The organism is Streptomyces sp. NPDC042371, from assembly GCF_056437465.1.
In genome coordinates this window covers 1-55,898 of the sequence record NZ_JBWKAP010000011.1, presented here as the reverse complement: position 1 = coordinate 55,898, position 55,898 = coordinate 1, and the positions used below count along the sequence as shown (strand labels likewise).

Here is a 55,898-nt window from a genome sequence, read left to right as displayed (position 1 = left end):
CGATCATTCCGTTGACGTACGGACCGAAGACCGGCTGGGTGGCCCGGCTGCGCTGCATGTTCTTCCAGTAAGTCGCCGGGTCCTCGGGCCAGCCACCCGCGGGCCAGCCACCGTCGCCGCACATGAAGATCGCGCCGCCGGTCATACTGTCCGCCAGCTCGGGCGAGGAGAGGAACTGCAGGAATCCGTCGAGCGCGGGGCCCGGCTCGATCTCCTCCCCTGCGGCGGCCCTCTTCAGGTCGGAGACGACGCTGACCAGCTGGGGATCGTTCTCCTCGTGCTGCACGAGCTGCTTGAAGATCAGGCGCAGCAGCGGGGCGTTGAGGCGCTGCCCCTTGACCGGGATGGGGTGCCGCTCGGCCCGCGCCAGCACCTTGCGGATGTCGGACCGCACCTTCCCGTCGAGCTCGTCGAGCGCCGCCTCCGCGGGCGCCCCCGACCGCTGGAACAGCTCGTACTGCGTGGCCGCCGGGTCGGTCGAGGAGTCCAGGACGACCCGGTCGGCGTGGCGCGGGAACAGCTGGGTGTAGACGGCGCCCAGGTCGGCGCCGTACGAGGTGCCGTAGTACGAGAGCTTGCGCTCGCCGAGCGCCGCCCGGATGGCGTCCATGTCACGGGCGACGTTCCTGGTCGAGGCGTGCGGGAGCAACGCGGCGTTGTCGCCGTGCTCCTGGCACCGGCGCGCGGTGTCGCGCGCGGACCGCACCGAGTCCTCGAAGTCCCGGCGCGGGGTGGTGGTCTCGGCGGGCGGCGTGGGCCGCGGGGCCTTGCCGCAGGTGATGGGGGTGCTCTCGCCGAGGAAGCGGGGGTCGAAGCCGATCAGGTCGTAGCGGTCGGCGACGTCCTTCAACGCGGGCCGCAGGGCGAGGGTGTTGGCGAGCCCGGTGCCGCCAGGTCCGCCCGGGTTGGAGAGCAGGATGCCGCGCCGCTCGCCCGGCGACTTCGCCTTGATGCGGGAGACCGCGATCTTGATCGTGCGGCCGTCGGGGTGTGAGTGGTCGAGGGGCACGGTCACCTCTGCGCACTGCGCGCCCGCCTCGTTCAGCTCCTTCTGGTCCGGGGAGCAGCGGCCCCAACTGAGCTGATTACGGGGCTCTTTCGGCGATTCGGGGCGGTCCGCGGCGGACACGCCGCCCGCGAGTATCCCGACGAGACCCAGACCCGCGGTGACTGCTGACGCGACGCGCATCGTGCTCCTTGGTTCGGTGGGAAGGCTGTGAGAAGGCGGCGGGAAGCCGCTGAGAAGTCGGTGGAAAGCCGTTGGGAAGACGATCACCACGCTAGAAACGTGCGCGCCGCCGGACCATCGGGCTACCGGCCCAACTCGCCCTGGGGAAAACCCCCGTACCACCCTCAGGCCCCCCGGCCGCCGTCGCCTTGACCTGGAGTCCGCTCCAGCTCCTAGGGTCGGGACCGATCACCGGGCACACCCCAGGAGGTACCACCATGACCAGCCTTCCCACGCGCCGCCTCGGCGCGCTGACCGTCTCCGCGCAGGGCCTCGGGTGCATGGGGATGAGCCACGGCTACGGCGCGTCGGACGACGCGCAGTCGATCGCGACGATCCACCGCGCCCTCGACCTCGGCGTCACCCTGCTCGACACCTCCGACTTCTACGGCAGCGGCCACAACGAGCAGCTCATCGGCCGCGCGCTGGCGGGCCCGCGCCGCGAACAGGCCGTCGTTGCAACGAAGTTCGGCTTCGCCAACCGGCTCGGCGAGCCCACGCACATCCGCGGCGACGCGGCGTACGTACGACAGGCCTGCGACGCCTCGCTGCGCCGCCTCGGCGTCGACCACATCGACCTCTACTACCAGCACCGGGTGGACACGACCGTGCCGATCGAGGAGACCGTCGGCGCGATGGCCGACCTCGTCGCGGCGGGCAAGGTGCGTCACCTCGGGCTCTCCGAGGCCGGTGCGGGGACCCTGCGGCGGGCGCACGCCGTGCATCCCATCGCGGCGCTGCAGAGCGAGTGGTCGCTGTGGACCAGGGACCTGGAGGCGGAGATCGCGCCGGTCTGCCGTGAGCTCGGCATCGGTCTGGTGCCGTTCTCGCCGCTCGGGCGCGGCTTCCTCACCGGCCGCTACACCTCGGTCGACGACCTCCCGCGGGACGACGTGCGCCGCACCCAGCCCCGCTTCGCCGCCGGGAACCTGGAGCAGAACCTGTCCATCGTGGACACCCTGGACGCGCTGGCCGCCGAAAAGGGCGTCACCGCGGGGCAGCTCGCGCTCGCCTGGGTGCAGCACCGCGGCGACGACGTCGTGCCCATCCCGGGCACCCGCCGCGAGAAGTACCTGGCGGAGAACCTGGGGGCCGTCGCGATCCGGCTGTCCGCCGACGAGCTCACCGCGATCGACGCGGCGGCGCCCGCGGGCCAGGTCGCAGGCACGCGGTACGACGAGCGCAGCCTCACGACCGTGAACAAGTAGCTCTGCCGACCGGCTCCGAACAAGTAGACATGAAGACAAGTAGCCTGCACGCATGACCGTGCCGCTGCCCTCGGACCTCGCGTTCCGCCCCGTCCCCGACGTGCTCGCCCACCTCGCGGGCGAGTGGCACGTCGAGCGCACCGTCCGCGATCTCGCGGACGGCTCCGAGGGCCGCTTCACCGGTACGACGCTCTTCTCGCCGCTGCCCGCCCCGGACAACGGCGGCCTCCTGCACCACGAGTCCGGCACGTTCACCTGGCACGGCACGGCGCGTCCCGCCGAGCGCACGCTCCGCTTTCTGCCCGGCGAGGAGGCGGGCACCGCCCGGGTGGAGTTCGGCGACGGCCGCTTCTTCCACGACCTGGACCTGCGCACGGGCCGCTGGACGACGGACCACCCCTGTGTGGACGACCTCTACCGCGGCGAGTTCGAGGTGGTCGGGGCGGACCACTGGCGGTCCCGCTGGCGGGTCGGCGGCCCCGCCAAGGACCTGCTGCTCGTCACGGAGTACCGCCGCGCGCCTCAAGCCGCAGGTTCCAGCGGGCGCCCCGCCCGGTGAGGGTGACGGTCGACAGCGGGCGTACGTCGATGTTCCAGTACGTCGACGGGGGCGCCTTCAGGCCGTAGGTGAGCGCGGCGCGCACCACCGCGGGCTCGGCGACGGCTATGACGCGGGTGCCGTCGCCGACCGGCCGGGTGTCGAGCCAGCCGCCGACGCGCGAGATGAACGCGAGCAGCGACTCGCCGCCGTGCGGCGCCGAGTGCGGGTCGCTCAGCCAGGCGTCCACCGCGGCCGGTTCGCGGGCCGTGACCTCGGCGAGCGTGAGACCGCGCCAGCGGCCCATGTCGCAGTCCCGCAGGGCCGGTTGGGCGAGCGGCGCGAAGCCCAGGGCGTCGCCGGTGGCGCGACTGCGCGGGGTGGGCGAGCAGTAGCGCAGTTCGGCCGCGGCGAGGGGCAGGAGCGCCGGCGCGGCGCGCTGCACGTCGTCCCAGCCCGCCCGGTCCAGCGGCCGGTCGTCGTCGAAGCGCTCCGTGAGCAGGGAGGCGCTCCGGGCGGCGGCGATGAGTGTGACGTGAGCGTGCATGCGGTGATCTTGGGGCGCACGGGGGTGGGGGTCAAGGTTTCTCCGCGCTTCCCGGCGGTCCCCCGCACGGCCGGTCACTGATTGCCGCGTGCCATCCAGTTCTCGGGGGCCGCCAGGGCCGTGAAGCCGAGCTTCTCGTAGACCCCGTGGGCGTCGCCCGTGGCGAGCAGTGTCCGGCGCACGCCGAACGGCTCCAGGTGTGCGCAGACCGCGCCGACGAGCGCGACGCCGATGCCCTTGCCGCGCACGTCCGGGGAGACGTACACATCGCAGAGCCAGGCGAAGGTGGCCCGGTCGGTCACCACGCGTGCGTACGCGACCTGCTCGCCCGAAGCCTCGTCGTACACCCCGAAGTTGAGCGATCCGGCCATCGCCGCGTCGTGCTTCTCGCGGGTGCGTCCGAGCGCCCAGTACGCGTCGGTGGAGAGCCAGTGGTGGACGCGGGCGGCGTCGACGCGGGCGGGGTCGGTGGAGATCCCGTAGCCGTCGGGGAGCGTGGCAGTGTCGGTCATGGGGACGAGCCTCGCAGCGGCTGCGCGGCGGAGTCGACCGGATTTCACCTGGTGGGACGAGGGTCATACGCAGGGCGCCCGCCCCCGCCCCCGCTTACCCGAGCACCTCGTCGCAGGCCACCCGCAGTCTGCGTACCCCCTCGGTGATCTCCCCCACCCCGGCGACCGCGGCGAAGCTCAGCCGGACGTGTCCGGCCGGAGGTTCGGCCGCGAAGTACGGGCGGCCCGGGGCCACGGCCACGCCCGCGCGGAGGGCGGCGGAGACGAACGCGGACTCGTCGGCGCCGTCGGGCAGCCGCGGCCACAGGTGGTAGCCGCCCGCGGGGATGTGCGGCACCGTGAACTCCGGCAGCCGCAGCCGCAGCGCCGCCGACATGGCGTCCCTGCGCTCCTTCAACTCCCCTGCCACGGCCCGCAGATGGCGCGGCCAGGCCGGTGAGCCCACCAGTTCCAGTGCCGCCTCCTGGAGGGGCCTCGGCACGAAGAAGTGGTCGACGACCTGGATGGCGCGCAGCCGTTCGAGGACCGGGCCGCGGGCCGCGAGCGCGCTGACGCGGAAGCTCGGCGAGGTGGCCTTGGTGAGCGAGCAGACGTGGACGACGACGCCGTCGTGGTCGTCGGACGAGAGCGGGCGCGGCAGCGGCCCGGCGTCCTCGTGGACGAGGCGACGCACGAAGTCGTCCTCGATGACGAACGCCCCCGCCTCACGGGCGATCCGCAGCACCTCGGGGCGTCGCTCGGCGGACAGCACGGCGCCGGTCGGGTTCTGGAACAGCGGCTGGCAGACGAAGACCCGGGCACCCGTGGCCCGGAAGGCCTCCGCCAGGAGCCGGGGGCGCACCCCGTCCGTGTCGACGGGCACGGGCACCGGCCGCAGCCCCGCCGCCCGCGCGATGGCGAGCATGCCCGGATACGTCGGTGACTCGACCAGGACCGGCGCCCCGGGCGGCGCGAGGGCCCGCAGCGCCGTCGTCAGCGCGCTCTGACCGCCCGCGGTGATCAGCACCTCGGCGGCCGTGATCGCCCCGCCGATCCCCCGCGCGAACCATTCGCGCAGCTCGGGCAGGCCGTCGACCGGCGGCCGCCCCCACGCGCCGGGCCGACGCCCCGCACGGGCGAGGGCCGCCGCCATCGCGCGCTCGGGCTGCAGTGCGGGGTCGAGATAGCCGCCGTTGAACTCGATGACGCCCGACGGCGGGGCGGCGAGCGTGGCCAGGACTCCGGAGGCGTCGACCGAGCGCGGCACGAGCTCCGTGGTGGCGTCGGCGCTCAGCGCCACCTCCTGCCACGAGGTGTCCCCGACGGGCGCGGCGGCCGCCGACACCTCCGCACGGAAGACACCCGCGCCAGGGCGGGTGACGACGAGGCCTTCGGCGGACAGCTGCGCCAGGGCCCGCGAGACGGTCACGGGGCTCACCCTGAACCGCTCCACGATCGCCCGGCTGGACGGCAGCTTTCCGCCAGGAGAGTAGCGGTCCAGCTCATTCCGCAGCTGTTTCGCCAGGTCTCCCACACTGCTACTGTCATGCATGACAGCACAGGATAGCGCTACTCGCCCGACCCGGATAGCGGTCCCCGCCCCCGGCACCGTGGCCCCGGCACCGGCCCCCGCAGGCACGCCCCGCAGCGGCACGCTGATGGCCGCCCTCGGTGTCATCGCCTTCTCCCTCACCTTCCCCTCCACCGCATGGGGCCTCGAAGGCATCGGCCCCTGGAGCTTCGTGACCCTGCGGGGCGTGCTCAGCGCGCTCGTCGCGGGCGGCTGTCTGCTCGTGCTGCGCATCGCGGTCCCCGACCGCCGCCACTGGGCGGGACTCGCGGTGGTCGGCGCCGGTGTCGTCGTCGGCTTCCCGCTGCTCACCACGCTCGCGCTGCAGACCTCCACCACCGCGCACGCGGCCGTGGTCGTCGGTCTGCTCCCCCTCACGACCGCCGTCTTCTCGGTGCTGCGCACCGGCGCGCGCCCCTCGCGCACGTTCTGGGCGGCGGCGCTCGCCGGAGCCGCGGCGGTCATCGCGTTCACCGTGCAGCAGAGCGGCGGCGCCCTGTCCACCGCCGACCTCTATCTCTTCGGCGCGCTGCTGATCTGCGCGGCCGGTTACACCGAGGGCGGCCGCCTCGCCCGCGAGATGCCCGGCTGGCAGGTCATCGGCTGGGCGCTGGTCCTCTTCCTGCCGCTCAACATCGCGGGCGCGGCGGTGGCCCTGCCCCACGAACCCTTCCAGCTCACCGGGCACAGCACGGCGGGCCTGCTGTACGCGGCGATCGGCTCGCAGTTCCTCGGCCTGGTCGTCTGGTACCGGGGCATGGCGGCGATCGGCATCCCCAAGGCCAGCCAGCTCCAGCTCGCCCAGCCGCTCCTGACGCTCGTGTGGTCGGTGTTCCTGCTCGGCGAGCACCTCACCGTCGCCGCACCGCTCACCGCGGCCGCCGTCCTCGTCTGCATCGCGGTCACCCAACGGTCCCGCGGCTGACGCGCCGCCCGCCCGGCAGGTCCCAACTCCCGCCACCCGTCGTACACTTGCGGCCACGGATCGCGACCGAAGAGCGGGACGAGGGGGCACTCCAGATGCGTGCAACCGTAGGCGACGAGCTGGTGGTGCACGGCAGGATCGTCGGGCAGCACGACCGGATCGCGCAAGTCGTCGAGGTACTGGGCCCGGACGGCGGTCCGCCGTACCGCGTCCGCTTCGAGGACGGCCACGAGACCGTGATGTCACCGGGCCCCGACACCGTCGTACGGCATCAGGACCCGGCCTCCTGACCCACCGGGGTTATGACCCAGGCTGTCAGCGCGGCGGCTTCGCGGGCTCCTGATAGTGGTCGGCGACCACCCGCGCCATCGCGCCGATCTTGTCGACGCCGACCTCCTTCGCCGAGAAGTAGACGTGCCCCCGCACCTCGGGGAAGCTCTCGGCGTACGTGAGGTGGCGGGACAGCTCCGCCGGGTCCTGCCAGGCCGCGGGCTGCGCCGGATCGCCCGCCTTGTACAGGGCCTCGCCGATGTACAGGCGCACGCCCGTGCCGCGCACGACGTCGTTCCACCACGGGATGAGCTTCGCGTAGTCCGCGGCGGGGAAGCCGATGTTCCAGTACACCTGCGGGACGATGTAGTCGATCCAGCCCTTCTTCACCCAGCCGCGGGTGTCCGCGTAAAGGTCGTCGTAGGTCTGCACGCCCGCCCGGGTGTCCGAGCCGGTCGGATCGGTGGCGATGTTGCGCCAGACCGCGAAGGGGCTGACCCCGAACTGGGTCCGCGTCCGCGCCTTCTTCACCCGCCGGGCCATCTCGCGCACCAGCCGGTCGATGTTGTCCCGCCGCCACGAGGCCCGGTCCGGGAAGCCGCCGCCGTACCGCTCGAAGGCGTCGTCGTCGTCGAAGACCTGGCCCGCGACGGGATACGGGTAGAAGTAGTCGTCCCAGTGCACCGCGTCGATCGGGTAGCGGCGCACGGCGTCGAGCATCGCGTCCTGCACGAAGCGCCGCACCGCGGGCAGGCCCGGGTTGTAGTAGAGCTTCCCGCCGTACGGCACGACCCAGTCGGGGTGCACCCGCGCGGGGTGCGTGGCCACCAGGCGGGACGGATCCGTGTGGTTGGCGATCCGGAAGGGGTTGAACCACGCGTGCAGCTCCAGGCCCCTGCGGTGCGCCTCGTGCACGGCGGTGCCCAGCGGGTCCCAGCCCGGGTCCTTGCCCTGCACACCGGTCAGGTACTCCGACCACGGCTCGTACGGCGAGGGCCACAGCGCGTCGGCGGTGGGCCTCACCTGGAAGACCACCGCGTTGAGTCTGCGGTTCACGGCCGAGTCCAGATGGGCCAGCAACTCGCTGCGCTGCTGTGCCGCCGGGAGCCCCGGCTTGGACGGCCAGTCACGGTTGACGACGCTCGCCAGCCACATGCCGCGCAGTTCGCGGCCCTTCTTCGGCCGACGGGACGCGGCGACCGCGTCCCCCGTCGTGGCCAGACCGGCCACCGTCGCGGCGGCCACCAAGGAGAAACCCCGACGTGACATACGCCTCATCTGCATGCCCCCTGAGCTCGCTGTGCACCGACACCCCTTGCCGGTGCGCTCAGCATGCCCGACCCGGCCCGTCATGGCCCCCTCATTGCGGAGTAACGTTCACGGCCGAGGCAGGACCGAGACCGTACGGGGGACCTGCCTGCCCCGTTGATCAGCGAAAGGCACGAGGTGACCGACTCCATGACCGATATCGCACGCGTCGGAGTGGTGGGCTGTGGCCAGATGGGCGCCGGAATCGCAGAGGTCTGCGCCCGCTCCGGACTGGACGTGAAGGTCGCGGAGACCACCGGCGAAGCCCTGGAAATCGGCCGTACGCGGCTGTACAACTCCCTCTCCAAGGCGGCCGAGCGCGGCAAGATCTCCGAGGAGGAGCGCGACGAGACGCTGGCCCGCCTCAGCTTCACCACGGACCTCGGCGAGTTCGCCGACCGTGACCTGGTCATCGAGGCCGTGGTGGAGAACGAGCAGGTCAAGACCGAGATCTTCCAGGTGCTCGACCAGGTGGTGACCCGGCAGGACGCGATCCTCGCCTCCAACACCTCCTCCATCCCGCTGGTGAAGCTGGCCGTCGCGACCTCGCGTCCCGACCAGGTCATCGGCATCCACTTCTTCAACCCGGCGCCGGTGCAGCAGCTCGTCGAGCTGATCCCCGCGCTGACCACGTCCGAGGGCACCATCAGCCGGGCCCAGGCCGTCGTCGAGAAGATCCTCGGCAAGCACGCGATCCGCGCCCAGGACCGCTCGGGCTTCGTGGTGAACGCGCTGCTCATTCCGTATCTGCTCTCGGCCATCCGGATGTTCGAGTCGGGCATCGCGAGCCGCGAGGACATCGACAACGGCATGGAGATGGGCTGCGCCCACCCGATGGGGCCGCTCAAGCTCGCCGACCTGATCGGCCTGGACACGGTCGCCTCGGTCGCCGACTCCATGTACGCCGAGTACAAGGAGCCGCTGTACGCCGCTCCCCCGCTGCTGCAGCGGATGGTGGACGCGGGCCGCCTCGGCCGGAAGTCCGGCTCGGGCTTCTACACGTACGCCTGACGACACGTACGCCTGACGCATCACGTACGCCTGACGACGTACGCGGGGCTCACTCCCCGTACGAACACGCTCTGTACCCGACGGGCCCGGCACTCATCCGAGTGCCGGGCCCGTGGCGTTCACACAGGGTGTGCGCAGCGGGCTCGCATATGCCCATCGCACACGCTCCCGCCCTGCCCGCCACGCGAGTTCACTTTCTGTGCGGATGAAGGGGGGACGCGCCACTACAGAGAGGAGTGGACTCGTGACCATCGACGGCGAGAGTGCCGTGGTCCCGGAAGAACTCGCTGAGTTACGCCGTAGCCTGGATGTGGGTCTTGCCCGCGTCGACGGACGGCTGGCGTTGCTCAGTCAGCACGACGAACAGACCGCCAAGAACGTGGAGACCATGGAGGCCCGGGTCGCCGCGCTGGAGAACACCCGCTGGCCCCTGCCCACGATCGTCGCGCTCGCGGCGGTCGCGGCCATCGCCGTAGCGGTCTGGCAGGCCATCGGCCATTAGTCAGTGCGCGTCCTGACCGAGGCGCAGATGGTGCAGGAGGAGGAGCGCCGCGGCCATGTTGGCGGCCGGGACCTCCCCACGGGCCACCATGTCGGGAACCAGTTTGAGCGGGACCCACTCGCGGCGGTCCGACTCGAAGTCGTCTTCGGGATCACCGATGTACGTCCCTTCGTCGGACCAGTAGATGTGGTGCCTGGCGTCAGTGAGCCCGTTGGACGGCTCGACGCTCATGAGGTGCCGCAGCGGGCCCGGTCGCCACCCGGTCTCCTCCTCCATTTCGCGTGCCGCGGCGTACGCGATGTCCTCGCCGTCCTCGACGACGCCTGCCGCGAGTTCCCAGCCCCAGCTGTCGGTGATGAAGCGGTGCCGCCACAGCAGGAGCACTTCGTTGGCGTCGTTGACGACGGTGGCCACGGCGACGGGCCGCAGCCTTATCAGGAAGTGGTCCAGATGCCGGCCGTCGGGCAGCTCGACATCTGCGAGATTGACCGTGAACCATCGGTTTCCATACACAGTTTGTTCGCTCTGTTTCGTCCACTGCACGGTTCTGCCACCTTCCGACTGGTAGATGGCAATATCGCAGCAGAGGAAACTTCGGAGCAGCGTGTGTGCAGCCCGGAACGGTGTGTACGCAGGACGCTGCACCGGCGGCGCCCGGGGCGCGTCACAGCGGCACGCGCAGCGCTCCGTCGATGAGTTCGGCCGCCTCGGCCGTGCCCGCGCAGTCGCTGCGGACCAGATGCTCGCGCACCGCGCGCAGCCGGTCACGGAGTCTCTGGGACTCCATCCCCCGTGCCTGTTCCGCCATTTGCACCGCCGTGACCACCGCCTCGTCGGTGTTGCCCTGGCGGAGTTCGATCTGGCTGAGCATGGCCAGGCGGTGCACCCGCCCGCGGTCGTGCGCCGGAGTGTCCACGGCCGCCGCGGCATGCTCGCGGGCGCTGACGAGATCACCTAGACTGAGCAGTGCCTCCGCCACTTGCACGTTGACGAGGCCGGGCTGGACATAGCCCGTCTCGTCCGGCTCGCGGCCGCGCAGGATCCGATCGGCCGCGGCCTCCGCACGCCGGATGCACGACAGCGCGCTCCTGCCGTCGCCCAGGTGTGCGTACGCCTTGGCCTGCATCGCGTACAGGTCGGAGGCGAGCGCCGGGGTGAGGTCGCGCCCGGCGGCCCGCAGCGCGGCCTCCGCGAACGCCACGGCCTGGCGGTACTCGCGCATGAACAGCGACTGGTTGACGAGCAGCGCGATCACATAGGCGCCGAGCCCGGTGTCGCCGCTGGCCTTGGCGAGGCGCAGCGCCTGGTGGAAGTAGCGCTGGGCGAGACCGTGCGCGTCCGAGTCGTAGGCGCAGATCCCGGCGATGGCGACCAACCCGCCCGTGGACCGGTGCAGTTGGCGGCCCATCTCGTCGGTGTAGCTGCCGCGCAGCAGGGGCGCGGCCTCGGCGTTGAGGAAGCCGACGATGCGGGTGCGGGTCGCGATGCCACCGGTCTTGCGGTACATCTGCTCGTAGTGGGCGCGGGCGGCGCGCATCATCTCGATGTCGGCCGTGCTCACCGGGTGCCGCCCGCCGCGGGACACATCGACGTCCTCGGGCGGGTTCTCCCACTCCCAGACCGGCATCACGGCAGGTGTTCCGGTGACGGCGGGGGCGCCGAGCAGGTGCGGTCGCTGCTGTTCGTCCGAGCGCCACAGCGCGGTGGCCCGTTCCACGAAGCCGGAGAGGGTGGACGCGGCCGTGCCGACCCGGGCGGCGGGCACACCGGGCAGCCCGAGGCCGATGTCGTCCAAAGTGACGGGCCGGTGCAGCCGGGCTGCGAGCACTTCACAGATCAGGTCGGGCACCTGGCCGCGCGGCCGCTGGCCCTTCAACCAGCGGGACACGGCGGTGTGTTCGTACCGCAGAGCGAGACCTCTGGACCTGCCCGCCTGGTTCACATGTGCGGCGAGTCCCGCGTGAGAGATGCCTGCTTCGTCGAGGATCGCGTCGAGCAGGGTGTTGGGCTGCATGGATGCCCTCCGGTGGCTCGGTGCTGTTCAGAGTAGTGGAGGCCCCTTCACACGGGGTGTGAACGGAGTGCTCGAATCCGGGGGGTGTGCGCTCTGCCGCATGGGGTGTGGGCTCGCTTGACTGGGGTGCCTCATCAGGTAAGGAGGCCGACCGGGCCGCCGGCTCCCCCCTCATACAGTGCGGCGGCCCCCATCGGCGCCGTCCGTCCCGCCGTCTGCCCGACAACTCCATGGCGGGGCGGACGGCGCATGCCGCATTCCGTCACCCGCCGGTCATGGTGGGGGCGTGCCACTCCGGCTCGGGCTGCTGCAGGGGGACCCGGCACCGGTCGTTGCGCAGCACGAGCAGCGCCGCGTCGTCGGACGGCAACCGACCCGCGTGGCGCAGCAGTTCGGCGTAGACCGCGCGGATGAGGCCCTGCGGGGAGACCGGCGGGACGCGGGCCGCATCGGCCAGCACGGCCCGCAGCGGGAAGAACGTCCCGGTGGCGTCGCGTGCGTCCTCCACCCCGTCCGTGTGCAGGACGAGCGCCTCGCCCGGGAGCAGCGGTCCGCAGTCGAGCACCGGCAGGTCGGCGGGGAGCGGGAAGGAGCCGAGCGGCGGCAGCGGCTCACCGTCCGTCAGGAGCTGCGCGGTGCCGCTGAGCAAGTGGGGCCAGGGGTGGCCGCAGTTGAGCGCGGAGATGCCGCCGTCCCTGTCGATCTCCAGGAGCAGGACGGTGACGAACTCCTCGGACAGCGGGGTCTCCGGCGCGGCGCCGCCGCTCGCCGGGTGCTCGGCCCGTGAGAGCTCGCGCAGGTGCCGCCCGAGGGCCCGCTCCAGACGGCGCAGGACCAGGGGCAGTTCCGGCTCGTCGTGCGCGGCCTCGCGGAAGCTGCCGAGCACGGCGGCGACGGTCCCGATGGCGGCGAGGCCGTGGCCCCTGACGTCCCCCATGACGACGCGGACTCCGTGGTCGGTGGCCACCACCTCGTACAGATCGCCCCCGACGGAGGCGCCCCGTGACGCGGAGAGCCGACCGGCGGCGAGAGCGAGCCCTTCGACGCGGGACGGCAGGGGCCGCAGGAGTACGTTCTGCGCGGCTCCCGCGACCTCGCGCAGCTGCCGCAACTCCCGCAGCAGTGCCCGCCGGACATGCAGTATCAGCCCGGTCCCGACGGCGAAGAAGACGGCGCTGCTGACGATCCGCGCCCCCATGTTCTCGTCCTGGGCGAGCGGGCAGGCCAGTTTGTACGTGATGGCGACAGCGCCCCACACCGTCGGCAGACCCAAGGAGAGCAGGCGCCGGAAGCCGGGGCGCTCCATGCAGGCGAGCGGCCGGGCGGCCGTGCCTGATCTTCCGCGGCGGATGCGGGAACACCGCCCGCGCACCGTCGCCCGCATCCGTGCCCGGAGCGTCGCCCGGCAGGGAGCCCCAGCCTTGAGACGAATCATGCCGACGGCCCCCCTAGGCCCGGTACAGCGCGCAGGCCGACCCCTACGGCCGGAATGATTGTGTCGACCATGTGGGCCGATCGGGCCAGAGTGCCGTTTGATGTCACTCAAACGAGTGAGGGGCTTATCCGGCGGTCCGGATAAGCCCCTCTTTGCGCCCCTTGTGCGCCTGTTATCGCCTACGGGCAGTCACTACGCTCCGCGCAGCACCGCACCCGTCCGCTCGGCCGCCAGCGCGACGGCCGCGTCACGGGCCGCGGAGGCCTCGTCGACGGTCAGCGTGCGGTCGGCCGCGCGGAAGCGCAGCGCGTACGCCAGGGACTTCTTGCCCTCGCCGATCTGCTCGCCCTCGAAGACGTCGAACAGCCGGATGGACTCCAGGAGTTCACCCGCCCCGCCGGTCAGGAAGTACTCGACCACGGCGGCCGGCACCTCCTTGTCGACGACCAGCGCGACGTCCTGCGTGGCCACCGGGAAAGTGGAGATCCGCGGCGCCCGCAGAGCTCCCTCCCCGGCCTGCTCCAGAAGGTCCAGGTCGAGCTCCATCGCGCAGGTGCGCGCGGGCACGCCGAGAGCCTTGACGACGCGCGGGTGCAGCTCACCGGCGTGTCCGACGGAGACGATCTCGCCGTCCACGACGACCTTCAGCTCGGCGCAGCGGCCGGGGTGCCACGGGCCGTACTGCCCCTGGTCGACGATGAGCTCGACACCGGCCTCGTGGGCGATGGTCCGCGCCGACTCGACGGCGTCCGCCCAGTCGGCCGGGCGGCCCTTGCCCCACCAGCCGGCCTGCTCGCGGGCGCCCGCGAGGACGACGGCGGCATGCCGGGGCTGGACGGGCAGCGCCGCCGTGAGGGAGGCGATCTCCTCGTCCGTGGGACGCCGGTCGACGGGCAGGCGCCCGGCGATCTTGAGCTCCTCGCGGGGGTGGAAGACCAGGCCCGTCTCGAAGAGCGCCAGGTCGTGCGAGCCGCGTCCGTCGTTGCGGCGCAGCGCGGAGAGCAGGCCAGGCAGCAGCGTCGTGCGGAGCGCGGGCTCCTCGTCGGAGAGCGGGTTGACGAGCTTGACCACGCGGCGGTTGGTGTCGTCCGCGTCGAGGCCCAGCTGGTCGAAGACGCCTTCCCCGATGAAGGGGTAGCTCAGCGACTCGACGTAGCCCGCCCCGGCCAGCGCGCGGCCGACGCGGCGGTGCAGTCGCTGCCGCTCGGTCAGGCCCCGGCCCGCGGGGGGCTTCGGCAGGGTCGAGGGCAGGTTCTCGTACCCCTCGAGGCGGATGACCTCTTCGGCGAGGTCGTTCGGCTCGGCGAGGTCGGGACGCCACGACGGCACGGTGACGGTCAGGTCGTCCTGGCCGTAGACGTCGCAGCCGACCTCCTGGAGGCGGCGCACGACGGTCTCGCGGCCGTAGGCCACACCGGCGACCTTGTCCGGGTGGTCGGCGGGCATGGTGATCGTGCGCGGCCCGGTCGGCGCGATGACCTCGGTGACACCGGCCTCGGCGCTGCCGCCCGCGAGGAGCACGAGCAGGTCGACGGTGCGCTGTGCGGCGGCGGCCGCGGCCAGCGGGTCGACACCGCGCTCGAAGCGCTTGGACGCCTCGGAGGCGAGGCGGTGGCGGCGCGCGGTGCGGGCGATGGAGATCGCGTCGAAGTGCGCGGCCTCGACGACCACCTCGGTGGTGCCGCTGACCCGTCCGGTCTCCGGGTCGGTCTCGGAGTCGGCGATCTCGGTGTTCGCGCCGCCCATGACGCCCGCGAGGCCGATCGGGCCGCGGTCGTCGGTGATGACCAGGTCCTCGGCGTCCAGGACGCGCTTGGTCCCGTCGAGGGTGGTGAACTTCTCGCCCTGCTCGGCCCGGCGCACGCCGATCGTGCCCTGGATGCGGGAGCGGTCGTACGCGTGCAGGGGCTGGCCGAGCTCCATCATCACGTAGTTGGTGATGTCGACGGCGAGCGAGATCGGGCGCATGCCGACCTTCTGCAGACGGCGCCGCAGCCAGATCGGGGAGCGGGCCTCGGGCTGCAGGCCCGTGACGGTGCGCGCGGTGAAGCGGTCGCAGCCGAGCGGGTCGCCGACCTTGACCGGGTAGCCGAAGGAGTTCGGCGCGGGCACGTCGAGGAGCGCCGGGTCGCGCAGCGGCAGGCCGTACGCGATGGCGGTCTCGCGGGCGACGCCGCGCATCGAGAGCGCATAGCCGCGGTCGGGCGTGACGGCGATGTCCAGGACCTCGTCGACGAGCTCCAGGAGCTCGATGGCGTCGGTACCGGCCTCGTGCTCCGGGGGCAGGACGATGATGCCGCCGGTGCCGTCGTCGCCCATGCCCAGCTCGTCGCCGGAGCAGATCATGCCGTGGGACGTCTTGCCGTACGTCTTGCGGGCGGCGATGGCGAAGTCGCCGGGCAGGACGGCGCCGGGCAGGACCACGACGACCTTGTCGCCGACGGCGAAGTTCCGGGCGCCGCAGACGATCTCCTGCGGCTCGCCGGTGCCGTTGGCGGTGCCGACGTCGACCGTGCAGAAGCGGATGGGCTTCTTGAAGCCCTCCAGCTCCTCGATGGTGAGGACCTTGCCCACGACGAGCGGGCCCTTGAGCCCGGCGCCGAGCTGCTCGACGGTCTCGACCTCGAGGCCGACCTCGATCAGCGTGGTCTGCACGTCACGGCCGGTCTCGGTGGCGGGGAGATCGACGTACTCCCGCAGCCAGGAAAGCGGGACCCGCATCAGATCTCCATCCCGAACGGCCGGGTGAACCGGATGTCACCCTCGACCATGTCTCGCATGTCTTCGACGTTATGGCGGAACATCAGCATCCGCTCGATGCCGAACCCGAAGGCGAATCCGCTGTACTTCTTGGGGTCGACGCCGCAGGCGGTGAGCACCTTGGGGTTGACCATGCCGCAGCCGCCGAGCTCGATCCAGCCCTCGCTGCCACAGGTGCGGCAGGCGCGGTCGGGGTTGCCGACGGACTCGCCACGGCACACGTAGCAGACCATGTCCATCTCGGCGGACGGCTCGGTGAACGGGAAGTAGTTCGGCCGCAGCCGGGTCTTCATGTCCGGGCCGAAGAGCGACTGGACCATGTGGTCCAGGGTGCCCTTGAGGTCGGCCATGGTGAGGCCCTCGTCGACGGCGAGCAGCTCGATCTGGTGGAAGACCGGGGTGTGCGTGGCGTCGAGCTCGTCCGTGCGGTACACCCGGCCGGGGCAGACGATGTAGACCGGCGGCTCGCGGCGCTCGAGGAGCGCGCGCGCCTGCACGGGCGAGGTGTGCGTCCGCAGCACGACACCGGACTCGTCGCCGTCGGTCCCCTGGGGGCCCTCGACGAAGAAGGTGTCCTGCATCTGCCGGGCCGGGTGGTCGGGCGTGAAGTTCAGGGCGTCGAAGTTGAACCACTCCGCCTCGACCTCGGGGCCCTCCGCGACCTCGTACCCCATCGAGACGAAGACGTCGGCGACGCGCTCCATCATCGTGGTCAGCGGGTGCCGGGCGCCTGCGGGCATCCGGTCGTAGGGCAGCGTGACGTCCACTGCCTCCTCGACCAGGACGCGGGCGTCGCGCTCCGCCTCGAGCTCGGTCTGGCGGGCGGCCAGGGCCTTGCTCACGGCGCCGCGCGCCATGCCGACGCGCTTGCCCGCCTCGGCCTTGGCCTGCGGGGGCAGCGCGCCGATCTCGCGGTTGGCAAGCGCCAGCGGCGAGGTGCCGCCGGTGTGCGCGACCTTGGCCTCCTGGAGCGCGTCGAGGGAGTTCGCGGCGGCGAAGGCGGCGAGCGCCTCGTCCCGCATCCGCTCGATCTCTTCAGGTTTCAGTGCCTCGACCTCAACAGGGTCGTACGACTTGTTCGGTGCCGACATCTCTTCCCGTGCTTCCGATTGGCTGGCGGATGGGTCCCCGTCAACAACTCGGAGACAAGCAGTCCCAGGTATGGGGACACAAAGTGCCAACTACCGAGTCTAACGGGGGTGCGGTGAACGAATGAGCCCGCGGGCTGCTCAGGGCGTCCTCGACAGGGTCACTGGAGATACGCCGGGGCCCCCACGGGCAACGTAAATCGGAACTGGGCGCCACCGCCGAGTGCGCGGCCGACGGTGATCATCCCGCCGTGCGCTTCCACGATGCCCTTCACGATGTACAACCCCAGTCCCGTCCCGCCGCGCTTGCTGCCCCGCCAGAAGCGGGTGAAGACCCGGCCCATCGATTCCTCCGGAATGCCGGGACCTTCGTCGCTCACGGTGACGGCCGTCTCGGCGCCGCCCCGCTCGCGCGGTGACGAGGAGGGCGCCACCTCGATGGTGACGGTTCCCTCGCCGTGCCGCACGGCATTTTCCAGCAGGTTGCTGAGCACCTGGTCGATCTTGTCCGGGTCCGCCCAGCAGTCGGGCAGCGGCTGCTGGACCCGGACGAGGAAGCGGTCCGCGTCCTGGCCCGCGGCGACATGCGCCTGGACGTGGCGCCCGACGGCCGCGCCTATGTCGACGGGCTGGCGGCGCAGCTCCAGGCGTCCGGAATCGATGCGGGAGATGTCGAGGAGCTCGGCGATCAGCCGGGTGACGCGGTTCGCGTCGGCGTCGACGGTCTCCAGCATCAGCTTCTTCTGGTCGTCGGTGAACCGTTCCCACTTGGCGAGCAGCGTCGCGGTGAAGCCCTTGACGGAGGTGAGCGGCGAGCGGAGCTCGTGGGCGACCGTGGCGATCAGCTCGGCGTGGCTGCGCTCGGTGCGGCGGCGGGCCTCGGTGTCGCGCAGGGAGACGACGACACGGCGCACGGGGCCGGTGCGGGTGGTGCGCACGTACCGGGCGGTGACGAGGACCTCGCGGCCGCCGGGCAGGAGCAGGTTGCGCTCGGGCTGGCCGACGCGGATGGCGAGGCCGCCGTAGGGATCGGTCAGCTGCCACCAGCGGCGGCCTTCGAGGTCCTCTAAGGGGAGCGCGTGCTCCAGGGGGGCGCCGAGGGCGTCCGCCGCCGGTACCGCGGTGATCCGGGCCGCCGCCGCGTTGAAGCAGATGACGTGGCCCGTCTCGTCCGCGACGACGAGGCCGTCGGGCAGCTCGTCGGGGTCGAGTCCCAGGCTGCCGAGGTCACCGGGACCGCCGTGGTCCGTGCGAGCACGGACGAGGTCCTGTACTCCCGGTGCTCTGCTCGTGCCGACACTCATTCCCCGTACCCCGCCTCTCGGACTGTCGGTGGGGGGGTGCCTCCCTGCTCGGGGGAGTCCCCCTGTCCGGGCGGAGCCGAGAACGTGGGGGAGAAGCCGAGAGCCTGGGAGAGGGCCCCCCGAGCCCGTCACACTACTAGCTCGATGTGACGGAGCGGCACCCTCCGGCGGCTCGCTGTGCACGGGCGGACGCATAGAGGCACACGGCGGCGGCCGTCGCGAGGTTGAGGCTTTCGGCTCTGCCGTGGATCGGAACGCGCACCACCGCGTCGGCGAGTGCGCGGGTCTCCTCCGGCAGCCCCCAGGCCTCGTTGCCGAAGACCCAGGCGGTCGGGGTGCCCATGGTGCCCTTGTCGAGCTCCGCGTCGAGGTCGTCCGCACCGGCCCCGTCGGCGGCGAGGATCCGGACGCCCGCGTCCTTGAGGCCTTGCACGGCCTGTTCGACGGGTACGCCGACGGCGACCGGCAGATGGAAGTGCGAACCGACCGACGCGCGCACCGACTTGGGGTTGTAGAGGTCCACGGAGGCGTCCGTGAGGATCACGGCCTCGGCGCCCGCGGCGTCCGCGCAGCGCAGCACGGTCCCGGCGTTCCCGGGGTCGCGGACGTTCGCGAGGACAGCGACGAGCCGCGGCCCGGCCGCGAGGATCTCCTCGAAGGGCACGTCGAGGAACCGGCAGACGCCGACGAGGCCCTGCGGCGTGACGGTCGTCGAGATGTCGGCGATGACGTCCTCGTCGGCGAGGTGCACCCGGGCCCCGGCGGCGCGCGCCTCCCCCACGATGTCGGCGTACCGCTCGGCGGCGTCGACGGTGGCGAACGCCTCGACGAGCGTCTGCCCGTGCGCGGCGGCCTCCCGCACGGCCTGCGGTCCTTCGGCGAGGAACAGCCGCTCCTTGCCCCGGAAGTTCCGCTTGGCCAGCCGCCGCGCGGCACTGACGCGGGGCGACTTGGGGGAGATCAACTCAGGGGCGGGCGACATGAACTCACCTTCGGAACAGGGGCGGGGGCGCCCCTTCAGGGGCGCGGGGAACTGCGCGACCAGCCACAGCAGACCCGCGGACGGCAGCGAACAGACATCGGCAGACGAGCGGCCGAACAGAATCGGACCCGCAAGCCAGACGGCCTACGGGTCCGAACATCACGCTCAGCTCAGCGCAGCGTCACGCAGCCTTGGGCGCGTTGACGTCCGACGGCAGCGCCTTCTGCGCAACCTCGACGAGCGCGGCGAACGCGTTCTCGTCGTTGACGGCCAGCTCCGCGAGGATCTTGCGGTCCACCTCGATGTTGGCAGCCTTCAGACCCTGGATGAAGCGGTTGTAGGTGATGCCGTTGGCGCGGGCAGCGGCGTTGATGCGCTGGATCCACAGCTGACGGAAGTCGCCCTTGCGCTTCTTGCGGTCGTTGTAGTTGTAGACCAGGGAGTGGGTGACCTGCTCCTTGGCCTTGCGGTACAGGCGCGACCGCTGGCCGCGGTAACCGCTGGCCGCCTCGAGGATCGCCCGACGCTTCTTGTGGGCGTTGACTGCCCGCTTGACGCGTGCCACTTGTTAACTCCTTGTAGCGGGGCCGTGGTTGGACTCACACGACCCGGTATCGATTGGGTCCCGGTCAGAGTTCAGGCGCGATCGGCGCCCGGACTCACTTGCCGAGAAGCTTCTTGATCTTCTTGGCGTCGCCCGGGGCCATCTCGGCGTTGCCGGTGAGGCGACGCGTCAGACGGGACGACTTGTGCTCGAGCAGGTGGCGCTTGCCGGCGCGCTCACGGAGCACCTTGCCGGAGCCGGTGATCTTGAAGCGCTTGCTGGCACCGCTGTGCGACTTGTTCTTCGGCATAGCGCCGTTCTCTCCTCGTCAGTGGCGCTCCGATGCCCGGTCGTGAAACCGGGCATCCGGGAGCCATGTGTGTCAGTGGTGTCCCCTGGGCCTGCGCCCTGGGGATCAGGCCTCGGCGGGAGCCTCGGCCGGGGCCTCGGCGGGAGCCTCTTCGAACTCCTCACCCTCGGCGGAGTTCTGCGAACGGCCCGGGTTGGCCTTCGCGTCCGCCTTGCGGGCCGCCTGGGCCTCACGGGCCTCGGCCATCGCCTCGGTCTTCTTCTTGTGCGGACCGAGAACCATGATCATGTTTCGGCCGTCCTGCTTCGGGTTCGACTCGATGAACCCAAGGTCCTCGACGTCCGAAGCGAGGCGCTGCAGCAGTCGGAAGCCCAGCTCGGGGCGGGACTGCTCGCGACCACGGAACATGATCGTGATCTTGACCTTGTCGCCCTGCTTGAGGAACCGGACGACGTGACCCTTCTTGGTGTCATAGTCGTGCGGGTCGATCTTCGGCCGGAGCTTCATCTCCTTGATGACCGTGTGCGCCTGGTTCTTGCGCGCCTCACGGGCCTTCATGGCCGACTCGTACTTGAACTTCCCGTAGTCCATGAGCTTGCACACGGGCGGACGGGCGTTCGCCGCGACCTCGACCAGGTCTAGGTCGTACTCCTGCGCAAGCTCCAGGGCCTTGGCAAGCGGAACAATCCCGACCTGCTCGCCGCTGGGACCGACAAGTCGCACCTCGGGAACGCGAATCCGGTCGTTGATGCGGGGCTCGGCGCTGATGGATCCTCCTCGGTAGCACCACGCGACCGTCTGGCGGACAGCCGCGTTACGTCTGTTGACTGGACCAACCGTGCGGAGCCATAAAAAATGCCCCGACCGATCACAGAAGGGGCTCCATGTACTACCGGAGCACCTCCGCGGTGATCGCGGGGCGCACATCGGGCGACCTGAAGCCTCGGGGACTTCGGCCGCCTGACCGGTGACCCGCCGCTCCGGGGAGCGGTCAGGTGGGAGAACGGAGCCTCCACTTGTGGGCCGGATCCTTGCGTTGACACGCGGGCATCCGGCCGGTCGTTACACAAGGTTAGCAGCTCCCCGGGGGTGGGGCGAACCACCGTGCACAACGGCTCCCGCGGCTCGGGTGGTCCGGGGCTCGGCATATCGTGTGGGACATGAGCGACGCGACCCCCACCCCCGAGTCCGCGGCCCCCGGACCCGACTCCCCCGACTTCGACACCCTGACCCGTGACATCGCGGACGTCCCCGCGGTCGAGGTGATCACCACGGTGGCGGTCCACCTGATGAGCGCCGCCGCGGTGAACCTCGGTCTCGCCGAGGGCGGCGAGGGCCACAAGGACCTGGACGAGGCCCGCAAGCTGATCCACTCGCTGGCCGGACTGCTCGACGCGAGCGCCACGGAGGTCAGCTCGTTCCACGCGGCTCCGCTGCGCGACGGCCTGAAGTCGCTGCAGCTGGCCTTCCGCGAGGCGTCGGTGGTGCCCGACGAGCCGGGTCAGGCGCCCGGCGAGAAGTACACGGGCCCGGTCTTCGGCTGAGCCTTCACACCGTACGTACGTAGAGGGGCTCGCCCGGCGGCGTCGCCTCGACCGGCAGGAGTGCCAGGTCGAGGCCGCGCACCAGGCGGGCCCTCAGTGTTTCGTCGGCGGCGATCCGCCGGGCCACCCGCTGGGCGGCGTCGGCCTGGTCCGCGGCCGGGTCGAGGACCAGCGCCAGGGTGCCGTCCGCGCGGCCGGGTCCGAGGTGGGCGCGGAGCACGGCGGACTCGGCGGCGACAGCGGCACGGACCGCGTCGGTGACGGCCGGGTCGGCGAGCGGGTCGGCACTGGCGCGGCCCTCGGCGAGGGCGAGCAGGGCGGAGCGGCCCAGCTCGTAGGGGACGGGGCCCGCGAGGTCGAGGACGATGGTGTCGGCCTGCTCGTGGGCGGCGGCCTGCAGCGCCTGGGGCAGCGGGACCGCGACGGGGCGGGCGGCCGGGTCCCACAGGGCGAGGGCCTCGATGGAAGTGAAGGCGGGCAAGGCCTTGCGGTCGCCCGCCTTGAGGGTGGGGACCGCCATGTCGCTGGTCTTCTCGCGGCGCAGGCCGTTCTCGTCCTCCTCGACCTCGCCGAGCACGGCGACGACGGGGACGAGGAGCCGGGCTCCGGCCAGGGCCGCCAGGACGGGGCCGTGGGCCGTGCGGTCCGCGGACCAGGCGGCGAGCGCCGCGGCCAGCCGGGGGTCGGCGGTCCCGTCGTCGTCGGAGAAGCCGGGGTCGGGAATGTTCTTGTTCGCCTTGTTCGCCACGGTGTCGACCCTACAGAGTGCCTGTGGTGCCCCTGTCAGTCGCCTACGGGGGGCGCCGACCGGCCCCGGCGCTCCGCGGGGTCAGTCGCGCCGGAGCGTCCCCGGCCTCCCCGACCTGGTCCGCCACAGGTGGACCGCCAGGGCGAGCAGGGCGATGCCGAGGCCGCCCGCGGCCGGGCCCACCCAGCCCGCGGGGCCGTCGTCGCCGTTCAGCTCGTCCGGGCCGCGGCCGAAGTACGCCGTGCCGTACGACGCCGAGCGCTGCTCCTTCGGCTTGAGCCGCCCGGCGCGGTCGAGCGCGGCCGCCGGGTCGATCAGCCCGAAGCCGCGGGCGTCGTCGCGGCCGCCGGACGGGGCGTCGCGGGTGGTGTCCTCAAGGAGCTGCTTGATCTGCGCGGGCTTGAGGCCGGGGTGGGCGGCGCGGATCAGGGCGACGGCGCCCGACACGAAGGCGGAGGCGGCGCTGGTGCCCCACCCCTCGTAGTACTTGTGGTCGGGGTCGGCGATGACGATGTCGTCGCCGGGCGCGGCGACGGTCGCGTACCAGCGGCGGGTGGAGAAGGAGGCGCGGTTGCCGTTCTCGTCGACGGCCGTCGCGGCGATCACTCCGGGGTAGGCGGCCGGGTAGGAGACGTGGTCGCCGCGCTCGCCGCCGTTGCCCGCGGAGGCGACGACGGCGACGCCCTTCTTCAGGGCGTACTGCACGGCGGCGTCCTCGGCCGGTTCGGGGTGGGCGGACTTGGAGTCGTCGCCGAGGGAGAGGTTGATGACGTCCGCGCCGTGGTCGGCGGCCCAGCGGATGCCTTCGGCGAGGGCGTTACCACGGGTGCTGCGGGCCTTCTTGCGGGCGGGGTCGCCGTCCTCCAGGATCACGCGGACCGGCAGGATCTTCGCCTCCGGCGCGATGCCGAGCACTCCGTCGGCGCGGCCGTCGCCGTGTCCGTGGCCCGCGATGATCCCGGCCATGGCGGTGCCGTGCCTGGCCCAGGGGCGGTCGCCACGGCCCGCGCCGAAGCCGACCATGTCCTCGCCCTTGAGGACGCTGCCCACCAGGTCCGGGTGCTCGGCGTCTATGCCGGTGTCCAGGACGGCGACGGTGATGCCCCGGCCCTTGGTGGTCTGCCAGGCCTGGTTGGTGTGCATGGCGTCGAGGGCCCACTGCTGGGCGCGTATGCCGTCGTCGGCGTGGGCGGTGGTGGCCGGTGCCAGCGCGAGCGTGGCGGCGACGACGGCGACGAGCGGCCGCCGGACCCGCATCCTCATGACGCCCATGCCGCCCTCACTCCCCCTCATGACACCCTCATGACGACTTCGCCGCGGCCGCCGCGATGGTCTTGCGCAGGCCCCGCTCGATGCGGTCGGCGATGCCCTTCGCCTCGTGGCCGAGGCCGGACTGGGCGGGCGCCGACGTGGTGTTGCTGCCCATGGCCTCGGTGGCGGGCTCGGGGTCCGTGACGGCGCGGCCGTCGGCGAATCCGGAGACGGAGTACGCGACGACCGGGGCGTCCGGCAGCACGGACATGGTCCAGGACGCGCGCTGCGCGTCGCCGAAGCCCTCGGCCGCGGTGTCCTTGGCGGCGTACGGCCGCGGCATGAGGTCGGGGCGCCGGTCGAGCCCCTCCTCCGTGAAACGGTTCCGCAGCGTCTGCATGGCGTCCACGTCGGCCTTGGTGAACAGCAGGCCCACGGTGGTGACATGGCTGCGGGTGGCGTCCGCGTAGGTGGCGCGGAGCAGGCGCAGACAGCCGACCGGTGCGAGTGCCTTGCGCAGCAGCGGGTCGAAGGCGTCCTTGCAGCCGCTGTCCGGGGCGACGGCTATCCGGGTCCAGGAGCGGTCGGCGCCGCCGGGGCCCGCGCCCTCGCCCTCGAGCTCGGGCGGGAAGAGCCGGTCGACGGGGACGCTGTGCCAGAGCGCGCCGGTCACTGTGTACGCGCTACGGCTCGTGCCACCCGCCACGGACTCCCCGGTCAGCCAACTCCCGGTCGCCGCCCCGCCGATGAGGCCGAGCCCGAGGACGACACAGGCGGCTGCGGCAGCCGCGCGGGGCCGCGCCCAGGAGCCGACGGGGCGCAGCCGGGTGGTGCTGTCGTCATACATCGCAGGCCGCGCAAACGACACGAAGGGCCGCCCGGCACCGGGCCCCGGCGCCAGATCAACGGCCCCAACGGCCCGCCGCGCGGCGGTAGCCCTGACCGAGGCCTCACCGGCGCCGGGGCGTGCGGGCGATTCGTCGAGGACGGGGCGCACGGGCGACTCGTCGAGGACGGTACGCGCGGGCGACTCGTCGGGAATGGGGCGAAGCCGGGCGGTCGTCTCCTCCGGCGACACAGGCGGTTCGTGGGTGGTGCGGGACGGTGCGGGGGCGGGCGACGGGGAGGGGCGGGCGGGCCCGGTCGACGCGGAGGGAGGTGCGGGGGCGGGCGACGCGGAGGGCCGTGCGGGGGCGGGCCGGGCAGGGGCGACCGGGCCCGGGGACGCGATCACGGCCGCGGGCTTGGGTTCGGTCCCGGACTCGGTCCTGGTCTCGGCCTTGGGGTCGGTCACGGACGCGGACGCGGACCTGGTTTCGGCACCGGACCCGGTCCCGAACGCGGTCCTGGTCTCGAACTCGGTCCTGGTCTCGGCCTTAGGGTCGGTCACGGACGCGGACGCGGACCTGGTTTCGGCACCGGACCCGGACCCGAACTCGGTCCTGGTCTCGAACTCGGTCCTGGTCTCGGCCTTGGGGCCAGTCACGGACCCGGTCCCGGTCCCGGCACCGGACCCGGACGCGGACGTGGTCCCGGATCCGGACCCGGTCTCGTCCCTGGGTTCGGTCCCGAGCGCAGACGCGGACGCGGTCCCGGACCTGGTTTCGGCCCCGGACCCGGACCCGAACTCGGTCTTGGTCTCGGCCCTGGGTTCGGTCACAGACCCGGTCCCGGACCCGGGCTCGGTCCCGGACCCGGGCTCGGGCTCGGTCCCGGACCCGGGCTCGGGCTCGGTCCCGGGCTCGGGCTCGGGCTCGGTCCCGGACCCGGGCTCGGTCCCGGACTCGGCCCTGATCTCCGCCCTGTGTTCGGTCACAGACCCGGACCCGGACCCGGACCCGAACGCGGTCCTGCTCCCGTCCCTGGATCCCGTCCCAAACCCGGACTCGGTCCTGGGTTCGGTCACGGCCCCGGACCCCAGCCTGGTCTCGGTCCCGAACCTGGCTCCTGCCTCGGCCCCGGTCAGCGGCAACTCGTCCCGGACGTGGCTCTGCTGAGGCACCGGCTTCGCGGTGTCGCCGGTGTGCGTGCGCGGCGTTCCCGTGGTGGGTGGTGTCGTCGGCTGTGGGGGGACGGTGGGGCGCGGCGGGGCGGGAGGGGGCGTGCCGTTGTGGGAGCGGGACGGCTGGGCCGGACCGGCGGCGGGTGCCGGGGTGTCGGTGGGCGTCGGCGGAGAGAGCGTGCCGTCATCCGTCGGCGGGGCGATCGTGCCGTCGGCCGTGACCGTCGGCAGGGTGTCGGGCAGCCGGGCCGAGGCCGGAGGCGGTGGGGGCGGGGCCGTGGCGCCGGAGGCCTCGCGCTCCGCGCGGGCCTGCTCGAAGGGGGCCAACAGGTCGTGTATGCGGGCCGCCTTGCTGGGCTCCGCGTCACCGCGGGAGGGCGCGGGCCGGGGGCTGCCGAGCACCCAGTCCTGGTCGACGGGCGGCCGGACGTCGGGAAAGCGGGCGGACGGCGCGGGCGGCGGCTCGGCCGCTTCGTCGGAGGGGTCGACGGAGGACGCCGACGGGGACGGCGGGGCCGACGGACGGGGCGGCGCGGCGGGACGCGGCGGGACGGGACGCGGCGGGACGGGGCTGCCAGGCGCCTCCGTGCTCATGCTCCCCCCGTTTCCTCGCGCTCGGCCGGCCGGAGCGCTCGGCGGGCGAGGCTCCGTGCACACCGCTCGGCCAGGCTCCGTGCGCGTCACTCTACGGGCAGACACGGGGCGTACGGGAACTCGGTCCGCACCCCCGGGCGATCTGCCCGGATCATCCCCCTACCCTCGGGTAATCGTGTCTGGCAGGCTTCGCCCATGACTGCCCGTGCCGCAGACCGTTCCGCCGACCGGGCCCGTTACGACCGGGCCACCGCACACCTCGACGCCCCCGTCGCGATCGTCGACCTGGACGCCTTCGACGCCAACGCCGACGACCTCGTACGCCGGGCCGCAGGAAAGCCGATCCGGGTCGCGAGCAAGTCCGTGCGCTGCCGTGCCCTGCTCGAACGCGTGCTGGCCCGCGACGGCTTCGCCGGGATCATGTCGTTCACGCTCTCGGAGTCGCTCTGGCTGGCCCGCTCCGGCTTCGACGACGTGCTGCTCGCCTACCCCTCGGCGGACCGCGCCGGGTTCGCGGAGCTGACCGCCGATCCGAAGCTCGCGGCCTCGGTGACCGTGATGGTCGACGACCCGGCCCAGCTCCGGCTGATCGACGACGCGAGGGACGGCGGGACCGAGGAGGTGCGGGTCTGCCTGGAGTTGGACACCTCCTTCAAGCCACTGGGCGGACGCGTGCGCATCGGAGCGCTCCGTTCACCGCTGCATTCGCCGGTGCAGGTCGCCGCGCTGGCCCGGGCCGTCGAACGGCGTCCCGGCTTCCGGCTCGTGGGCGTCATGGCGTACGAGGGCCATGTCGCGGGCGTGGGCGACGCGGTCGAGGGGCACCCGGCGCGGTCGCGGGCGGTCCGCCTGATGCAGACCGCGGCCCGCAGGGAGCTCGCCGCGCGCCGCGCACAGACGATCGGCGCCGTCCGGGCGGTCGCGCCCGGCCTGGAGTTCGTGAACGGCGGCGGCACCGGCAGCGTGCAGCACACCGCGGCCGAGCGTGCGGTCACGGAGATCGCCGCGGGTTCGGGGCTCTTCGTGCCGCGGCTCTTCGACAACTACACGTCGTTCAGCGGGCGTCCGGCCGCGCTGTTCGCGCAGCCCGTGGTGCGGCGGCCAGGCGTGGGGACGGTGACGGTGCTCGGCGGCGGCTATCCGGCGTCGGGGGTCGCGGGCACGGACCGCTCCCCGGAGCCGTATCTCCCCGAGGGCCTGCGGTACGACCCGCAGGAGGGCGCGGGCGAGGTGCAGACGCCGCTGCACGGCCCCCCGGCGGACGATCTGCTGATCGGCGACAAGGTGTGGTTCCGGCACGCCAAGGCCGGGGAGCTGTGCGAGCGGTTCGAGACCCTGCACCTGGTCGAGGGCGACCGGGTGACGGGCAGCGTCCCGACGTACCGGGGCGAGGGCCACACCTTCCTCTGACCCCTAGGAGATCCGTCAGAAGGTCCCTAGGGCGTCGCGCCCACGTCGTTGCCCACGCCGCCGCCCGTGGCGCTGTCGTCGACCGAGCGGATCCCCTGGGTGATCTCGTCGAGGACGGAGACGGGCGGCGCGCCGTCGCCCGTGCCGACGGCGAAGCGGACGATGACCATCGACTCCGAGCCGACGCTCGACGCGAAAGCGAGCGACTGGACGTATCCGCCGTCGCCCTTGGCCGTGTGGACGCGCCAGCGCACGGAGTAGCCGCTGCGGCCCGCGACCGCCACCTGGCCTTCCTTCACCTTCTCGTGGCTCGTGATGCCGCCGTAGGGCTCGTTGTCCAGCTTGTCCTTGCCGTAGGCGTCGTCCGCCGCGTCCTCGATGTCGCCCAGGGCGAGGGCCTTGGGGTCCGTCTCGTCCGTGCCCGTCACGGTGTTCGACGTGACGGTGCCCTCGCGGCAGAGCCCGGAGTCGCCCGGGCAGTCGATGACGTCCGGGGTCTGGATGGTCGCGCCGCCGCCGAAGGAGTCGTCGTCCTTCTCCCAGCCCTTGGGCACGGGGAGCGTGATGCCGTTGAGGTCGTCGACGAGGGTGTCCGGGTCGGGGTCGGCGGCCGGGGACTTCGACTTCGTCTCCGACACGGCCGGTGTCGGGTCGGCCTCGGCTGGCGTGCTCGGCACGGGCCCCCCGCCCCGCGGGTCGTCGTCACCCCCGCCGAGGGTGACGACGCCCGCCACGATGGCGCCGACGAGGACGACCCCGGCGACGCCCAGCGCGACGGCCTTCGCCCGGCCGCCGCCGGGGGCCGCCACCGGCATGACCGACGTCGTGGCCTGCGGCGGCCCGAACCCCTGGTGCGCCGGGGCGACTTGGGTGTGCTCGGGCGTCCGCCGGTGCTCGGTCCAGGCGGACCCGTCCCACCAGCGCTCGACGGAGGGCTGGTGCGGGTCCGGGTACCAGCCGGGCGGGGTCGTCATGCTCATTCCGGCACTCTAGGACGTGCCGCGAAGATCAGTACACCGAGTCCCGCTGGTCGGGAACGACGGAGCCGTCCGCGCGCAGGACGGGACCCTTACTCCCGTCGTGCTCGTTGTACGCGGCGGTCGAGCACGGGTACGTGCCGCCCTTCTGCGGCAGTGGCTCGATGAACATGGGGTTCACGACCCAGCGGCCGTCCTCGTTGTCGTACGCCCGGCACATGAACTCGCTCTTGTTGCGGTTCAGGACGAGGTGCGCACCCGTGGCGTCGCCGACGAACGTCACGTCCGTGTCGGCGTCACCGCCGCCGAGGGCGATGCGGTGCCTGAAGTCCTGTTTGTCCCAGGCCTTCTTGCCCTTGATCTTGAAGATCTCCTGGTTGATCCAGCAACGCTTCCCGTCGATGTACGGGATGGCCTCGCCCTTGTTGACGGGGACCCCGCCGCAGCCCTGGTTCCAGGTGGTGATGCGGCCCTTGCGGTCCAGGACCGAGCGGATGGCGACGGTGTGCTTGCGGTCGATCCCGACGCTCTTGGACCAGACCTCGGTGACCGGCTCGGAGCCCGCCGAGACGATGTAGACGTCGAACCCGGCCTTCTTGAGGGTGCGGATCAGGTCGCGCTGCTGGTCGTAGTAGCGGACGTAGCCCGGGATCTCGTGGGTGCCGACGGTCTGGGTGGCGCCGACGGGGGCGGCGAGCGCCTCCTTGCGGGCCTTCGCGGCGTACGACTCCAGCTCGGGGACGGTGTGCCCGGCGAAGATCTGCGGCACCCAGGCGTACTGCGGGACGGTGTGGCGGTGGTCCCACTCCCCCGCGAAGGCGGCGGCGCCGCTCATCGTCTTGCCGTCCTCGCGGACCTCGAAGATCTCGTCGGCGCAGGCGGTGTTCCTGGAGGTGGGCAGCGGCTTGCCGACGGGCACCTTCGTGCCGCACGCCTTGGTGAGCGCGCGGTCCGCGTCGTCGGTCATCCACTTGCTGGTGGACTTCCAGCTCTTGGGGCGCAGGATCTTGTCGTGCCGCAGCGACCAGGCGATGGTCGCGTCGGTGACGTCGTTCTTGGTGATGGTGTTGTCCCAGTCGAACGCGGCGACCGGGCGCTTGCTCGTGCCGCGGCCCAGGTCCGGGTTCGCGCAGGTGCCGCGCTCGTCGATGGTCCGCTGGAGCTTGGCACGGTTGTTGCCGTACCACTCCAGCTTCTTCGACAGCTGCGGGCAGTCACCGCCCGCGGCGCGGGAGTTCATGGGGTGCGCGGCCGTGGCGGCGGCCGCGGGGAGTGCTGCGGGCACGGCCGCCAGGGTGGCGGCCGCGGCCAGAGTCAGCGCCAAAATGTTTCTGTTACGCATGCGAGTGGACCGTACATCAGTCCTACGAGGCTGACGATGCCGTCGACGCCCCGTACACCGTGTCCCTCTGATCGGGGATCACGGAGCCGTCCGTACGGCGCACCGGGCCCTTCGCCCCGTCCCGTTCCGTGTAGCCGGTGGAGGCGCAGGGGTAGGGGGCGGCCTGCTTGCCCTTGGGCTCGATGAACATGGGGTTCACCAGCCAGCGACCGTCGCCGTTCTCGTAGGCGCGGCACATCAGCTCGTTCTTGTTGCGGTTCAGGACGAGCCTGAGCCCGGTGGCGTCGCGCAGGAAGGAGATGTCCGTGTCGGAGTCGCCCGCCGCGAACACCTGGCGCCTGGCGGCCGGTTGGACCTTCTCGGCAGCTGCGCCGCGCACGCCGAAGATCTCCTTGTTGATCCAGCAGCGCTTGCCGTCGATGTACGTGATCATCGAGTCGTCGCCGTCCCTGACCGTGCCGCAGCCCTTGAGGTGCGCGGTGTGCTTCCCGTGCGCGGTGACGTTACGGATGCCGATGGTGTGCCGGGCGTCGACGCCCACGCCCTTCCCCCACACCTCGGCGATCGGCTCGGGCGAAGCGGAGACGACGTAGACGTCGAATCCGGCCTTCTTGAGCGTACGGATCAGGTCGCGCTGCTGGTCGTAGTAGCGGACCCAGCCGGTGACCTTCTTGGTGCCGACCCGCTGTTCCGTGCCGATGGGCGCCGCGAGGTTCTCCTTGCGGGCCGCGGCCGCGAACTGCTTGACCTGGCGCGGGGACCAGCCGCGGGTGAGCTGGGCGAGCCAGGCGTACTGCGGCTCCATGCGGCGGTGGTCGAAGCCGTCGAAGGCCGCCTTGCCCGCGGTGGTGGTGCCCTCGCTGTAGACGGAGAGGATCTCGTCGGCGCAGGCGGTGTCGTGGCGGGTGGGCAGGGTGGCGCCGGGGCCCGGGCAGGCCCTCGCCAGGGCCTTGGCCGCGGGAGCGGTCAGATAGCGGCTCGTGGTGCGCCAGTCGCCGCGCTCGGGCGTGCGGATCTTGCCGTTGCGCAGCAGCCAGAACATGGTGGCGTCGCCGATGTCGTTCTTGATGACGGTGTTGTCCCAGTCGAAGGTGGCGACCGGCTTGGCGCCGCCCTTGTGCCGCTGGGGCCCGCAGTGGCCGTACGTGTCGATCATGCGCTGGAGCCGCGCCTTGTTCTTGCCGTACCAGCCCTTCGACACAGTGAGGTCGGGGCAGGCCGTGGGCCGCCCGTGGGCGGTGGGCTGGGTGGCTTCCGCGGTGGCCTGGACGGTGACGAGACCGGCTCCGGCGACGACGAGGACAGCGGTGGCCGCGGTGGCGCGGCGCTTGAAGTTCACGAACACACTCCCGTGTCTACGCAGGTCAGCCGGGCGTCGTGCGACGCCCGGCTGACGGGTGGGTGGCCCTGAGGTGAACTGTCCGGTGGGGCCTAGAGCGGCGTGACGTACGCGCCGGTGAGGCCGCCGTCGACGAGGAAGTCCGTGGCGTTCACGAACGAGGAGTCGTCGCTGGCGAGGAACGCCACCGCGGACGCCATCTCGTCGGCCTCGGCGAAGCGGCCCACGGGGATGTGCACGAGGCGGCGCGCGGCGCGCTCGGGGTCCTTGGCGAACAGCTCCTGGAGGAGCGGGGTGTTGACGGGCCCCGGGCAGAGCGCGTTGACGCGGATGCCCTCGCGGGCGAACTGCACGCCGAGCTCGCGGGACATGGCGAGGACGCCGCCCTTGGACGCGGTGTAGGAGATCTGCGAGGTCGCCGCGCCCATCCGGGCCACGAACGACGCGGTGTTGATGATGGAGCCCTTGCCCTGGCGCCGCATGTAGGGGATGGCGGCCTTGCAGCACAGGTAGACGGAGGTGAGGTTGACGTCCTGGACGCGCTTCCAGGCCTCCAGGCCGGTGTCCAGGATGGAGTCGTCGTCGGGCGGCGAGATGCCCGCGTTGTTGAAGGCGATGTCGACGGAGCCGTAGGTGTCGAAGGCCGTCTTGAAGAGCGCCTCGACCTGCTCGGCGTCGGTGACGTCGACCTTCACGAAGGTCCCGCCGACCTCCTCGGCCGCGGCCTTGCCCGCCGTCTCGTCGATGTCGCCGCACACGACGTTGGCGCCCTCGGAGGCGAGGCGGCGCGCGGTGGCGAGGCCGATGCCGCTGCCCGCGCCGGTGATGACGGCGGTACGGCCTACCAGGCGGCGGCAGATGTTTTCTGACATGGGTTCAGGCCTCCGTGCTGATGAAGACGTTCTTGGTTTCCGTGAAAGCGGCGAGCGCGTCCGGGCCGAGCTCACGGCCGAGTCCGGACTGCTTGTAACCCCCGAACGGGGTCCAATAGCGCACGCTGGAGTGCGAGTTGACGGAGAGGTTGCCTGCCCGGACTCCCCCGGACACCCGCAGGGCCCGCCCGACGTCACGCGTCCAGATCGAGCCGGAGAGGCCGTAGTCGGTGGCGTTGGCGAGCCGGATCGCGTCGGCCTCGTCCTCGAAGGGGATGACGACGGCGACGGGCCCGAAGACCTCCTCCGCGGCTACCGGGGACTCCGGGTCCACGTCGGTGAGCAGCGTCGGCGGGAACCAGAAGCCGGGACCCTCGGGCGCCGTGCCATGGATGCCGTCGCCGGGGGTGACGTAGGAGCGGACGCGGTCCAGCTGGGTCCTGGAGATCAGCGGGCCCATCTGGGTCTTCTCGTCGGCGGGGTCGCCCACGACGATGGACTCGATCGCGGGCGTCACGACCTCGATGAAGCGGTCGTACACCGAGCGCTGGACCAGGACGCGAGTGCGGGCGCAGCAGTCCTGGCCCGAGTTGTCGAGATACGACATGGGGGTGGCCAGCGCGGCCGCTTCCACGTCGGCGTCGGCGAAGACGATATTGGGGCTCTTGCCGCCGAGTTCGAGGGTCAGGCGCTTCACGCGGTCGGCGCACGTGGCCATGATCTGCTTGCCGACGCGGGTGGAGCCGGTGAACACGATCTTGGCGACGCCGGGGTGCTCGACCAGCGCGTTGCCCGCGACGCCGCCCTCGCCGGGCAGGACCTGGAAGAGGCCTTCGGGCAGGCCTGCCGCCAGGGCGAGTTCGGCGAGGCGGAGCGCGGTGAGCGGCGTCGTCTCTGCGGGCTTGAGGATCACCGCGTTGCCCGCCGCGAGGGCGGGGGCTGTGCCCCACGCGGCGATCGGCATCGGGAAGTTCCACGGCGCGATGACGCCCACGACCCCGAGGGGTTCGAGAACGGTGACGTTCAGGCCGCCGGGGACCGGGATCTGACGGCCGCTCAGACGCTCCACTCCCCCGGCCGAGAAGTCCAGGAGGTCGCGGACGTTGCCCGCCTCCCAGCGCGCGTTGCCGATGACGTGACCGGCCTCGCGCACCTCCAATTGGGCGAGTTCTTCGAGGTGTTCGTCCACCTGGGCGGCGAAGCGGCGCAGGAGCCTGGCCCGGTCGGCGGGGGCGGCCGCGGCCCACTGTTCCTGGGCCCGCGCGGCGCGGGCGACGGCGGCGTCGACGTCTTGCACGGTGGCGGCGGGGACGGTCGCGACAACCTCTTCCGTCGCCGGGTTCAGTACCTCAAGCAAGGGTGCCTCACATGCGTTCGAAGGAGCGGCGGAGCTCCCAGTCGGTCACCACGGAGTCGAAGGCCTGCAGCTCGACCCGCGCCATGTTGCGGTAGTGCGCGACCACCTCGTCGCCGAAGGCGGCCTTGGCGATGGGGCTGTTCTCCCAGAGCTCGGCGGCCTCGCGCAGGGTGGTGGGGACGTGCTCGTACTCGCCGGTGTAGGCGTTGCCGGTGCACTCCTCGGGCAGTTCGAGCTTCTGCTCTATCCCGTACAGGCCCGCGGCGACGAGCCCGGCGACAGCGAGGTGCGGGTTGACGTCTCCGCCTGGCAGCCGGTTCTCGAAGCGCATCGAGCGGCCGTGGCCGACGACGCGGAGCGCGCAGGTGCGGTTGTCGTACCCCCAGGCGGCGGCGGTCGGCGCGAACGTGCCGGGCTGGAACCGCTTGTAGGAGTTGATGTTGGGCGCGTAGAGGAGGGAGAAGTCGCGGAGCGCCGCGAGCTGGCCCGCGAGGAAGTGGCGCATGACGGGCGACATGCCACCGGGATCCCGTGCCGAGCCCGCCATGACGTTGGTGCCTTCGGCGTCCTGCAGCGAGAGGTGGATGTGGCAGGAGTTGCCCTCGCGCTCGTTGAACTTGGCCATGAAGGTGAGGGAGACACCTTCCTGGGCCGCGATCTCCTTGGCGCCGGTCTTGTAGATGGCGTGCTGGTCGCAGGTGACGAGGGCCTCGTCGTACTTGAACACGATCTCGTGCTGGCCGGGGTTGCACTCGCCCTTGGCTGACTCGACGACGAGCCCGGCGGCCGCCATGTCGTTGCGGATGCGGCGCAGGAGGGGCTCGATGCGGCCGGTGCCGAGGACCGAGTAGTCGATGTTGTACTGGTTGGCGGGGGTGAGGTCCTGGTACCCGGCGTCCCACGCCTGCTCGTAGGTGTCCTTGAAGACGATGAACTCGAGCTCCGTGCCGACGTGCGCGGTGTAGCCGAGCTCCGCGAGCCGGTCCAGCTGGCGGCGGAGGATCTGCCGGGGCGCGGCCACGACGGGCGAGGCGTCGTTCCAGGCGAGGTCCGCGATGAGCATCGCGGTGCCCTCGTTCCAGGGGACCCGGCGCAGGGTGGAGATGTCGGCGTGCATGGCGAAGTCGCCGTAGCCGCGGTCCCAGGAGGACATCGCGTAGCCGTCGACGGTGTTCATGTCCGCATCGACGGCAAGGAGGTAGTTGCAGCCCTCCGTGCCGTGTTCGAGGACCTCGTCGAGGAAGAAGCGGGCGGCGAACCGCTTGCCCTGGAGCCGCCCCTGCATATCGGGGAAGGCCAGGACGACTGTGTCGATCTCGCCACTGGCGACGAGGGCCTTCAGCTCCTCGACGGCCAGCGGGGGTGTGCGGTCTGCCACGGGAAAAGCCTCCTTGGGTCAGCCGGGAGCCATAAGGTATTGCCGAGAACCATTGCTTGGGAAGGGGGTACGGACATGTCGCACACGGAAGAGGGCACGGCGGCGTCCGCACCGGACGACGAGCGCCTGACGGCGGTGCTGCGCCCGGTGCGGGCGGGCAACGGCTTCGAGGAGGCCCTGGAGCAGATCCTCCAGGTCGTCCGCCTCGGCCTGGTGCCCGGTGGCGAACGCCTGCCGTCGGAGCGGGAGCTCGCCGACCGGCTCGGCATCAGCAGGGTCACGCTGCGCGAGGTCCTCAAGGTGCTGCAGGACCAGGGCCTGGTCGAGTCGCGGCGCGGGCGGTACGGCGGCACGTTCGTGCGGCCGCGCCCCGAGGCGCCGGGCGAGGACGAGCTGCGCCGCCGCATCAAGGACGTCGACGTCGAGGACGCGCTGCGGTTCCGCGAGGTCCTGGAGGTCGGCGCGGCCGGGCTGTGCGCGGCACACGGCCTCTCCGACGAGCAGGCGGACCGCCTGCGCACGGCGCTCACCCGGACGCACGACGCACCCCTGGCGGAGTACCGGCGCCAGGACACCCTGCTGCACCTCACGCTCGCCGAACTGTGCGGGTCACCGACGCTCACCGCCCAGTACGCGGCGGTCCGCGCGACCGTCAACGACCTCCTGGACTGCATCCCGCTGCTCGTGCGGAACCTGGAGCACTCGCAGCGCCAGCACACGGCGCTCGTCGAGGCGGTGCTCGACGGGGACGCGGACGGCGCGCGGGAAATGATGCGGGAGCACTGCGCGGGGACGGCGGCGCTGCTGCGCGGCTTCCTGACGTGAGGCGCTGTTAACCACCGGGTAACGCAAGGGGCTTGCTTTCTCCCACCCGGCACGGCAAAGGTATGCACCCGGCAAAGGTATGTATCCGTTCCATTGAGTCACCCCGCCGCCAAGCCGCAGTGCCGCCGCATAGGAGCCGTGCCATGACCATGGATTCCACCCCGCCGAAACAAGCCGAACCGGCGGACGACTATCTGGAACGCAGGACGCTGCGCCGGGGCAGCGCGGGCTGGCTCCTGCTCACCGGCCTCGGCGTCGCCTATGTCGTCTCCGGCGACTACTCGGGGTGGAACTTCGGCCTCGCGGAGGGCGGCTTCGGCGGCCTCGGCATCGCCATGGCCCTCATGGGCGTGATGTACGCGTGCATGGTCTTCTCGCTCGCCGAGCTCTCGTCCGTCCTGCCGACGGCGGGCGGCGGCTACGGCTTCGCGCGGCGGGCGCTCGGCCCCTGGGGCGGCTTCCTGACCGGCACGGCGATCCTCATCGAGTACATCCTGGCGCCGGCCGCGATCTCCATCTTCATCGGTGACTACGTCGAGTCGCTGGGCCTCTTCGGCCTCAGCTCCGGCTGGCCCGTCTATCTGGCCTGCTTCGTGATCTTCATCGGCATCCATCTGTGGGGCGTCGGCGAGGCGCTGCGCTTCAGCTTCGTCGTGACCGGCATCGCGGTGGCGGCGCTGCTGATCTTCGCGGTCGGCGCGTTCATGGACTTCGACGCGTCGAAGCTGAACGACATCCCCGTCGAGGCGGACGCCTTCGGCTCCAACTCCTGGCTGCCGATGGGCCTGTTGGGCATCTGGGCGGCGTTCCCGTTCGGCATGTGGTTCTTCCTCGGCGTGGAGGGCGTACCGCTGGCCGCCGAGGAGACCAAGGACCCGGCGCGCACCCTGCCCCGCGCGATCCGCTGGTCGATGGCCATCCTCATCGTCCTGGCGCTCCTCACCTTCTTCGCGTCGTCCGGCGCGCGCGGCGCGAACGCGATCCAGGGCGCGGGCAACCCGCTGGTCGAGGCGTTGCGGCCGGACGGCGAGGCGACGACGCTCAGCCGCATCGTCAACTACGCGGGCCTCGCGGGCCTGGTGGCCTCCTTCTTCTCCCTCATCTACGCAGGTTCGCGCCAGCTCTTCGCGCTCTCCCGGGCGGGCTACCTCCCCCGCTTCCTCTCGCTCACCAGCAGCCGCAAGGCCCCCTACCTGGGCCTGCTCGTGCCGGGCGCGATCGGCTTCGGGCTGGCCGCGGCGACCGGTGACGGCGCCCGCATGCTGAACGTCGCGGTGTTCGGCGCGACCATCTCGTACGCGCTGATGTCGCTCTCGCACATCGTGCTGCGCCGCCGCGAGCCCGGCCTTGAGCGGCCCTACCGCACCCCCGGCGGCATCCTGACCTCGTCCGTGGCGCTGGTCCTCGCCTGTGCGGCCCTGGTCGCGACGTTCCTGGTGGACGTGACGGCGGCGCTCATCGCGCTCGGGGTGTACGTGGTCGCCATCGCCTACTTCGGGATCTACAGCCGCAAGCACCTGGTGGCGCGCGCACCGGAGGAGGAGTTCGCGGCGCTCGCCGCCGCCGAGGCAGAGTTGGAACGCAACTGATCAGCACGGCCGAAGGAGAACGGTGAGGAAGAGCGCAGTGAGCGGCAGGCCGCTGATCGGGGTCAGCACCTATCTGGAGGCCAAGGTGAGCTGGGGCGTGTGGGAGCTCCCCGCGGCCGTGCTGCCCGCCGGATATCCGCGCCTGGTGCGGGCGGCGGGCGGCCTCACCGCGATGCTGCCGCCGGACGACCCCTCGTACGCCGCCGAGGTCGTCGCCCGGCTGGACGGCGTGGTCGTCGCGGGCGGGCCCGACGTGGAGCCCGAGCGGTACGGCGCGGCGCGCGAGGAGCGCACCGGGCCGCCCGCGCGGGAGCGGGACGCGTGGGAACTGGCGCTGATCGAGGCCGCGTTGGCGTCGGGCACGCCGCTGCTCGGCATCTGCCGGGGCATGCAGCTCATGAACGTGGCGCTCGGCGGGACGCTGGTCCAGCACATGGAAGGACACGTGGAGCGGATCGGCGTGTTCGGCACGCACGCGGTGAAGCCGGTCCCCGGCACGCTCTACGAGTCGATCGTGCCGGACGCGTCCACGGACGTGCCGACCTACCACCACCAGGCGGTGGACCGCCTCGGCAGGGACCTGGTGGTGTCGGCGTACGCGGAGGACGGCACGGTCGAGGCGGTCGAGCTCCCCCAGCCCGCCTGGGCGCTCGGCGTGCAGTGGCATCCGGAGATGGGCGAGGACGCGCGCGTCATGGCGGCACTGGTCCGAGCCGCGTCCTGAGCCGGGCTGCGGTCACGGTGATGCCCTACTCCCCCTCCGCAGCCGTGCGCGACACCAGCCGCTCGTACCGCTGCCGGGCCGCCTGTGGGGTGCCGAGGCCGAGGCCGAAGGCGATCTCCGGCCAGGTCATGCCGCGGCCGCGCGCCATCTGGAGGAGGCCGGTCTCCAGCTCGTCCATCTCGCCGCGGGCCATCGGCAGGAGGGTGAGCGCCGCGGTGATGTCGGCGTGGTCCACGTCCGGTTCGTCCTCGACGGCCTTCGCGGCCCCGCTGAGCAGGAACGACACGATCCGGACCGCTTCGTGCGGGCCGAGCACGGTGGGGTGGACCTGCCGCTTGCGCTGCGCGTCGTCGGCCGCGTGCCGTTCGGCGATGCGCATCAGCGAGGCGTAGGCACGCCGGGCGCGGGCCTCGTCCGGGTGCGGGGGCGTGAAGGGGTCGGCGGCCTGGGGCTGCCGCTGTTCGGGGTTCGGCATGCGTCCAGCATGGGATGACACACCCCTTGTAGTCAACAGTTCGTTGTGAACACTTTGTTTGCCTCCTACGGGCGTAAGCTCAGGACCTGCGCCCTCCGGCCCCCGTCCCACCGCTCCGCGTCAACGCCAGCAGATCCCGCCCCGGCCCCGCCGGACGGTGCCCCGTCGGCCACACCGCCCGCAGCTCCCTGCGCAGCCGCACCTCCGCCACGGGGATCTCCACCAGGCGCCGGGCCGCGAGCTCCTCGCCCACCGCCAGCTCGCTCAGGACCGAGGGGCCCGCGCCGCTCACCGCGGACGCCTTCACCGCCGTCGTGGACGACAGCTCGATCAGCGGGCGGGCCAGGCCGCCGAGCGCCGCGTGCAGGACCTGCCGGGTGCCCGAGCCCTCCTCGCGCAGGATCAGCGGCGTCGCGGCCAGCTCCTCGGCGCCGAGCGGCTTCCTGCGCCGGGCCCACGGGTGCCCCGGCGCCGTCACGACGACCAGGCGGTCGTGCGCGACGACCACTTCGTCGAGCCCGCCAGGCACGGTGAGCCCCTCGACGAAGCCGAGGTCCGCCTCGCCGGAGAGCAGCCGGGACGCGACGGCCGCGGAGTTGCCCGCGAGCAGCGAAACCGCCGTGTCGGGGCGCTGGGTGCGCAGGGCGATCAGCCAGCCCGGCAGCAGATACTCGGCGATCGTCATGCTGGCCGCCACCCGCAGCCGCGAGTCCCGCCGCACCCGCAGCGCCTGCGCCCCCGCGTCGAACGCCTCCGCCGCCTCCACGATCCGCCCCGCCCAGTCGGTGACCAGAGCGCCCGCGTCCGTGAGGCGCGAGCCGCGCGGCGACCGGTCGACGAGGGCCACGCCGAGCTGCCGCTCCATGGCCCGCACCCGACTGCTGGCCGCGGGCTGGGTGATGCCGAGCTCCCGCGCGGCCCGCCCCAGGCTGCCGAGCCTGGCCACGGCGAGCAGCAGCTGGAGCGCCCCGAGATCGGGCACGCGGTGCGCGAGCGACGCCTCAGGGACACCGGATGACTTGTGGGACGCAGGGGACGCAGGGGACGTACTCATAAAGCCAGCTTATGTCCTCATAGATGCGTGCTCCCTGGCGGTGGACCCCCACCCGTACGACCGTGGACACATGGTCACCACCGCTTACCCCGGCGCCTCCGCAGGCGCCTCCCCCACGGCCACCGCACGCCGCGCCCTCGCGGTCCGCCACCTCGGACCCAACTGGTACGCCTCCGTCATGGGCACCGCCATCATCGCCAACGCGGGCGCGACGCTGCCGTACCAGTTCGCTGGACTGCGCACCGGCTGCACGATCGTGTGGGCGCTGTCCTTCGTGATGCTCGCCGTCCTGCTCACCGCCCGTGCCGCGCACTGGATCCACCACCGCGACCAGGCCCGCACCCACCTCCTCGACCCGACCGTGGCCCCGTTCTACGGCTGCCTGTCGATGGCGCTGCTCGCCGTCGGCGGCGGCACCCTGATCGTCGGCAAGGACTGGATCGGCACGGAGGCCGCCGTCGCGGTCGACACGGTGCTGTTCACCGCAGGCACCCTCATAGGGCTCGCCGCCGCCGTCGCCATCCCCTATCTGATGGTGGTCCGGCACCGCATCGCCGCCGACCAGGCCTCACCCGTGTGGCTGCTGCCGGTGGTGGCCCCCATGGTCTCGGCGGCCGTCGGCCCGCTGCTCGTCCCGCACCTGCCCACGGGCCAGGCCCAGCAGACGATGCTGTACGCGTGTTTCGCGATGTTCGGCCTGAGCCTGCTCGCCACCCTGGTGATGCTGCCGGTGATCTTCGCCCGCCTGGTGACCGCGGGCCCGCTGCCCCTGGCCCTCACCCCCACCCTGTTCCTGGTGCTCGGCCCGCTGGGCCAGTCGACGACCGCCACCAACAAGTTCGCCGACTTCGCACCCGGCGTCGTGCCCGCCCCCCTCGACCGGGGCTTCCTCGTCTTCGCCGTGCTGTACGGCGTGCCCGTGATGGGCTTCGCCCTGATGTGGCTGGCGCTGGCCGGGGCCATGGTGGTGCGCGCCCGGCGCCGCGGCATGGGCTTCGCGATGACCTGGTGGGCGTTCACCTTCCCCGTCGGCACCTGCGTGACCGGCGCGGAGGGCCTGGGCAACCACACCGGCCTGGCGGTGTTCGACTGGCTCGCGACCGGCCTGTTCGTGTTCCTCGTGACCGCCTGGGCCATCGCCCTGGCCCACACCTTGAAGGGCGCTCTCAGCGGACGACTGCTCGCAGCGCCTCGCTGAGGACCGCCGGAGCCTCGACCAGTGACGGCCCGTACCAAGTGAGATGGCGGCCTCCGACCAGCGCGACCGGTGTGTCCGGGAACGCCTCGGGGCCGTCGTCGGGCGTGAAGCGGTACGGCTCGTCGGGCAGGACCACCAGGTCGAGGGCGAGGTCCGCGGAGGTCAGCTCCTCGATGGGCGCACGGGGGTACCGCTCGGCGTGAGCGGCGTACGCGTTGTCGACGCCGAGGCGCGCGAGGAGGTCCCCCGCGAAGGTGTCGCGGCCAAGGACCATCCACGGCCGCCGCCAGATGGGGACGGCCGCCCGCAGCCGGGCCGTGGGGCGCGGAGTCCGCCCCCACGCCGCCTCGGCCTCCGCCAGCCACCGCGGCCGCTCCGCCCCGCACGCCGCGAGGACCCGCGCCAGCTCGTGGAAGGCCTGGTCCAGCGTCCGCACCTCGGTCACGAGGACGTCGACGCCCGCCGCGCGCAGCGCCGCCAGGTCGGGCTCGCGGTTCTCCTCCTCGTTGGCGACGACGAGGTCGGGCGCGAGGGCGACGATGCGGGGCACATCCGGGTTCTTGGTGCCGCCCACCCGGGTGACGTCGAGTCCGGCCGGATGGCTGCACCAGTCGGTCGCCCCGACCAGCACGTCCGGCGCGGTGACGGCGACCGCCTCGGTCAGCGAGGGCACCAGCGAGACGACCCGCAGCGGGCCACGCGCGCGGGACACGTCAGCGCCCCTTGTCGTCCACGGCTTCAATGTGGTCCCCCACGGCGACCACCAGGACCCTGGTGTCCGGCACGGTGGCCCGCCAGCGGTGCCGCACCCCGCCCGTGAGGAACAGCGTGTCGCCGCGCCCGAGGCGGTAGGCCCGGCCCTCGGCCTCCATCTCCACGGCGCCCTCCACGACGTACATCAGCTCGTCGTTGCGGTGCTGGAACTCGCGTCCCTCGTCGTGGTCCCCGATGAACTCCAGGGCGTGCAACTGGTGGTGGCCGCGGGCCAGTTCGCGGACGCGCGCGTCGGGGGTGGAGGTGCCCAGGTCCGTGTCGTCGGCGGCGCGCACCACCTCGACCGTGCGGGCCGGGTCGGCGGCGGCGAGGAGCTCCACGTCGGTGGTGCACAGGGCGTCGGCGACGCGCTGCAGGGAGCGCGTGCTGGGCCGGGCCCGCTCGTTCTCGATCTGGCTCAGGAAGGGCACGGAGAGGCCGCTGCGCTCGGCTACGACCGCGAGGGTGAGCTCCAGCTGCCGACGGCGCCGCCGCACCGCCGAGCCCACCCGGAGCGTCTCCTTGTGCTCGTCCATCGCCTCGACTCCCTTCAGCGCATCGGCCCGCTCTCAACCCTGAGGGGTTTTCTGCACCCTACGCATGTTCGCCAAACTGTTTTGCCCCGTTGCCGAGACCGCTTCCTACAGCTCGTGCCAGTAGAGCAGTTGTCCGGACTCGCCGGAGGCGGAACGCTCGGCCGGTACGAACAGACTCACGAGCAGGGCCGGGCGCCCCCGCGGGTCGGTGAGCAGGGTCGCGGAGGGGTTGGCGAAGGCGCGGCTGCCGCCGTGCGTGCGGATGTCGAGGCGGTCCGCGCGGCCGCTTGCGGGGTCGTACGCGTAAGTGCCCCAGCTGCCGAAGTTGCCCCGCCGCCCCTGGCCCTCGACGAGGACCACGCGCTGCCCGGCGAGGTCCACGGGCGCCCGGTCGCCGATGTTGCCTCCGTTCCCCCAGGCGCGCACGGCACGGTCCAGGCGGCGGTCGGGCTCAGCGTGCCAGTGCCGGAAGCCGGTGAGGGTGGCGCGCAGCTGGCGGTCGGTGTCGCAGCCCGCGCGGTAGTGCCCGGTGAGGTGGATCGTGGCGCCGCGCACTGCGGTGATGCTCGGGGTTCCCTCGGCGCACCGCGAGAGGGTCAGCGGTGCGTCGAAGGCGCGGCGGGCGCGCCCGTCGAGCAGGGCGGCCAGGTTCGCGTAGGCGCGCACCGCGATGTGGTTGCGGGGGTCCCTCTCGTACGCGAGGACGTATCCGCCGCGGCCGTCGTGCGCGAGTGAGGCCTGGTGGGTGCCGGGGCCGAAGTCGTGGCGGCGCTGCCAGTGGCGCAGGTCGGTGGAGGTCGCGACGGCCGCGTGGAAGCGGCCGTCGGCCAGGAGCGTGTGGTAGACGGCGAGGTAGCTGCCGTCCTTGGCCTGTTCGATCTGCGCGGCGTCCATGGTGCGGCCGGTGTGGTCGCGCGCGTCGTAGCGGTGGCCGTCGGCGGCGGTCACGTCCTCGGCGAGGGCGGCGAGCCGGGCGGTGCCCGCGGACGCGGGGGCGGTGTCGGCCCGCGCGAGCTGCGCGACGAGCAGGGCGGCGGCCAGGGCCAGTGCGGCGGCGGCGACGAAGAGCGCGGTCCTTGGCTGCCTTGCGGTCACGGGCGGGTTCTCACGTTCGGATGTTCGATGGCGTTCAGATGTTCGAGATGAGGCCCAGTCGAGAGTAGGGAATCGACGGTCCCCGCAGGAACGCCGGAAGGGGTGGGCTTCGCCACAAGGCGAGGCCCACCCCTTCAAGCACTGCTGACCGGTGGAGCTACTTCGCGGAGGTCATCTTCTCCTCGAAGCCCGGGTTCTTCTTCAGCCAGGCGTCAACGGCCTTCGGCTCGTTGTTCTTGCCCGCCTTGTTGATCTCGTTCTCCAGGCTGGCCAGTTCCTTCTCGCTCATCTTGAAGTTCTTGAGCCACTTCGTGAGCTGCGGGTACTGGTTCGGGAAGTCCTTGCTGGAGAGCGAACGGATCGTGTTGCCCTTGCCGAAGCCGCCCTTGGGGTCCTTCAGCTTGGTCAGGCCGTACTCGCTGTACGCCCAGTGCGGCGACCAGAGCAGAACCGCGATCGGCTCCTTCTTCGAGTACGCGGTCTTCAGCTCGGAGAGCATCGCGGGGGTCGAGCCCGCGGCGATCTCGTACTCGTCCTCGAGGCCGTAGCCGGGCAGGACCTTGTCCTTGAGCGCCTGCATCACGCCGGTGCCCGGCTCGATGCCGATGATCTTGCCCTTGAACTTGTCGCCCTTGCCCTTGAGGTCCTCGAGCGACTTCACGTCCTTGACGTAGTCCGGGACCGCGACCTCCAGGGATGTCGGGCTGTACCAGGAACCGAGGTCCTTGAGGTTGGCCTTGTTCTTGTCCCAGTACGTCTTCTGCGCGGTGGGCAGCCAGGCGTCGAGGTTGAGGTCGAGGTCACCCTGCGCGAGACCGGTGTAGGCCGGGCCCACGTCCGCCGGCGTCAGCTCCATCTTGTAGCCGCGCTTCTCCAGGACGCGCTTCCACAGGTTGGTGACGGCGATGTTCTCGTCCCAGGCGAAGTACGCGGCCTTCAGCGGACGCTTCTTCTCCTCGCCGCCGCTGTTCTTCGGCAGCGGGGCCAGCTTGTCGACGACCTTCGGGTTCTTCTCCAGCCAGGTGCGCACGGCGTCCTGCTGCTTGCCCTTGCCCGCCTTGTTGATCTCCGCTTCAAGGCTGGTGAGCTGCTTCTCTTCCATCTTGAAGTTCTTGAGCCACTTGGCGACCTGCGGGTTCTCCTTGGAGAAGCCCTTGCGCGCCAGCGAGTGCACGCCGTCGCCCTTGCCCCAGGCACCCTTCGGGTCCTTGAGCTTCTTCAGGTCGAAGTCGTTGTACGCCCAGTGCGGCGACCACAGCGGGACGACGATCGGCTCCTTCTTCGCGTACGCCGCCTTCAGCTCGGACAGCATCGCGGTGGTGGAGCCGTCGACGACCTTGTACTCCTTGTCGAGGCCGTACGCCTTGAGGACCTTGCTCTTCAGGAGCTGCATCTCACCGGCGCTCGGCTCGATGCCGGTGATCTTGCCGTCGAACTTGTCGCCCTTGCCCTTGAGGTCGGCGAGCGAGTTGACGTCCTTCATGTACGAGGGAACGGTCAGCTCCAGCGACGTCTGGTCGTACCAGGCGCCGAGGTCCTCCAGCTTGTCGCCGTACTTCTTCATGTACGTGGCGTGCGTCGTCGGCAGCCACGAGTCGGTCTGGAAGTCGACGTCGCCCTGGGAGAGCGAGGTGTAGAGCGGGCCCGCGTCCAGGAGGCTGGCGTTCACCTTGAAGCCGCGCTGCTCCAGGATCTCCTTCCAGAGGAAGGTGGAGGCGATGCCCTCGTCCCAGTTGATGTAGCCGATGTTGATTTCCTTGCCCTGACCGACGTTCTTGGAGTCGGCCACGGTCTCGGACTTGCTGCCACCGAAGATGCTCATGCCGCCCGCGACGAGCGCGAGGACGACGACGCCGACCATCGCGACGACGGGCCGGGGGCGGTAGTTCCAGATGTTCAGGCCCTGCGCGGCCCGCAGCTTGGCGAGCGCACGACGGCCGAGCGGGGAGACCTGGCCGCCCAGGCCGCTGGTGACGCGGTCCAGGTAGATGGCGAGGATCACGATGGAGACGCCCGCCTCCGCGCCGAGACCGACGTCGAGCTGGCCGATGGCCGCGTTGACGTCGGCGCCCAGGCCCGGGGTGCCGACCATGCCGGTCAGCGCCGCCATGGAGAGGCCGAGCATGATGACCTGGTTGACACCGGCCATGATCGTCGGGAGCGCGAGCGGCAGCTGGACGCGGAACAGGGTGTTGCGGGGCGTGGTGCCGAACGCGTCGGCGGCCTCGACCAGCTCCTTGTCGACCTGGCGGATGCCGAGCTCGGTCATGCGCACGCCGGGGGCGAGCGCGAAGACGATCGTGGCGACGATGCCCGCGGGGGCGCCCATGCGGAAGAACAGCAGCGCCGGGATGAGGTAGATCATCGCGGGCAGCGTCTGCATGAAGTCGAGGACCGGCCTGACGATGCCGCTGACCGTCTTGGAACGGGCCGCCCATATGCCCACGGGCACGGCTATGACCAGCGCCACGAAGGTCGACACGAGCACCAGGGCCAGCGTCATCATCGCGTTGTCCCACAACTCCAGGGACACGATGAAGGCGAAGCCCACGAAGGAGAGGACACCGCCGGTCAGACCGCGCAGCCAGAACGCGATGATGGCGAGGATGCCCGCCATGATCAGCGGCTCGGGTCCCGAGAGGACGTCGAAGACGCCGTCCCACATGTTCTGGAAGATCGTCTTGACGAACGAGAACAGCCAGTCCATGTGGGTTCTGAGCCACTCGACCGCGTCATTGACCCAGTCGCCGAAAGGAATTCTAGGCACCGCTGCTCACCTTGCCCGCGTTCTTGTCGCCCTTGCCCTGGGCGTCGCCCTTGTCCTGGGCGGGTACGGAGGCCGGGGCCGCGTCCTGCGGCTCCGCCTCGGTCTCCGACTGCATCGGCTCGCCGAGCACCGCGAGCAGCCTGGCCCGCGGCACGACACCGACGAGCTTGCCGTCGGCGTCGGTCACGGCGACCGGCACCTCGCTGGTGGAGCAGGGGGTGAACAGCTCGATGATGGGCGTGCCCTCGGTGACCGTCGCGGGTGCGTCGGCCTGCACGAAGCCCTTGTCGGGGTCGGCCATGATCGCGCCCGCGGTGAGCACCCGGGAGCGGTCGACGTCCTGCGTGAACGCGGCGACGTAGTCGTTGGCCGGGGTGACCAGGATGTCCTCGGCGTTGCCGATCTGGACGATGCGGCCGTCACGCATGACGGCGATCTGGTCGCCCAGGCGCATGGCCTCGTTGAGGTCGTGGGTGATGAAGACGATGGTCTTCTTCAGCCGCTTCTGGAGCACCAGGAGCTGGTCCTGCATGTCACGGCGGATCAGCGGGTCGAGCGCGCTGAACGACTCGTCCATGAGGAGCAGGTCGGCGTCGGTGGCCAGCGCGCGGGCCAGGCCGACGCGCTGCTGCATGCCGCCGGACAGCTCGTCGGGCCAGGACTTCTCCCAGCCCTTGAGGCCCGCGAGCTCCAGCGCCTCGGTGGCGCGCTTCTCGCGCTCGGCGCGGGGCACGCCCTGCACCTCGAGGCCGTAACCGGCGTTCTCCAGGACACTGCGGTGCGGGAAGAGCGCGAAGTGCTGGAAGACCATGCTGATCTTCTTGGAGCGCACCTCCCGCATCTCGCGGGCGCTCAGCTCGGTCAGGTCCTGACCGTCGAAGCGGACGTGGCCGGCCGTCGGCTCCGACAGTCCGTTGAGCATGCGCAGCAACGTGGACTTGCCGGATCCGGAGAGACCCATGACGACGAAGATCTGGCCCGGCTCGACCTCGAAGGAGGCGTCGATGACGGCAGCGGTGGTGCCGTCGGCTCGCAGCTCCTCTCGGTCGGCTCCGTGGCGGATTTTCTCCACCGCGTCATCGGGTCGTCTGCCGAACACTTTGTACAAGTGTTCGGCCTGCAGCCTGGACACATACACCTCTCGGGTTGAACCAAGACGGCCCGCCTCCCCCGCCGGCGGGCCGTGGAGCGGCACGGGGTCTGCCCGCTTACCGATCGAAAAGTTGAATTTGCGACCGGGTTCGCTCCGAGTGCGCACCTTCCCGTGCTTACACAGAACAAACCAAGGAGTGGTCCAGGTCACATTCGTTGCGCTGTGGGCACGGTTCGGCGCGATGCGCAACGCGGCCGCGCCGCCGTGCGCTGCACGTTCGCACTGTCAGTGCCGTGCGGCATGATGCGCGATGTGACTCAGCGAACACGACGGCTCATGCTTCTCGACACGGCTTCCCTCTACTTCCGGGCCTATTTCGGGGTCCCGGAGTCCGTGAAGGCCCCGGACGGCACTCCGGTGAACGCCGTGCGCGGGCTGCTCGACTTCATCACCCGCCTCGTCCAGGACCACCGGCCGGACGACCTGGTCGCCTGCATGGACGCGGACTGGCGCCCGCACTGGCGGGTCGAGCTCATTCCCTCGTACAAGGCGCACCGCGTCGCCGAGGAGGTCCCGCAGGGCGCGGACGCCGAGGAGATCCCGGACACGCTCTCCCCGCAGGTGCCGATCATCGAGGAGGTCCTCGACGCGCTCGGCATCGCACGCGTGGGCGTCGAGGCGTACGAGGCCGACGACGTGATCGGCACCTTCACCGCCCGCGCCACGGGCCCGGTCGACATCGTCACCGGCGACCGCGACCTCTACCAGCTGGTGGACGACGAGCGCGGCATCCGCGTCCTCTATCCCCTCAAGGGCGTCGGCACCCTCCAGACGACGGACGAGGCGTGGCTCCGCGAGAAGTACGGCGTGGACGGGCCCGGCTATGTCGACCTGGCGCTGCTGCGCGGCGACCCGAGCGACGGGCTGCCCGGCGTGCCCGGCATCGGCGAGAAGACGGCGGCCAAGCTCCTGGACGCCTTCGGCGATCTGGCCGGGATCATGGCCGCCGTCGACGACCCGAAGTCGAAACTCACCCCGTCGCAGCGCAGGCGGCTCGACGAGTCGCGCGCCTATGTCGCGGTCGCCCCGAAGGTCGTACGCGTGGCGGGCGACGTCCCCCTGCCCGATGTGGACCTCGCGCTTCCGCACGCGCCACGCGATCCCGCGGCCCTCGACGAGCTGGCGGCCCGGTGGGGCCTTGGCGGCTCACTGCAGCGCCTGCTCTCCACCCTTCACTCCTGAGGTGTTAGCTTAGGTAAGCCTAAGTAATTGTGGATCAGGGGAGGCCGCCGCCATGGCAGAACGTCCGGCACGCAAAGCACCGAAGGCCCATGTCGCACAGGTAGTCCGCACGGAGCGGCTGACCCCGCACATGCAGCGCGTCATCCTCGGCGGCGAGGGCCTCGCCGAGTTCACCACCGCCGGGTGCACCGACCACTATGTGAAGCTGCTCTTCGACGCCGAGGGCGTCACCTATCCCGAGCCCTTCGACCTGCAGCGCATCCGCGAGGAGCTTCCGCGCGAGCAGTGGCCGGTGACCCGGACGTACACGGTGCGCTGGTGGGACGCCGAGACCCGGGAGCTGGCCCTCGACTTCGTGATCCACGGCGACGAGGGTCTCGCGGGTCCGTGGGCACGGGCCGTCGAGCCGGGCGCCACGGTGCGCTTCCAGGGCCCGGGCGGCGCGTACGCCCCGGGCGCGGACGCCGACTGGCACCTGCTGGCCGGTGACGAGAGCGCCCTGCCCGCCATCGCCGCGGCGGCCGAGGCGCTGCCCGAGGGCGCGGTGGCCCGCGTCTTCATCGAGGTCGAGGGCCCCGAGGAGGAGCAGAAGATCGCGACAAACGCCGAGGTCGTCTGGCTGCACCGCGGCGACCGCCCGGTCGGCGAGCTCCTCATCGAGGCCGTCCGCTCCCTGGAGTTCCCGGAGGGCGAGCTGCAGGCCTTCGTGCACGGCGAGGCGGGCTTCGTGAAGGAGCTGCGGCGCTACCTGCGCATCGAGCACGAAATCCCCCGCGAGCGCCTCTCCATCTCCGGCTACTGGCGCCTCGGCCACAACGAGGACGGCTGGCAGGCCTCCAAGCGGGAGTGGAACGCGCAGGTGGAGGCGGAGCAGGAGAAGGCGGCCTAGGCGCCTTCCGGCGGGGCGGGCGGCACATCACCCTTGATCCGGGCGTGCAGATGCATGTCGTGCCACCCGTCCTCGTGCAGCAGCGCACTCCGTTTCGTGCCCTCCGCCGCGAACCCCGTCTTCAAGGCGACGCGGCACGACGCCTCGTTCGCCGTCGAGTGGGTCAGCTCCAGGCGGTGCAGGCCCACCTCGTCGAACGCCCACTCCGAGAGCGCCTCGACGGCACGCGGCGCGACGCCCCGGCCGCGCGCCGACGGCATGGTCCAGTACGCGACTTCGGCCTGGCCGTCGCCGAGCACGATGCACCGCAGGGCCACCCGCCCGACGAGCGCGTCGGTCTCCGCGTCGGCGATCGCCCAGTACGCGTCGCGCTCGTCCGCCCACGCCTTGCGCCAGCCCTCTATCCAGCCGCGCACCTCGCTCTCGGAGTCGGCCACGCGCGCGTGCCAGCGCTGTATCACGGGGTCCTGGAACGCCGTGTACACGGCAGGCACGTCGGCGGCCGACCAGGGGCGCAGGACGAGGCCGCCGGGAGCGGGGAGCGTCGGCTGCGCACGGCGGGCGAGGGCACCGGCCGCGACGATGTCGGAGATCTTGAAGGGCATGGGCGCATGGTGCCAGGGGGGCACGGGCGACGGCAGTGGTTTTCCGGGGCGCACATGAGCCTGCGGGCCCGGCCCCCGCGCGCCCCGCACACCCACCCGCCCCAGAAACCCCGCGAACACCCCCACCGTCACCGCCCATACCCCCTGGCCTGCGGCGCCCCGTACGCTGACCCCCTGATGAGACGCAAGCGCCGCCTTCTGCCCGCCCCGCTCCCCCAGCGCGACGGCATCGACCCCGTCCGGGTCGCACTTCCGCTCGACGGGACCTGGCCGACCGTGCGCGACCATCTGGTGGAGCGGCTCGCGGCCGGGCCCGGCGTCATCGACGCGATGGTGCGGGACGGCAGGATCGTCGGCGCGGACGGCGCACCGGTCACCCCGGACACCCCCTACCTGCCGGGCGCCTCCGTCTGGTTCCACCGGGACCTCCCCGCGGAGGTCCCGGTCCCGTTCCCCCTCGACGTCGTCCACCGCGACGAGCACATCGTCGTCGTGGACAAGCCGCACTTCCTCGCCACGATGCCGCGCGGCAGCCACGTCACCCAGACCGCCCTCGCCAGGCTCCGCAGGGAACTCGGCATCCCGGCGCTCGGCGCCGCCCACCGCCTGGACCGGCTGACCGCCGGACTGCTCCTGTTCATCGTGCGGCCCGAGGAACGCGGCGCCTACCAGACGCTGTTCGGGGACCGCCGCGTACACAAGGAGTACGAGGCCGTGGCGCCGTACGACCCGGACGTACCGCTCCCGCGGACCGTGCGCAGCCACATCGTGAAGGAGCGCGGCATCATCGCTGCGTACGAGGTGGCGGGCGCCGAGCCGAACAGCGAGAGCCGCATCGAGCTCGTCGGTCACCGCGCCGGGCTCGGCCGCTACCGCCTCACCCCGCACACCGGCCGCACCCACCAACTCCGCGTCCACATGAACGCGTTGGGCCTGCCGATCCTCGGCGACCCGGTCTACCCCGTGGTGACCGGACCCGTGCCGCCGGACGACTTCCGGCGGCCCCTCCAGCTCCTGGCGCGCACCCTGGAGTTCACGGACCCGGTCACGGGCGTCGCACACCGCTTCACCAGCGGGCGGACGCTGGGCACCTGGGAGGCGTACGACACCTGGGCGCGGTAGCCGTCAGTGGCCGCGCCACCAGGTGAGGAAGCGCTGCCACGCCCCCTTGGGCGGGGCGGCCTCGGGCGCCGGGGCCGCGGCGGGCGCCGCCGTCGACGGAGCGGCCGGGGCTGCGGGCTCCGGGCGGCGCGGCGGCGGGGACGACACCTGCCAGTCCCTGCGCGGTGTCGGCATCTGCGCCGAGGGTCGGGCCATCACGTCCTGCGGCGGGCGCGGCGCGAACTTCACCGGCAGCGCCACCAGATGCCGGGACATGATCGACGACGTCCACCGCAGATCCCGCTCGTCGATGGCCAGTTCGACGTCCGGCAGCCGCATCAGGAGCGCGTCGACGCCGGTGTCCGCGATGGCACGCCCGATGTCCTGGCCGGGGCATTCGTGCGGGCCGCCGCTGAACGCGAGGTGCGAGCGGTTGCCCTGCATGTTGGCGGCGAGGTCGGGCCGGACCACCGGGTCGACGTTGCCCGGCGCGATGCCCATGATCAGGCCGTCGCCCGCGCGGATCCGCTGGCCGCCGAGCTGGGTGTCCTGCTTCGCGAAGTAGCCGACCATCGCGCTGAACGGCGGCTCGTCCCACAGGGACTGCTCGACCGCCTCGGGGACCGTCATCTGGCCGCCGCTGAGCTGGGCGCGGAAGCGCGGGTCGGTGAGGACCATCCGCACCACGTTCGCGATGAGGTTGGCGGTGGCCTCGTACGCGGCGATGAGCACCAGGCGCAGATGCGCGCCGACCTCGTCGTCGGTGAGCTGCGCGGGGTGCGCGATGAGACTGCTGGTGAAGTCCTCCTCGGGGTGGGCGCGGCGCCGCGCCACCAGCCCCATCAGGACCTCCATCACGTACGCGTTGCTCGCGATGGCGGTCTCGGTGCCCTTGATCATGTCGCGGGCGGACTGCACCATCCGCTCGTTGTACTCCTCGGGCATGCCGAGGACGTGGCACATGACCATCATCGGCAGATGCTCGGCGAACTGGCTGACGAGGTCGGCGTGGCCGTCCTGGCAGATGTCGTTGAGCAGGTGGTTCGTATAGCGGTTGATGTAGCGGCGGATGCCGCGGTGGTCGATGCCCGACATGGCGCCGGTGACCGCGCCGCGCAGCCGCTGGTGCTCGTCGCCCTCGACGAAGCTGCACATCGGCTGCCAGGTGAAGACGGGCGCGAGCGGGTGGTCGAGGCCCGCGCTGCCGTCCTGCACGGCCCGCCAGCTGCGCGAGTCGCGGGTGTACTGCGAGGGGGTGCGGACCATGTGGAGGTTCTCGCTGTGGCCGAGCACCGCCCAGATCGGCACGTCGTTGTGGATCAGCACGGGCGCGACCGCGCCGTGCTCGGCGCGCAGCTTCTCGTACAGACCCGCGAGGTCGGTGTCCGCCTCGGGGCCGTAGATGCGGCGCAGGCCGCCGGGGCCGAGGCCGTGGGCGGGACAGCCGGGCGGCGCGGCGGCCGTGTGGTCGGTGGCATCGGTGCCGGGCCAGGAGGGGGGAGGAGTCGTCACTGTCGTCGCTCCGGATTTCACTGAAGGGGGGCCGGGGGGGCTGGGTAACGGGGTGCGGGCGCGGTCAGACGCGGGCCACGGTCAGGGAGTGGAGGTAGCGCATCAGGGTCATCAGGACGTCCCTGCTCGACTCCTTGCGGCGGGCGTCGCACGCCATGATCGGCACGGCGGCCTCCAGGTCGAGCGCCCTGCGCAGGGTCTCGACCGGGTGATGGGGCGCGTCGGGGAAGTCGTTGACGGCGACGACGAACGGCACGCCGCGTTCCTCAAGGCGGCCGATGACGTCGAAGCTGACCTCCAGGCGGCGGGTGTCGATGAGCACGACCGCGCCGAGCGCGCCTTCGAAGAGGCCGTTCCACAGGAACCAGAAGCGTTCCTGGCCGGGGGTGCCGAAGAGGTAGAGGACGAGCTCCTCGGAGATGCTGATGCGCCCGAAGTCCATCGCCACGGTGGTGGCCGTCTTGGACTCGGAGCCGTAGTTGTCGTCGACTCCGATGCCCGCCTGGGTCATCGTCTCCTCGGTGGTCAGTGGGCGGATCTCGCTCACCGAACCGACCATCGTCGTCTTGCCGACCCCGAACCCGCCCACGATCACGACCTTCACGGCGGCCGTGGCCGTGTGCGGCAGGACGTCCTCACTGCGGGGACCGGTGATCGTGTCCGTGTTCTTAGAGCTTCTGAAGTCCATGCATCACCGCTTCGAGAAGGGATCGGTCGGGGAGCGCGGAGCGGACGATGGGGGCGCGTGCCTGTACGAGCTCGGTCGCCAGTAACTCCGTCAGGACGACGGTCACGACGGAGAACGGCAGCGCCATGTAGGCCGACAGCTCGGCGACGGACAGCGGCGTCGCGCACAGCCGCAGTACCGCCGAGTGCTCGGGCTGGGCCGTGGGGGACGCCTCGCCCTGCGCGACGATCAGGGTGACGAGGTCGAGCGGTGCCCGCTCGGAGTCCTCGCCCGTGAGGATGTACAGCCGCTCCGGATTCTCGGGGCTGCGGCGCTCCCGCTGGGGGGTTGCGTCGCGCTGCGGCGGGACATCGCCCTGTTGCGGGCCGCGAGGGGGTTCTTGCGGAGGAGTCATACGGCCTGCCCGTCGCGCCGGGGCGGGCTCGTCAGATGTGCCCCGATGCGTACGACGAGGTCACGCATGCGGGTGCCGATGAGGCCCGCGTCGACGGTCTCGTCGGCGAGCACCGCGAGGTAGGCGCCCGCGCCCGCGGCCATCAGGTAGAAGTACCCGCCGTTGATCTCGATGATGACCATCTTCATGCCGCCGTCGCTGTGCGGGATCTCGGTGGCCACGGCCGCGGCGAGGCTCTGCAGCCCCGCGCAGGCCGCGGCGATGCGGTCGGCCGCGTCCGGATCGCCGCCGTAGCGCGCGATGCGCAGACCGTCCGCGGAGAGCACCACGATCTGCCGGGTCTGTGGCACCCCGTCGGCGAGCTCCTTCAGCATCCAGTCGAAATTGGCGCGTTGCTGGATCACTGCCAGTCCCTCTCGTCGGCGCTGCCGTGGTTGTTCCGGGTGGTTCCCCCCGGCGGGAAGGAGCTGTCCGTCGTGGAACCCTCCGGGGTGGCCGCGTGTGGTGGCAGTGGGTCGGCGTCAGTGGGGTCGGCCGGGTCCTCGCCCTTGACGCCCTTCATGAACGCCTCGATCCAGAGGCCCGGTTCGGGCTCCTCCCGCTTGGGCGCGGGGGGCTGTGCGGTCGCCGCGGCATGCGCCTCGGCGATCCGCTGGGCCTCGGCCTCCTGCGCGTACCGCTCGCTGAGGGAGACCTTGACCCGGCTTCGGCGCTGCGGCAGGCCGCCGGGCGTCCACTCGGTGACCTCGGGGACGTCGTCCTCCATGGTCGCGGTGAGCGGGGAGCGCAGCGGCGGGCCCGCGGTGACGACGCGGGGCTTCTTGCGGCGGATGTTGCGGGCCGGTTCCTCGATGGTGCGGCCGCTGTTGTCCACGCGGGGCACGGCGGAGGCGCCGATGCCGTGGGCGAGCCCGGGCGCGGGCCCGGTGGTGATCATCTCGCGCGGCACGATGAGGACCGCGCGGACGCCGCCGTAAGCGGACTGCCGCAGGGAGACCTGGAGGTTGTACATCTGTGAGAGGCGGCCCACGACGGCCATGCCGAGGCGGGGCGTCTCACCGAGGTCGTTGAGGTCGATGCCCGCCTGCGCCTGCTCCAGCATGCGCTCGGCGCGGGCCCGCGCCTCCTCGCTGAGACTGACGCCGCCGTCCTCGATCTCCACGGCGATGCCGGTCTGCACCTCGACGGCGGTGACGTGCACCTTGGTCTGCGGGGGCGAGTACCGGGTGGCGTTGTCGAGGAGTTCGGCGCAGGCGTGGATGAGCGGTTCGACGGAGGTGCCGTGGATCGCGACGTTGGCGATCGAGTGCAGCTCCACGCGCGGGTAGTCGAGGATCCGGGACATCGCGCCGCGCAACACGCTGAACAGCGGTACGGGCTTGGGCCACTGGCGGCCGGGGCGGGCGCCGCCGAGCACCGCGATGGAGTCGGCGAGCCTGCCGATCAGTGCGGTGCCGTGGTCGATGCGCAGCAGGTCGTCGAAGACCTCGGGGTTGCGGCCGTGGAACTCCTCCATTTCGCGCAGTTCCGCGGCCTGTTGGTGGACGATCGACTGGACGCGCCGGGCGATGTTGACGAAGGCGCGCTGCGCGGATTCACGCATCGCTTCCTCGCGGTCCAGGGTTTCGAGGACGGAGCGAAGCAAATCGCGCTGCGAGTCGGGGAGTTCGCAGTAGTCCTCGTTCTTGTCGACGACGTTGCGGACGACTTCCACGGGCGATTCGCCCTGCCGCAGGCGCCAGAGCGCGTCGGGCAGGATCTCCCGGCCCAGGCGCACGGTCTCGTCGTCGTGGGATGCGATGCGCCGTTCGAGGAAGGCGAGCCGCTGTGCGTACTGCGTGCGCTGCCCCCGGATGGTCCGGCCGCGCCGTACCGCTTCGGCGCCGACCGCGATGACCATGAGGGTCGCGACGGCGCCGCACCAGACGACGGCGGGCCGGGCCGGCTCCGACACCGAGGCGACGGCGGCTCCGGTCGCCGCCGCCATCAGCATGGCAGGCAACAACAACACGCGCGCGTAAGGGACTTCTCGGCCACCGGGAGGCGATTGAACACTCACCATGTATGCCCTCTGAACACTCGTCTTGGGGGATATGACGTCTTTGGGGGATGACAGAACATATGGAGGGGGATGACGAAACGAACGATCGAAAGATTGGGGAACAAGCGCGCGAAAGCGTCGTAACGCGTCCAACTCGCCGCGCTCCGGGCGAGCTTAGTCCGCCGGAATCATCGCCGAGTCATATTCGGCAACCCTCTGCAGAGCGGGCGTCAAGAGGCATACACTCTGCACTTTTGCACAGCTGGCGATCATTCGAACACATGGAGTGACACGTCGAACGTCCGGGAAAAGCCGAACGGGCGCGCCCGACGACCACCTGGTCGAGGGACGCGCCCGCAGACGCGACAGAGGCCCTAGGTGTATTGATCACGAGCGTTGTTAACGCTGGCGGGGCTTGATCATGGCGAAGACCTCCGGTGTGGTGGAGCTGTCTAGGACTGCACCACA

The 55,898-nt window shown here is 71.7% G+C and carries 52 protein-coding genes (1 of these 52 running past the window's edge); 15 read left to right on the top strand and 37 right to left on the bottom strand.

What is annotated here, in order from left to right:
- A protein-coding gene (locus AC068B_RS30450) for an alpha/beta hydrolase (protein ID WP_478674796.1) crosses the window boundary here: on the bottom strand, positions 1–1,189 show its 5' portion. The gene continues 332 nt to the left of window position 1, outside the view; 1,189 of the gene's 1,521 nt are visible here — the first part of the coding sequence; it begins with the start codon at positions 1,187–1,189; the stop codon falls past the left edge of the window.
- Between the two features lie 257 nt (positions 1,190–1,446).
- On the opposite strand from AC068B_RS30450, the gene AC068B_RS30445 reads away from it, so the two are divergent.
- On the top strand, positions 1,447–2,436 hold the full coding sequence (locus AC068B_RS30445; RefSeq protein WP_478674795.1) for an aldo/keto reductase: 990 nt from the start codon (positions 1,447–1,449) through the stop codon (positions 2,434–2,436).
- A gap of 52 nt (positions 2,437–2,488) precedes the next feature.
- Positions 2,489–2,995: a DUF6314 family protein gene (locus AC068B_RS30440; RefSeq protein ID WP_478674794.1), complete on the top strand. Its 507-nt coding sequence runs from the start codon at positions 2,489–2,491 to the stop codon at positions 2,993–2,995.
- Here AC068B_RS30440 and AC068B_RS30435 read toward each other — a convergent pair.
- From AC068B_RS30435 to AC068B_RS30425, 3 genes are all read right to left on the bottom strand, one after another.
- Positions 2,937–3,521 carry a histidine phosphatase family protein gene (locus tag AC068B_RS30435; protein ID WP_478674793.1) on the bottom strand — a complete coding sequence of 195 codons (585 nt, stop codon included), beginning with the start codon at positions 3,519–3,521 and terminating at the stop codon, positions 2,937–2,939. The two genes, AC068B_RS30440 and AC068B_RS30435, sit on opposite strands and share 59 nt — an antisense overlap.
- 74 nt (positions 3,522–3,595) lie before the next feature.
- On the bottom strand, positions 3,596–4,033 hold the full coding sequence (locus AC068B_RS30430; protein ID WP_478674792.1) for a GNAT family N-acetyltransferase: 438 nt from the start codon (positions 4,031–4,033) through the stop codon (positions 3,596–3,598).
- A gap of 94 nt (positions 4,034–4,127) precedes the next feature.
- A complete protein-coding gene (locus AC068B_RS30425) occupies positions 4,128–5,564 on the bottom strand; it encodes an aminotransferase-like domain-containing protein (RefSeq protein ID WP_478674791.1) in 1,437 nt (478 codons plus the stop codon).
- On the opposite strand from AC068B_RS30425, the gene AC068B_RS30420 reads away from it, so the two are divergent.
- Complete coding sequence (locus AC068B_RS30420; RefSeq protein WP_478674790.1) at positions 5,563–6,507, top strand: DMT family transporter; 945 nt, start codon at positions 5,563–5,565, stop codon at positions 6,505–6,507. The two genes, AC068B_RS30425 and AC068B_RS30420, sit on opposite strands and share 2 nt — an antisense overlap.
- Positions 6,508–6,602: 95 nt before the next feature.
- Complete coding sequence (locus AC068B_RS30415) at positions 6,603–6,797, top strand: DUF1918 domain-containing protein (RefSeq protein WP_468568960.1); 195 nt, start codon at positions 6,603–6,605, stop codon at positions 6,795–6,797.
- Between the two features lie 25 nt (positions 6,798–6,822).
- On the opposite strand, the gene AC068B_RS30410 is transcribed toward AC068B_RS30415, so the two are convergent.
- Positions 6,823–8,055, bottom strand: coding sequence for a glycoside hydrolase family 10-like protein (locus tag AC068B_RS30410; RefSeq protein ID WP_478674789.1), 1,233 nt, complete (start codon positions 8,053–8,055; stop codon positions 6,823–6,825).
- A gap of 180 nt (positions 8,056–8,235) precedes the next feature.
- Here AC068B_RS30410 and AC068B_RS30405 point away from each other — a divergent pair, with 180 nt between their 5' ends.
- Together AC068B_RS30405 and AC068B_RS30400 are read left to right on the top strand one after the other, a co-directional pair.
- Positions 8,236–9,096, top strand: a complete 861-nt coding sequence (locus AC068B_RS30405; RefSeq protein WP_356258434.1) for a 3-hydroxybutyryl-CoA dehydrogenase — start codon at positions 8,236–8,238, stop codon at positions 9,094–9,096.
- Positions 9,097–9,340: 244 nt separating this feature from the next.
- Positions 9,341–9,598 carry a hypothetical protein gene (locus AC068B_RS30400; protein ID WP_055564137.1) on the top strand — a complete coding sequence of 86 codons (258 nt, stop codon included), beginning with the start codon at positions 9,341–9,343 and terminating at the stop codon, positions 9,596–9,598.
- On the opposite strand, the gene AC068B_RS30395 is transcribed toward AC068B_RS30400, so the two are convergent.
- The 10 genes from AC068B_RS30395 to infC all read right to left on the bottom strand — a co-directional run bounded on the left by AC068B_RS30395 (position 9,599) and on the right by infC (position 20,803).
- A complete protein-coding gene (locus tag AC068B_RS30395; RefSeq protein WP_468568954.1) occupies positions 9,599–10,141 on the bottom strand; it encodes an NUDIX hydrolase in 543 nt (180 codons plus the stop codon).
- A gap of 121 nt (positions 10,142–10,262) precedes the next feature.
- Positions 10,263–11,612 (bottom strand): NsdA family TPR-like regulatory protein, encoded by a 1,350-nt coding sequence (locus AC068B_RS30390; RefSeq protein ID WP_468568952.1) that lies wholly within the window; start codon positions 11,610–11,612, stop codon positions 10,263–10,265.
- A 262-nt stretch (positions 11,613–11,874) separates the two neighbouring features.
- Positions 11,875–12,918: a PP2C family protein-serine/threonine phosphatase gene (locus tag AC068B_RS30385; protein ID WP_478674788.1), complete on the bottom strand. Its 1,044-nt coding sequence runs from the start codon at positions 12,916–12,918 to the stop codon at positions 11,875–11,877.
- A gap of 321 nt (positions 12,919–13,239) precedes the next feature.
- Positions 13,240–15,768 (bottom strand): phenylalanine--tRNA ligase subunit beta, encoded by a 2,529-nt coding sequence (gene pheT, locus AC068B_RS30380; RefSeq protein WP_478674787.1) that lies wholly within the window; start codon positions 15,766–15,768, stop codon positions 13,240–13,242.
- Positions 15,768–16,898, bottom strand: coding sequence for a phenylalanine--tRNA ligase subunit alpha (gene pheS / locus AC068B_RS30375; protein ID WP_478674786.1), 1,131 nt, complete (start codon positions 16,896–16,898; stop codon positions 15,768–15,770). The genes pheT and pheS overlap by 1 nt, the downstream gene beginning before the upstream one ends.
- Positions 16,899–17,056: 158 nt before the next feature.
- Complete coding sequence (locus tag AC068B_RS30370) at positions 17,057–18,199, bottom strand: sensor histidine kinase (protein ID WP_478674785.1); 1,143 nt, start codon at positions 18,197–18,199, stop codon at positions 17,057–17,059.
- Positions 18,200–18,335: 136 nt separating this feature from the next.
- Positions 18,336–19,181 carry a TrmH family RNA methyltransferase gene (locus tag AC068B_RS30365; RefSeq protein ID WP_478674784.1) on the bottom strand — a complete coding sequence of 282 codons (846 nt, stop codon included), beginning with the start codon at positions 19,179–19,181 and terminating at the stop codon, positions 18,336–18,338.
- Between the two features lie 181 nt (positions 19,182–19,362).
- A complete protein-coding gene (rplT, locus tag AC068B_RS30360; protein ID WP_055564129.1) occupies positions 19,363–19,746 on the bottom strand; it encodes a 50S ribosomal protein L20 in 384 nt (127 codons plus the stop codon).
- Between the two features lie 94 nt (positions 19,747–19,840).
- Positions 19,841–20,035, bottom strand: coding sequence for a 50S ribosomal protein L35 (gene rpmI, locus AC068B_RS30355; protein WP_003947156.1), 195 nt, complete (start codon positions 20,033–20,035; stop codon positions 19,841–19,843).
- 105 nt (positions 20,036–20,140) lie between these two features.
- Entirely contained in the window at positions 20,141–20,803 is a 663-nt protein-coding gene (infC, locus tag AC068B_RS30350) for a translation initiation factor IF-3 (protein WP_478674952.1), read from the bottom strand.
- A 392-nt stretch (positions 20,804–21,195) separates the two neighbouring features.
- Between infC and AC068B_RS30345 the strand changes: the two genes are divergently transcribed.
- The gene (locus AC068B_RS30345; RefSeq protein WP_356258406.1) at positions 21,196–21,579 is read left to right on the top strand and encodes a DUF1844 domain-containing protein; all 384 of its coding nucleotides are present in this window, start codon (positions 21,196–21,198) and stop codon (positions 21,577–21,579) included.
- A gap of 4 nt (positions 21,580–21,583) precedes the next feature.
- Here AC068B_RS30345 and AC068B_RS30340 read toward each other — a convergent pair whose 3' ends face one another.
- The 3 genes from AC068B_RS30340 to AC068B_RS30330 all read right to left on the bottom strand — a co-directional run bounded on the left by AC068B_RS30340 (position 21,584) and on the right by AC068B_RS30330 (position 26,174).
- The gene (locus AC068B_RS30340) at positions 21,584–22,327 is read right to left on the bottom strand and encodes an SseB family protein (protein WP_478674783.1); all 744 of its coding nucleotides are present in this window, start codon (positions 22,325–22,327) and stop codon (positions 21,584–21,586) included.
- An 81-nt stretch (positions 22,328–22,408) separates the two neighbouring features.
- Positions 22,409–23,590, bottom strand: coding sequence for a type VII secretion-associated serine protease mycosin (gene mycP, locus AC068B_RS30335; RefSeq protein WP_478674951.1), 1,182 nt, complete (start codon positions 23,588–23,590; stop codon positions 22,409–22,411).
- 37 nt (positions 23,591–23,627) lie between these two features.
- On the bottom strand, positions 23,628–26,174 hold the full coding sequence (locus tag AC068B_RS30330; protein ID WP_478674782.1) for a hypothetical protein: 2,547 nt from the start codon (positions 26,172–26,174) through the stop codon (positions 23,628–23,630).
- Positions 26,175–26,369: 195 nt separating this feature from the next.
- Between AC068B_RS30330 and AC068B_RS30325 the strand changes: the two genes are divergently transcribed.
- Positions 26,370–27,584 (top strand): amino acid deaminase/aldolase, encoded by a 1,215-nt coding sequence (locus AC068B_RS30325; RefSeq protein WP_478674781.1) that lies wholly within the window; start codon positions 26,370–26,372, stop codon positions 27,582–27,584.
- 26 nt (positions 27,585–27,610) lie between these two features.
- On the opposite strand, the gene AC068B_RS30320 is transcribed toward AC068B_RS30325, so the two are convergent.
- The 6 genes from AC068B_RS30320 to AC068B_RS30295 all read right to left on the bottom strand — a co-directional run bounded on the left by AC068B_RS30320 (position 27,611) and on the right by AC068B_RS30295 (position 34,849).
- Complete coding sequence (locus AC068B_RS30320) at positions 27,611–28,564, bottom strand: DUF2510 domain-containing protein (RefSeq protein ID WP_478674780.1); 954 nt, start codon at positions 28,562–28,564, stop codon at positions 27,611–27,613.
- A gap of 28 nt (positions 28,565–28,592) precedes the next feature.
- Positions 28,593–29,903, bottom strand: coding sequence for a haloacid dehalogenase-like hydrolase (locus tag AC068B_RS30315; RefSeq protein WP_478674779.1), 1,311 nt, complete (start codon positions 29,901–29,903; stop codon positions 28,593–28,595).
- A gap of 22 nt (positions 29,904–29,925) precedes the next feature.
- Positions 29,926–31,242 (bottom strand): haloacid dehalogenase-like hydrolase, encoded by a 1,317-nt coding sequence (locus AC068B_RS30310; protein WP_478674778.1) that lies wholly within the window; start codon positions 31,240–31,242, stop codon positions 29,926–29,928.
- Between the two features lie 92 nt (positions 31,243–31,334).
- Positions 31,335–32,114, bottom strand: coding sequence for a 3-oxoacyl-ACP reductase (locus tag AC068B_RS30305; protein WP_356258389.1), 780 nt, complete (start codon positions 32,112–32,114; stop codon positions 31,335–31,337).
- A 4-nt stretch (positions 32,115–32,118) separates the two neighbouring features.
- On the bottom strand, positions 32,119–33,471 hold the full coding sequence (locus AC068B_RS30300) for an aldehyde dehydrogenase family protein (RefSeq protein WP_478674777.1): 1,353 nt from the start codon (positions 33,469–33,471) through the stop codon (positions 32,119–32,121).
- A gap of 7 nt (positions 33,472–33,478) precedes the next feature.
- The gene (locus AC068B_RS30295; protein WP_478674776.1) at positions 33,479–34,849 is read right to left on the bottom strand and encodes a glutamine synthetase family protein; all 1,371 of its coding nucleotides are present in this window, start codon (positions 34,847–34,849) and stop codon (positions 33,479–33,481) included.
- Positions 34,850–34,924: 75 nt separating this feature from the next.
- Between AC068B_RS30295 and AC068B_RS30290 the strand changes: the two genes are divergently transcribed.
- The 3 genes from AC068B_RS30290 (at position 34,925) to AC068B_RS30280 (ending at position 37,987) form a co-directional block, all read left to right on the top strand.
- Positions 34,925–35,674, top strand: a complete 750-nt coding sequence (locus AC068B_RS30290) for a FadR/GntR family transcriptional regulator (protein ID WP_356258381.1) — start codon at positions 34,925–34,927, stop codon at positions 35,672–35,674.
- A gap of 143 nt (positions 35,675–35,817) precedes the next feature.
- On the top strand, positions 35,818–37,263 hold the full coding sequence (gene eat, locus AC068B_RS30285) for an ethanolamine permease (protein WP_478674775.1): 1,446 nt from the start codon (positions 35,818–35,820) through the stop codon (positions 37,261–37,263).
- A 22-nt stretch (positions 37,264–37,285) separates the two neighbouring features.
- On the top strand, positions 37,286–37,987 hold the full coding sequence (locus AC068B_RS30280; protein WP_478674774.1) for a gamma-glutamyl-gamma-aminobutyrate hydrolase family protein: 702 nt from the start codon (positions 37,286–37,288) through the stop codon (positions 37,985–37,987).
- A gap of 25 nt (positions 37,988–38,012) precedes the next feature.
- Here AC068B_RS30280 and AC068B_RS30275 read toward each other — a convergent pair whose 3' ends face one another.
- Both AC068B_RS30275 and AC068B_RS30270 read right to left on the bottom strand, forming a co-directional pair.
- Positions 38,013–38,462, bottom strand: a complete 450-nt coding sequence (locus AC068B_RS30275) for a DNA-binding protein (RefSeq protein WP_478674773.1) — start codon at positions 38,460–38,462, stop codon at positions 38,013–38,015.
- Between the two features lie 79 nt (positions 38,463–38,541).
- The gene (locus AC068B_RS30270; protein ID WP_478674772.1) at positions 38,542–39,516 is read right to left on the bottom strand and encodes a LysR family transcriptional regulator; all 975 of its coding nucleotides are present in this window, start codon (positions 39,514–39,516) and stop codon (positions 38,542–38,544) included.
- Between the two features lie 70 nt (positions 39,517–39,586).
- Here AC068B_RS30270 and AC068B_RS30265 point away from each other — a divergent pair, with 70 nt between their 5' ends.
- Positions 39,587–40,714 (top strand): TDT family transporter, encoded by a 1,128-nt coding sequence (locus AC068B_RS30265; RefSeq protein ID WP_478674771.1) that lies wholly within the window; start codon positions 39,587–39,589, stop codon positions 40,712–40,714.
- Here the strand turns inward: AC068B_RS30265 and AC068B_RS30260 are convergent.
- From AC068B_RS30260 to AC068B_RS30240, 5 genes are all read right to left on the bottom strand, one after another.
- Positions 40,683–41,405 carry a helical backbone metal receptor gene (locus AC068B_RS30260; protein WP_478674950.1) on the bottom strand — a complete coding sequence of 241 codons (723 nt, stop codon included), beginning with the start codon at positions 41,403–41,405 and terminating at the stop codon, positions 40,683–40,685. The genes AC068B_RS30265 and AC068B_RS30260 overlap by 32 nt on opposite strands.
- Positions 41,406–41,427: 22 nt before the next feature.
- Positions 41,428–42,003, bottom strand: coding sequence for a helix-turn-helix domain-containing protein (locus tag AC068B_RS30255; protein WP_478674770.1), 576 nt, complete (start codon positions 42,001–42,003; stop codon positions 41,428–41,430).
- Between the two features lie 105 nt (positions 42,004–42,108).
- Complete coding sequence (locus AC068B_RS30250) at positions 42,109–43,098, bottom strand: hypothetical protein (protein ID WP_478674769.1); 990 nt, start codon at positions 43,096–43,098, stop codon at positions 42,109–42,111.
- Positions 43,099–43,255: 157 nt separating this feature from the next.
- A complete protein-coding gene (locus AC068B_RS30245) occupies positions 43,256–45,865 on the bottom strand; it encodes an ABC transporter permease/substrate binding protein (protein WP_478674768.1) in 2,610 nt (869 codons plus the stop codon).
- Complete coding sequence (locus tag AC068B_RS30240; RefSeq protein ID WP_478674767.1) at positions 45,858–46,997, bottom strand: quaternary amine ABC transporter ATP-binding protein; 1,140 nt, start codon at positions 46,995–46,997, stop codon at positions 45,858–45,860. Before AC068B_RS30240 ends, AC068B_RS30245 begins: the two co-directional genes overlap by 8 nt.
- Positions 46,998–47,294: 297 nt before the next feature.
- Between AC068B_RS30240 and AC068B_RS30235 the strand changes: the two genes are divergently transcribed.
- Together AC068B_RS30235 and AC068B_RS30230 are read left to right on the top strand one after the other, a co-directional pair.
- The gene (locus AC068B_RS30235; protein ID WP_478674766.1) at positions 47,295–48,200 is read left to right on the top strand and encodes a 5'-3' exonuclease; all 906 of its coding nucleotides are present in this window, start codon (positions 47,295–47,297) and stop codon (positions 48,198–48,200) included.
- Between the two features lie 52 nt (positions 48,201–48,252).
- Positions 48,253–49,089, top strand: a complete 837-nt coding sequence (locus AC068B_RS30230) for a siderophore-interacting protein (RefSeq protein WP_478674765.1) — start codon at positions 48,253–48,255, stop codon at positions 49,087–49,089.
- On the opposite strand, the gene AC068B_RS30225 is transcribed toward AC068B_RS30230, so the two are convergent.
- Positions 49,086–49,694 carry a GNAT family N-acetyltransferase gene (locus AC068B_RS30225; protein ID WP_478674764.1) on the bottom strand — a complete coding sequence of 203 codons (609 nt, stop codon included), beginning with the start codon at positions 49,692–49,694 and terminating at the stop codon, positions 49,086–49,088. The two genes, AC068B_RS30230 and AC068B_RS30225, sit on opposite strands and share 4 nt — an antisense overlap.
- A 177-nt stretch (positions 49,695–49,871) precedes the next feature.
- On the opposite strand from AC068B_RS30225, the gene AC068B_RS30220 reads away from it, so the two are divergent.
- Entirely contained in the window at positions 49,872–50,816 is a 945-nt protein-coding gene (locus AC068B_RS30220) for an RluA family pseudouridine synthase (protein WP_478674763.1), read from the top strand.
- A 3-nt stretch (positions 50,817–50,819) separates the two neighbouring features.
- Here the strand turns inward: AC068B_RS30220 and AC068B_RS30215 are convergent, their stop codons facing one another.
- The 5 genes from AC068B_RS30215 to AC068B_RS30195 form a co-directional block, all read right to left on the bottom strand.
- Positions 50,820–52,307, bottom strand: coding sequence for a cytochrome P450 (locus AC068B_RS30215; protein ID WP_478674762.1), 1,488 nt, complete (start codon positions 52,305–52,307; stop codon positions 50,820–50,822).
- 64 nt (positions 52,308–52,371) lie between these two features.
- Positions 52,372–52,995, bottom strand: a complete 624-nt coding sequence (locus AC068B_RS30210; RefSeq protein WP_478674761.1) for a GTP-binding protein — start codon at positions 52,993–52,995, stop codon at positions 52,372–52,374.
- Positions 52,976–53,389 carry a DUF742 domain-containing protein gene (locus AC068B_RS30205; protein WP_478674760.1) on the bottom strand — a complete coding sequence of 138 codons (414 nt, stop codon included), beginning with the start codon at positions 53,387–53,389 and terminating at the stop codon, positions 52,976–52,978. The genes AC068B_RS30210 and AC068B_RS30205 overlap by 20 nt, the downstream gene beginning before the upstream one ends.
- Positions 53,386–53,793, bottom strand: a complete 408-nt coding sequence (locus AC068B_RS30200) for a roadblock/LC7 domain-containing protein (RefSeq protein ID WP_055556816.1) — start codon at positions 53,791–53,793, stop codon at positions 53,386–53,388. The genes AC068B_RS30205 and AC068B_RS30200 overlap by 4 nt, the downstream gene beginning before the upstream one ends.
- Positions 53,790–55,451, bottom strand: coding sequence for an ATP-binding protein (locus AC068B_RS30195; RefSeq protein WP_478674759.1), 1,662 nt, complete (start codon positions 55,449–55,451; stop codon positions 53,790–53,792). The genes AC068B_RS30200 and AC068B_RS30195 overlap by 4 nt, the downstream gene beginning before the upstream one ends.
- Positions 55,452–55,898 lie beyond the last annotated feature (447 nt).

What these genes read in the sequence shown, in the direction of transcription:
- eat (WP_478674775.1), top strand. Translation starts at nt 35,818, where the DNA reads ATGACCATGGATTCCACCCCGCCGAAACAAGCCGAACCGGCGGACGAC.
- AC068B_RS30435 (WP_478674793.1), bottom strand. Translation starts at nt 3,521, where the DNA reads ATGCACGCTCACGTCACACTCATCGCCGCCGCCCGGAGCGCCTCCCTG.
- AC068B_RS30230 (WP_478674765.1), top strand. Translation starts at nt 48,253, where the DNA reads ATGGCAGAACGTCCGGCACGCAAAGCACCGAAGGCCCATGTCGCACAG.
- AC068B_RS30365 (WP_478674784.1), bottom strand. Translation starts at nt 19,181, where the DNA reads ATGTCGCCCGCCCCTGAGTTGATCTCCCCCAAGTCGCCCCGCGTCAGT.
- AC068B_RS30330 (WP_478674782.1), bottom strand. Translation starts at nt 26,174, where the DNA reads ATGAGCACGGAGGCGCCTGGCAGCCCCGTCCCGCCGCGTCCCGTCCCG.
- AC068B_RS30195 (WP_478674759.1), bottom strand. Translation starts at nt 55,451, where the DNA reads ATGGTGAGTGTTCAATCGCCTCCCGGTGGCCGAGAAGTCCCTTACGCG.
- AC068B_RS30325 (WP_478674781.1), top strand. Translation starts at nt 26,370, where the DNA reads ATGACTGCCCGTGCCGCAGACCGTTCCGCCGACCGGGCCCGTTACGAC.
- mycP (WP_478674951.1), bottom strand. Translation starts at nt 23,590, where the DNA reads ATGAGGATGCGGGTCCGGCGGCCGCTCGTCGCCGTCGTCGCCGCCACG.
- AC068B_RS30420 (WP_478674790.1), top strand. Translation starts at nt 5,563, where the DNA reads ATGACAGCACAGGATAGCGCTACTCGCCCGACCCGGATAGCGGTCCCC.
- AC068B_RS30210 (WP_478674761.1), bottom strand. Translation starts at nt 52,995, where the DNA reads ATGGACTTCAGAAGCTCTAAGAACACGGACACGATCACCGGTCCCCGC.
- AC068B_RS30275 (WP_478674773.1), bottom strand. Translation starts at nt 38,462, where the DNA reads ATGCCGAACCCCGAACAGCGGCAGCCCCAGGCCGCCGACCCCTTCACG.
- AC068B_RS30445 (WP_478674795.1), top strand. Translation starts at nt 1,447, where the DNA reads ATGACCAGCCTTCCCACGCGCCGCCTCGGCGCGCTGACCGTCTCCGCG.
- AC068B_RS30370 (WP_478674785.1), bottom strand. Translation starts at nt 18,199, where the DNA reads ATGAGTGTCGGCACGAGCAGAGCACCGGGAGTACAGGACCTCGTCCGT.
- AC068B_RS30425 (WP_478674791.1), bottom strand. Translation starts at nt 5,564, where the DNA reads ATGCATGACAGTAGCAGTGTGGGAGACCTGGCGAAACAGCTGCGGAAT.
- pheS (WP_478674786.1), bottom strand. Translation starts at nt 16,898, where the DNA reads ATGTCGGCACCGAACAAGTCGTACGACCCTGTTGAGGTCGAGGCACTG.
- AC068B_RS30390 (WP_468568952.1), bottom strand. Translation starts at nt 11,612, where the DNA reads ATGCAGCCCAACACCCTGCTCGACGCGATCCTCGACGAAGCAGGCATC.
- AC068B_RS30315 (WP_478674779.1), bottom strand. Translation starts at nt 29,903, where the DNA reads ATGCGTAACAGAAACATTTTGGCGCTGACTCTGGCCGCGGCCGCCACC.
- rpmI (WP_003947156.1), bottom strand. Translation starts at nt 20,035, where the DNA reads ATGCCGAAGAACAAGTCGCACAGCGGTGCCAGCAAGCGCTTCAAGATC.
- AC068B_RS30235 (WP_478674766.1), top strand. Translation starts at nt 47,295, where the DNA reads ATGCTTCTCGACACGGCTTCCCTCTACTTCCGGGCCTATTTCGGGGTC.
- AC068B_RS30320 (WP_478674780.1), bottom strand. Translation starts at nt 28,564, where the DNA reads ATGAGCATGACGACCCCGCCCGGCTGGTACCCGGACCCGCACCAGCCC.
- AC068B_RS30345 (WP_356258406.1), top strand. Translation starts at nt 21,196, where the DNA reads ATGAGCGACGCGACCCCCACCCCCGAGTCCGCGGCCCCCGGACCCGAC.
- AC068B_RS30305 (WP_356258389.1), bottom strand. Translation starts at nt 32,114, where the DNA reads ATGTCAGAAAACATCTGCCGCCGCCTGGTAGGCCGTACCGCCGTCATC.
- pheT (WP_478674787.1), bottom strand. Translation starts at nt 15,768, where the DNA reads ATGCGGGTCCCGCTTTCCTGGCTGCGGGAGTACGTCGATCTCCCCGCC.
- AC068B_RS30440 (WP_478674794.1), top strand. Translation starts at nt 2,489, where the DNA reads ATGACCGTGCCGCTGCCCTCGGACCTCGCGTTCCGCCCCGTCCCCGAC.
- AC068B_RS30220 (WP_478674763.1), top strand. Translation starts at nt 49,872, where the DNA reads ATGAGACGCAAGCGCCGCCTTCTGCCCGCCCCGCTCCCCCAGCGCGAC.
- AC068B_RS30270 (WP_478674772.1), bottom strand. Translation starts at nt 39,516, where the DNA reads ATGAGTACGTCCCCTGCGTCCCCTGCGTCCCACAAGTCATCCGGTGTC.
- AC068B_RS30255 (WP_478674770.1), bottom strand. Translation starts at nt 42,003, where the DNA reads ATGGACGAGCACAAGGAGACGCTCCGGGTGGGCTCGGCGGTGCGGCGG.
- AC068B_RS30415 (WP_468568960.1), top strand. Translation starts at nt 6,603, where the DNA reads ATGCGTGCAACCGTAGGCGACGAGCTGGTGGTGCACGGCAGGATCGTC.
- AC068B_RS30265 (WP_478674771.1), top strand. Translation starts at nt 39,587, where the DNA reads ATGGTCACCACCGCTTACCCCGGCGCCTCCGCAGGCGCCTCCCCCACG.
- AC068B_RS30430 (WP_478674792.1), bottom strand. Translation starts at nt 4,033, where the DNA reads ATGACCGACACTGCCACGCTCCCCGACGGCTACGGGATCTCCACCGAC.
- AC068B_RS30405 (WP_356258434.1), top strand. Translation starts at nt 8,236, where the DNA reads ATGACCGATATCGCACGCGTCGGAGTGGTGGGCTGTGGCCAGATGGGC.
- AC068B_RS30385 (WP_478674788.1), bottom strand. Translation starts at nt 12,918, where the DNA reads ATGGAGCGCCCCGGCTTCCGGCGCCTGCTCTCCTTGGGTCTGCCGACG.
- AC068B_RS30290 (WP_356258381.1), top strand. Translation starts at nt 34,925, where the DNA reads ATGTCGCACACGGAAGAGGGCACGGCGGCGTCCGCACCGGACGACGAG.
- AC068B_RS30410 (WP_478674789.1), bottom strand. Translation starts at nt 8,055, where the DNA reads ATGAGGCGTATGTCACGTCGGGGTTTCTCCTTGGTGGCCGCCGCGACG.
- AC068B_RS30225 (WP_478674764.1), bottom strand. Translation starts at nt 49,694, where the DNA reads ATGCCCTTCAAGATCTCCGACATCGTCGCGGCCGGTGCCCTCGCCCGC.
- AC068B_RS30205 (WP_478674760.1), bottom strand. Translation starts at nt 53,389, where the DNA reads ATGACTCCTCCGCAAGAACCCCCTCGCGGCCCGCAACAGGGCGATGTC.